Below are 57,671 nucleotides of genomic sequence, written 5' to 3' on the forward strand. Positions count from 1 at the left end.
TCATAAACTCGCACAGTTTCACATTTGCAGCCCGCATTCATGGGTTAATCAACAAACTTGGCGGCGGCCAACAGCAGATACACGTCCGATACCGCCACAACTAGCCCCCGCCACCCCGACTACGCCTTATCCAGCCACTCCTGAGCCACCAATTCAGGGTTGGCACCGCTGGCCACAGCCCGAGTCATTAGCTTTAAATCCTCAGTGCTCAAAGAACCAGCGATCTCGTTGAGTACCCGGACTCGGTCGCTCCGGTCCAACGCCGGCTTGGCGTAGAAAGGCACGATCCACTGCGGCAGGTTAGCCCCGGGGTTGTCAGCTGACATATCCGTGCACCCCTGGGCCATGCCCGCGTCGGTGGCCATAACTTGCCCCGGCAGCGACCGCGAAAAAGCATCATAAACGCGGTCGCGCCACTCGCCACTGAACTGCTTGTCCGGAGTGGAGTCCTCTGCGTAATCCTCGGCCAACAGCTCCGCCGACGCCGGGTCACTCAGTCCGAGCAGTTCACCGGTGCAGCCGAAAGAGACCAGAACCGCTTCATTGCGCACAGCTCGCAACCGGTCCTCAGCATCGCGGATGCCGACGACCTCCGCTTGGCGCCCTACCCTCTCAAAGCTTCGCGCATACACGTACGCGAGAGCTGCTTGCTCGGGGTTGCGCAGGTCTGCCCCGATAGTTACTACCGCCTCCTGCTCGGGAGGAACAGGCATCTGCGGATCCAAATCAGAACACGCGGAAAGGCCGAACCCCGCTGTCCCAGCGACCAACGCCAGGGCAGCAAAAGTGCACACAGCAGCCTTGGAGCTACCCCTGTTCCCCATTGAGCCAGTGCAATAGTGGAGCTCGCCGCTCGCACGTCTAAAATCAATCATCGACACCAGCGTAACCTACGAACGGATTGTGAGGTCTCCCAGAATGGGTGATACGAATAGCCGCAACAACAGCGCTTCGGCGAAAGCTCGCAATCCGCGAACTAACTCGACAAGTAAAGGCTCAACACCGTCGGGCGCAGAAAAACCCGGCAAGACCGCTCGGGCAACGAATGCAGCTAAATCTGCAGCAATGTCAGCTGTCTCGAAGGTGACGCGCACCAACGGATCGTCGTTAAGCGTGGGAGAAACGCAGTCGGAGGCGGTGCGCGACGCCCTGCGCGATTGCGGCGTCTACATCGGCGGCAAGCGTTTGCCGGGCACCTACGACCACTTCTCCGGTCTGTCCGAGGTACGTAATTTTGGCGAGGGCTTCACGTGGCTGTCGTTGTCGCGCCCCAACGCGACGCAGATGGACGCCATCGCTGAGCTCTACGGCCTGGATGAGCTGACGGTGGAGGACGCACTGACCAATCGTCAGCGCCCTAAGATTGAGATCCACGATGATCACGTGGTTTTTGTGATTCGTTCGATTCACTACTCTCCGGAAGGTCTCGCAGACGACGAAAATGAGATCATTCGCTCTGGCCAGCTGATGATTGTTATCGGCCAGGAGTACGTCATCACCATTCGCATGGGCATGCCGAGCTCGGATATGCAGCGCATTAGCGCACGCGTGGAGAACACCACCGACGCCATCGACTACGGCCCCGCGGGCGTGCTGTGGGCGCTGACGGACAACCTCGTCGACGCGTACCTGCGCATCGCGATGCAGCTGGAAGATCGCGTGGAGATTATGGAAGATGCCGTCTTCGAGCCGAATTTGGTGTCGGATATTGAGGACATTTACATCCTCAAACGAGAAATCCTGGAGATGCGCCACGCGATCGATCCGCTGACACCGGCGCTGCGCTCCCTGATGAATCTGCGGGAAGACATCATGCCTAAGGACGTCAGCCGTTACCTTTCCGATGTTCTCGACCACCAGCTCGCCGCGGCGGACCTCGTAGCCGGACTCGACGAACGCCTCTCATCCCTGATCGACGCCGCCGCAGTGAAGATCCAGCTGCAGCAGAACCAGGACATGCGTACCATCTCGGCCTACGCAGCTATTCTCGCCGTGCCGACCGCACTCGCCGGCATCTACGGCATGAACTTCGACCGCATGCCCGAACTACACTGGGAGTACGGCTACTTCATCGTCCTCGCCATCATGTTCGCCATTGTGGCGTTTTTGGTGTGGCTCCTGCGCCGCAACAAGTGGCTGTAATCTCTGCTTCTTACAGCCCTCGCTTTACGACGGTCATTGCGACTCATCCCCCGCGTTTAGCTGGGTAGCTTGTTGCCCGTGTTTAGCTGGGTAGTTCGCTAGCTCTGCGCTGATGGTTCCTCTAAGTGGGGAGCTTTCCCCATTGGGGATCGACCGCGCTGGACAGGTCAGTAAACTTAATTAAGGTTTAAAAAATTTCTTACTAATTTTAAGGCGCCTTAATGAGTAACGATCCCTGGGAGCTCCCACCACCCGAGGAAAATGGTTCCGATTCCTGGGCACTTCCCGCAGATGACCACGATGAGTCGCGTCCGAGCTTCGATTCGGCTGGAACTCGGGACGCTGCTGAGCCGGAGTCGGTTGAGCGGGAACCGGAGTCAGTTGCGTCGGAGCCAACGCCAGTTGAGCCTTCGGAGCAGCCAGCATCGGAATCGCCGGTCCCGTCAGAATCGCAGGAACCTGTTGCTTCCTCGGAGCAGCCAGCACCCGAACCGTCGGCACCACAGGATGACGCGCCGGAGTTAGCGTGGAGCACGCACGCTCCCGATCCCGAAACCTTGCAGTTCGCTCCCGAGCGAGCCCAAACGGAATGGACGCAGTGGGGAGAGTTCAATCCGGACCGCCAGATACTTCCGCAGTCGTCTGACCAGTATTCTGACCAATATTCCGAACAGGCGCCGTCGGTCACAGAGCGCGGCAAGAAGAAATCCGGCCTGAGCGGAAAAGTGTTAGCACTTATCGCTGTTGTCGTTTTGGTCATCGCCGGCGGCACCACTGTCTTTTTCCTTACCGGTCGAGGCAAGAGTCTTGCGGCGATGTCTTACATTTCTTCCGAAGACCCTGGACCGAGTCCTTTTATGGATTCCACGGTCAACGAAAAAGCGGTCGCAGCGCCAAACAACTCGAGCTTAGTTAACGCGTCTTCTCAAGGTGCTGTCGCCGGAAACGACCCCAATATCTACGGAGGCTCCGGCCAGCTCAGCGTCTGCGATGCAGATGCACTCGTTGCGAACCTCAACGACAACGCTGACCTCAACGCTGCATTCGCCGAGGGAATCGGCATCAATGCGTCTGATGTGCCGAGGTACGTTAAGTCCCTGACCCCAGTTGTCCTGCGCCAGGACACGTGGGTCACCAACCACGGCTACGACAACGGCCGAGCAACTCCTTACCAGTCAGTTCTGCAGCGTGGCACCGCAGTCATGGTCGACGCTTACGGCGTGCCCCGCGTCCGCTGTTCCTGTGGCAATCCCCTCGCTGAAGCATGGAACGGCTACACCGCGCCAGAGGCTAGTAAGACCAACTGGGACGATTACGAACCGCGAAATGTCGTGACCATCTACGAAACCGACGTCACCATCAACAACATCAACGTCATCGATATTGAAGATGGCGATGACATAGACATCTCAATCTCGTCGGACGATATCGATACGCAGCGGGCGATTCTCGATGCCGTCACAGAAGACACCCCAGTAACGAGCCCTAAAGACATGGGAGTGCGTCCCGACGGCAAACTCCTCGGCGAGCTAGGCCTAGCCGAGGCCGAAGGCGACGCATCCGAGCGCCCCACCGGCGCAGACCGCTTTAACGACTACCAGCAGTGGGCCGAAACCGGCTGGGGTGGTGTTGGTGGTGACCGCGCAACTCGTTCAAACGGCGCCAACGATGCTGACGGAACGATACCAGTAGATCCTGCTGAATTTAAGAAACAGGTTGGATTAGAGCTCTTTGGGGATTACTACATCGAGATTGAAAATCGCGGAGTTGGCTGCTTCATCAACCCAGCCACTAACGGCATATTTTGTTACATCGATGCACTGGCCAATTCTGGCCAACGTGGCCCATATAGTGCCGTTGACGGCGCAGCACCTGACGGCGATGGACCACTCAACTTCCTCGTCTTTAGTGGTCCACCCGGCGGCTTTACTGCGATGGCATATCAACTTGAGAGCCCACTGAACGGCATACGCCCCGAGCGCCGACTTCGGCCTGGGGAATCCGTGACAATAGGTGACTACACTTGCTTTAATCTGGAAGAAACCATGGGTTGTGAAGCACCTGTAACACGCTTCGATATGGACGCCACGGGGGATGTTTACATCGATAACGCTGAAGTACCTGTTAACAGAAATTAATCCCACGCCAACGAGCGAACAACCTACCCACGGTTCCCACCGAGCGCCCGCTGCGCAAGCAGGTCACGGGCGCGTTCGGCATTGCGGGGGTTGCACAAGACGTCGTAGCGACGAGCAACGATCTCCGTGGTGGTGGAGAAATCCCGCTTGCCGTTCTGCATAGCGTATGGGACTGCAGCCAGCACGATGCCGAAGATGGCGCCCATCCCGAGGCCAACAATCAACGGGCTAACCCAATCTTCCTGGAAAAGCCCCAGAATAAGGCCGAAGAACAGGCCCATCCACAGGCCGTACAGCGCGCCGCCGCCGAGAACCTTCGGCCAGGTCAACCGGCCCACCACGCGCTCCACCTGCATCAGGTCAACACCGACGATGGTGAGATCTGACACCGGGAACTCATCGCGGTCACTGAGCGAATCCACAGCCGCCTGCGCGTCAGAATAGTTGGTGAAACTGCCCACCGGCCACCCTTCGGGCACCTGACGCTGAGGCAACCGGGACTTCATGCTCTGTTCCCGGCCGCTCCCCCAACCGCTGTTCGCTTCCCCATTTGCCATCGGTACTCTCACCGTTCCCTTGCAGTTGTTGTCGCAGTAGTTGTTGTCACAGTAATTGGTGACGCAGTTGCTAAAAGTGTTGCTAAAACTATTGCCAAAAGGCGTTCTACCGAAGACAACGCCTAACAGTTTCCAATTGTTCCACCGCCTGCCCCACCACACATTTCGCCACCACCGCGCTTACCGCAGGGGCTGGGCGCTATGCCCGTCGTAAAGCGGAAAACTGCTGATTTTGTCAGTAGTTCTTTGTCTTACGGGGTCTCACGATAAGATTCACTACATAATGTCTACGATTACTGAAGCTGAAGTTCGCACCGCCCTGGCGCAGGTCGAAGATCCTGAGGTACGTCGCCCGATTACCGAGATTGGCATGGTCAAGTCCATCTCGGTGGCGGACAACAACGACGTGGCCGTGGAGATTTACCTCACCATTGCCGGTTGCCCCATGAAAAACACCATCATCGAGCGCACCGAAAAGGCGCTCAACGGTATCGAGGGCGTTGGCAACGTCACCGTCACCACCGATGTGATGAATGACGAGCAGCGCCGCGAGTTCCGCAACGCCGTCCGCGGCACCGCCTCCGAGCCGGTGATCCCATTCGCCCAGCCGGACTCCCGCACCCGCGTGTTCGCCGTCGCCTCCGGTAAGGGTGGCGTTGGTAAGTCCTCCGTGACCGTGAACCTCGCCGCCGCGCTGGCCGCGAAGGGTCTGTCTGTCGGTGTCCTCGATGCCGACGTCTACGGACACTCCATTCCGCACATGATGGGCTCCGAGGAAAAGCCGCACCAGGTCGACGACATGATCATGCCTCCGCAGGCGCACGGCGTGTCACTGATCTCTATCGGACACTTCGTCGACGACAACGCACCGGTTGTCTGGCGTGGGCCAATGCTGCACCGCGCTATCCAGCAGTTCCTCGCGGACGTGTTCTGGGGCGACCTGGACGTCCTGCTATTCGACCTGCCCCCGGGAACCGGCGACATCGCCATCTCCGTGGCGCAGCTCGTGCCGAACGCTGAGCTGCTGATTGTTACTACCCCGCAGATGGCCGCCGCCGAGGTCGCAGAGCGCGCCGGCACCATTTCGCTGCAGACCCGCCAGCGCATCGCCGGTGTCATCGAGAACATGAGCTGGATGGAAATGCCCGACGGCTCCAAGATGGAGGTCTTCGGCACAGGCGGCGGCGAGACCGTTGCCCGTCGTCTTACCCAGATCACCGGCGGAAAGGTCGAGCTGCTCGGCCAGGTACCGCTGGACACCGAGCTCCGCGAAGGCGGCGACAAGGGCACTCCGATTGTCCTGTCCAAGCCGGATTCGGGCGCGGGCGAGGCCCTGAACGCTATCGCTGGCAAGCTGGTTGTTCGTCGCGAGTCGCTCGCAGGCAAGTCGCTCGGCTTGGGCGTGACTCCGAAGTAGGCCTTCGCTTTACGACGATCACAGCGACGCCCCCTCCCCGGTATTTTCGGTGCCGGGAAGGGGGCGTCTGCTTTTGCGGCTGCGGTGTCTGGGGCGTATGTGTTGTGGGCGTTTTCGGTGGTGCATCCACCAAAGCGGCTGCGTGCACTTACTGACTAGGTTTATGACACTTTCGTGGCAAAATTTGTGCTCAAAGTGTCATAAACCTAGTCAGTAACTTGCGGTCGGGAACGGTTTGCGACCGCTATAGGTTGTCGTCCTCGACCCAGGCCTGCACCCCACGGGGCTGCTGAGGTTGTTGCGGTTGCTGCGGCTGCTGTGGTGTTTGTTGCGCTTGCTGTTGGCGGGCCTGGGCAACTGGATCCTGCCACGTTCCCGGCTGCTGGGCTGGCTGCTGAGCCGACTGCGGGAGCGGCTGCTGCGACGGAGCCGGCTGCACTGGCTGGTTCGTATTGGACTGCTGGTACTGCTGACCCGCAGGCCCGGCCGCTCCTGCCGCTCCTGCAGCTCCGGCTGCACCAGTTCCGCCACCACCCGCTGCGGGCTTACCGGAGAGCATGTCCAGGTAGGTGTCATCGCCGTCGAAAAGCGTCCTGGTGATGGCGGTCTTCGGGTTGAGACGACGGAGATCGTTGAGCTCCTGCAGCGGCTTGCGAAGATCGTCGAAGTCTTCACCGAACTCGTCCGAGAGGTTATCGCGTGCGTCATTGATTGCGGTGCGCGCAGCCAGAAGCAATGCGCGGACGTCCTCAATTACCTTCGGCAACCGCTCAGGTCCGATGAGAATTAGTCCGAGGATAAAGAGGACAAGAATCTCGCCCCAGCCAACATTAGAAAACACGTTATACCACCTTAGTTACAGTGCACCTCGCATGCAGCATTGCGTGGCCAAATCCACCAAATCTGCCAAATCCGCAGAAACCAGCCGAAACCTGCCGAAACCAGCGCCCCCCTACTCCGGCGTGATCTTCGCCTCCAGCTCGGCTCCGTGGCGAACGATTTTCAATACCGCCTCATTACCAGCGCCAACAGTCCACAGCGCCACCGTGAGCTCATCTGCGGACGATACCGCGCGGTCTCCCACAGCCGTAATCACATCGCCTTCCTGCAGGCCTTCCCGGTCGGCAACGCCTCCCGGCAGGATGCTGGCAATCTCGGCACCAGTCAGTGCGCCATTGGAAACCGTGCGCGCTGTCACGCCAATCCCCGGATGAACCGGCTGCTCACCGGCGATGAGCTGCTCAGCGATGGCAACGGCTGAATTGATTGGAATCGCAAAGCCCAACCCCTGTGAGCCACCCGAACTACTGAAAATCACCGTATTAATGCCGATAATGGCACCGCGGATATCCACCAGCGGACCACCCGAGTTACCCGGGTTGATGGAGGCATCGGTCTGAATCGCATCGGCGTAGCCGTCCGTGTCAGTCCCCTCAGCGGCCAGGCGCACCGGCCGGTTAAGCGCCGAGACAATGCCCGAGGTCACCGTGCCGCCCAGCCCCTGCGGCGAGCCCATCGCAATCACTGTGTCACCGACCGCAACCGCGTTGGAATCACCAAGCTGCGCCACAGTCAGCCCCGCAACATCTTCGACCTTAATTACAGCGAGGTCGGTCTTCGGGTCGCGGCCAATAATCTTGGCCGGCACCTCTTTCAACTTGCCGCCGTCCCAAAACGTTACGGAGACCTGCATATCCTGCCGATCCGCCACCGCCGAAACGACGTGGTTATTGGTCAAAATATGACCGTCACCATCAATGACAAACCCCGAGCCCACGCCCGAGACCTCACCGGCACTGACCGCAATCGACACCACCGCGGGACGAAGAGCCTCCGCCACCTTGCCGATCTCAGTCAAATCACCGTTGCCCGGCCGCCCCTCGATCTGCTGCAGCTCCACACGCTGGTAGTCCGAGCGGAAAGTCTTGCCAGCCCAACCGCCAACAAAGCCACCAACACCGCCAATGAGCAGCACCACGGCCGACGACGCCGCAATCACACGCCACGGCACCTCGCGGCCAAAAATCACTTCCCGCGCGCTGACGCGGGGAGCCGTCTTCGGGCGAGGCTTCTTTTTCGCTTCGGGTTTGCGGGCTGGACGCCCCGTCGTCATGCGTGACGACGAATCCTGCCACGGCGAATACTCTTGGGCGGTGGCGCTGGGGTCGTCGTCAAGCTTTTGCCCTGGTGCACGCTGTAGCCCGCCAGTTGCGGCGGCACGATCGGAGTCCGGGGCAAACGCGGAATCATCGAAAGAGCGATGTTTGCCCACTAGTGACGACCACCTTTACGAAAACCGCGAACGATCTGCTCCAACGCAGCGCTCAATGACTCCGGCGGACGGTGCGCAAGATGCCGCGCCGACCGATGGGGCTCTGAGTCCTCGCAACTGCCTGCGAAATCAGCAATACGTGCGCGCAGCTCAGCTGGAATGTGCAAGGGCGCGCTATCACGCAGACGCTTGGCTGCCTGCCGCTGCTTCGCGACCTCCCGGCGACACTCCGGACATGCCATCAGGTGCGCCTGCGCACGACGCTCAGCTACGACCGACAACTCGCCGTCAACAAAAGCGGCAATTGCCTCGGTGCCGAGATGCTCCGTTGACAAAAAACGCTTGTCATCGCCCTGCTGAATCACAGACTGCAGCACCTCCAGAAATCGCACCCATTTAACTAGCCCCACAATAGCCGCTCCCGCGGATTGAGTGCGGGAAATCTAGCCTGCGGTGACCGACTCCGGCAGCTCCTGTCGTTCCTTCTCCAGGCGCTCCAACGTCGCCCGCAAGCTGGAACGTGCCCGGTGAATACGCGAACGCACAGTGCCCATCTTGAGCCCAAGGGTGCTGGCAATTTCCTCGTAGGTCAGCCCCACCACATCACAGAGGACAACCACCGCGCGATAGTCCGGCTGCAGCTCAGCCAGCGCGATTTCCAAATCCGGGTCGAGCATCGCGTCATCGACGGCCTGCTCCGGCGTCTTCAGCGTGCCCGGGACACGGTCGTAGTTCTCCGGCAACGCCTCCATCCGGATGACCTGCCGGTGCCGGACCATATCCAAAAACAGGTTAGTGGTAATCCGGTGCAGCCAGCCTTCAAAAGTGCCGGGACGGTATGACTTCAGCGAGCGGAACACACGCATGAATGTTTCCTGCGTCAGGTCTTCCGCGTCCTGCTGGTTACCAGTTAACCGATATGCGAGCCCATAAACACTATCCGCGTGGGCCTGGACCAGCTCCGACCACGACGGCATCTCCCCCACACCTGCGTCAAAAGCCGCGGTGCCGGACAGTTGCTCAGTTACGTCAGCGGACGCGGCGTCCTCGCGGCTGGCGCCTACGCTGACTCGTTCGGACTTGACTCGTTCGGGCATGAGGTTCAGTGTTCCTTACCAACCTTAGGTTTGTAGTGACCTTACCCTGAAAATAGTTTGAGAGTCCAGACAAACTTGAGGCTTGTTTACCCACCTAGTCCGGCACTGACCGGCGCGCCCCGCTGCCCTGCCCGAAGTTTTTTCCTACGCTATAGAACGTGTCCGAAACGAGTTCTTCTGCTACCCCGCTATCCGCACGTGACGCTATTGCACAGCACGTCAACAACACGACCGTAGTCTCCGAGGCCCTTGAAAGCGCCCGAGAGAGCGCTCGCGAATACGGAGTTGCCGTCCCCGATACGATGACCGGCGCCGCTTTGACCTCGCTCATGGCTCTGACCAGTGCCCGCCGCGACGGTCACCCCGCCGCTGTCATCGCATCGCCTGCGGCAGGCGTAGTCGGTTTGCACCTGGCCGCCGGCCTCGGCGATGACGGCGTTCTCACCTGCATCGACCCGGAGCTCGAGCACCAGTCTCTGGCAAAGTCCGCTTTCCGAGCCGCAGGCATCCGCCCCAACCGACAGCGCTTCCTGCCTTCGCAGCCGCTGGAGGTCATGGATCGACTGGCCGCCGACTCCTACGACTTGGTCTACTTGGACGTCGCCCCGGCGATCCTCCGCGCCGCCCAGGAAAAGGCCTGGCCGCTGCTTCGCTCCGGTGGCGCGCTCGTCCTGACCGGCGCGCTCCTCGACGGCACTGTCGCTGACTCGTCACGCACTGACCGTGACACCGTCGCTGCCCGTGAAGCCGACGAATATATGCTCCAGCTTGACGACGCTTACGTGATGCGCCTACCTCTAGCAGCTGGCACCACTGTGCTGGTGAAGAAGTAGTTTTCTACTGTTGGCCGGCTGGCTAGCGGCAGCGGTGGGCCGAGCCGAGTTACTGACTGCGTTTATGACAGCGGCGGCGGGTCAAGCCAAGTTACTGACTGCGTTTATGACAAAAGTGACCCGAAAAATGGCTTGAAAGTGTCATAAACTCACACAGTTTCACATTTGCAGCCCATATTCACATGCGAAGCCCGTGATTTTTGGGGTTGCCGGTTTTGGGCTAGGTAGCAACTAGGCAGCAAAAAGGGTTAAAGGAGAAAAGGCACGTACCCCACGGTACGTGCCTTTTGCAGCCGGTCGGACTCAGACAGTCTAGATAACCTGGTTCTTACCAACGGCCACAACGCCACCAGCGCTGACCTTGAAGCGCTCTGCGTCCTTCTCCGGATCGACACCGATAATGGCGCCATCGGAAACTACAACGTTCTTGTCCAAAATCGCGTGGCGAACCACTGCCCCGCGGCCAACGCGAACGCCTGGGAAGAGAACCGAACCCTCCACCGTCGCGCCATCCTCGACCACAACGTTGGTGCTAATCACCGAGTTGCGGACCGTACCACCGGAGACGATCGAACCGGCCCCGACCATCGAAGCCTGAGCAATACCGCCCTGGACAAACTTGGCCGGAGGCAGGTTCTCCTCCGAGAAGGTGTGGATTGGCCACTTCTTGTTGTAGAGGTTAAACACCGGGTGGACGGAAATCAGGTCCATGTTGGCCTCGTAGAAGGCATCGATGGTACCGACATCACGCCAGTAGCCCTTGTCACGTTCGGTCTCACCCGGAACGTAGCTGTCCTTGAAGTCCCAGACGAAAGCTTCGCCCTCCTCTACCAGCATCGGAATGATGTTTCCGCCCATGTCATGGTCGGAGTTTTCATCTTCCGAGTCACGCTTAATAGCGTCGATAAGCGCGGAGGTAGTGAAGATGTAGTTACCCATCGACGCGAACGTCGAGTTCGGGTCATCCGGGGTGCCGGGCGGATCAGCCGGCTTCTCCAGGAACTCGGTGATTCGGTTGTTGTCATCGGCATCGATGACACCGAATGCGCTAGCCTCAGAACGCGGGACGCGGATACCAGCGACGGTCACGCCAGCGCCAGACTCGATGTGGGCCTCCAGCATCTGCTGCGGATCCATGCGATAGACGTGGTCGGCACCGAAGACGATGACGTACTCCGGATCCTCGTCATAAACCAAGTTCAGCGACTGCAGGATCGCGTCCGCCGAACCGGTGAACCAGCGCTTACCCAGACGCTGCTGAGCCGGCACCGGGGTGACGTACTGGCCGGTGATGCCGGACAACTGCCACGCCTGCGAAATGTGACGGTCGAGCGAGTGGGACTTGTACTGGGTCAGCACACAGATCTTCAAGAAACCTGCGTTGACCAGGTTCGACAGCACGAAGTCGATAAGCCGATAGCTACCGCCGAAAGGCACGGCGGGCTTAGCGCGGGCTTCCGTCAGCGGGAAGAGACGCTTGCCTTCGCCACCGGCAAGGACAATGGACAAAACATGTGGTTGACTCCTCACACCAACCAACCTATATGCGATTTACGTTCCTCGCTGCCAGTCTCCCCTCCCCGCTACCCACACCCAGGCATATCAAGCGACGGAAATTGTCAAATCTGGTTACGCTGGAACTATGCGTGTTGCCATGATGACCAAGGAATACCCTCCGGAGATTTACGGCGGAGCAGGTGTTCACGTAACTGAACTGACTCGTTTCATGCGCGGCCTCGACGGCGTTGACGTCGATGTGCACTGCATGGGTGCTCCTCGCGATGAGGCGGATGTATATGTCCACGGCGTTGACCCGGAGCTGAAGGATGCCAACGCCTCGATTAAGACGCTGTCCACGGGGTTGCGCATGGCCAATGCCGCCGCGGCAACCGACATTGATGTCGTCCACTCTCACACCTGGTACTCAGGCCTGGGCGGTCACCTCACCGGTCTACTCAAGGGCATTCCGCATGTGGCCACCGCGCACTCACTGGAGCCGCACCGCCCGTGGAAGCGCGAGCAGCTCGGCGGCGGTTACGACGTTTCCAGCTGGTCCGAGCGCAATGCTATGGAGTACGCAGACGCTGTCATTGCTGTTTCCGCACGCATGAAGGACGCCATCCTGGACGCCTACCCGCGTATTTCCCCCGACAAGGTTCACGTTGTCCTGAACGGTATCGACACCGAGCTGTGGCACCCGCGCCCGACGTGGGAAGAGTCCAAGGAACAGAACGGCTGGTCCGTCCTGGAGGAGCTCGGCGTTGACCCGTCTCGCCCAATGGTCGCGTTCGTCGGCCGCATCACCCGTCAGAAGGGTGTCGCTCACTTGGTCAAGGCCGCATCGCTTTTCGACGACGGTGTGCAGCTCGTTCTGTGCGCCGGCGCTCCGGACACCCCGGAAATCGCGAAGGAGACTGAGCAGCTCGTCCATGACCTCCAGGAGAAGCGCGATGGCATTTTCTGGGTGCAGGACATGCTGCCGAAGGAGAAGATCCAGGAGATCCTGACAGCCGCGGATTCGTTCGTCTGTCCGTCCATCTACGAGCCGCTGGGCATCGTTAACCTTGAGGCTATGGCCTGTGGCACCGCCGTTGTCGCCTCTGATGTCGGCGGCATTCCGGAGGTTGTCGTCGATGGCGAAACCGGCACTTTGGTTCACTACGACGAGTCTGATCCGGAGGGCTTCGAGCGTGGAATCGCTGCCGCGGTTAACAACATGGTCGCCGACCGCGACCGCGCTACCAAGATTGGCCAGGCGGGTAAGAAGCGTGCTGAAGATGTGTTTAGCTGGGAGAACATCGCTGAGCAGACCGTTGAGGTCTATAAGTCTTTGATGTAGCTGGCTGTCTGCGAGACGCCACAGATGCGCGGTGGACGGAGTCTCCTCATAAGGCCCATCGCTTCCGAGAAGGAAGCGGTGGGCCTTTCTTAGCCTTTTTACTAACCCCGTTCAGGACATTTACTTATGCCCTTGCCCACTTTTCTAAACCTAATTTGAGTTTTGGCTGAATTTATCATTACTGGTCAATAGCATCCTGAGTATGAGATTCACTAAGAAGGTGGCAGCAGCTGGTGCCGCCATTGCCATAGCGCTAGCGGGTGCAGTACCGCATCAGGCGCTCGCTACAGAAGTAGCACCATCCCCTAGTACCGCTACCATCACCGAGCGTGGTCCCCTTGGGCAGTCCGGTCGCTGGTTTACCGATGGTGACGGCCGAGCTTTCCTCACTCAGGGGTCGAACATCGTCTACAAGCACGATCCTTACACCCCCGAGGCCGGAGGCTTTAACGAGGACGATGCTGACTGGCTCGTGCAGCAGGGCTTCGACTCCATGCGAGTCGGCATTATCTGGAAAGCAGTAGAGCCAAAGCCCGGCGAGTACAACGACGAATACCTGGATTCCATTGCCCGCACTATCTCTATGCTCACCGAGCGTGGAATCGCGGTCTTGGTCGATGCTCACCAGGACATGTACAACGAGAAGTTCGAAGGCGAATTTGCCCCGGATTGGGCTGTCATTGACGACGGCGTTCCCAGCCTTTTAAAGGTTGGCTTCCCCGCTAACCAGGCCCTCAATATCGGCCTCATTAGGGCATACGACAACTTCCTGAATAACCGCGAAGGGCCAGGCGGCGTTGGGTTGCAGGAGCGTTACGCAGCCATGTGGGGCCATGTCGCCAAACGCCTTGGCGACATGCCGGGACTGATGGGCTACGACATCATAAATGAACCGTGGCCAGGCTCCGCATACCCACTGTGCTATCTGGCTCTCGGCGACTGCGGCCCGGCTAAGGAAAAGCTCGATGAACTGCACCAGAAGGCTGCCAATCAGATTGTCGACAAGGACCCGGACGCTATTGTCCACTACGAGCCCTACTCCATGTGGAACACCGGATTGAACACGAATCCGGCAGCCCCGGAGGTTCCTGAAACCGCTGGTACGGCCCTCAGCTGGCATGTCTACTGCACCACGAATGCCCTGTTCAACACCTACACGGGCTGTGACTTCTTCGATGGTCGTACCTTCGACAATGCGGAAATTGTCTCATCCGACAACGGCTCGGCCACACTGCTGTCCGAGTTCGGTGCGACCGACGATGCCGATACCCTCAATGGCGTAATTTCGCTTGCCCGCCGCCACATGGTCGGCTGGCAGTACTGGTCCTACTGCGGATGCAACGACCCGACGACGCAGAACCAGAAGGAACAGGGCATGGTCTTCGACCCTACTGTTCCAGGACCTGTAGGTGCCGATGCCTTCAACCGCGACAAGATGACCATCCTCGCCGCTCCACACCTGCGGGCGGTCGCAGGCACCCCGCAAGCTACCGACTGGAACCGCGACACCCGTGTCTACCAGGCCAGCTGGAACAATAGCCGCGTCGATGGCACCGGATCTTTCGCACCTGGTTCCACCAGCGAGCTCGTTGTGCCCTCAATCAACTTCCCGAATGGGTTCACAGTGAATGTCGAGGGTGGCCACGCCACTGTCGCTGCCGATGGCCAGACGGTTCATATCGTCTCCACTGCTGACAAGGTGTCAGTCACCATCCAGCCGAAGTAGAACCAACCGCTCGATTCACCAAATCACGCCCTGTGGATTCTTCCGCAGGGCGTTCTTCGTGCCGCAGGGTCCTCCCCCGCCATCGGACCTGCAACCCACCCCAGCTTGGGCTACAAAAATCGAGAATATAATGGCTTCCATGACCACTCACGAGAATTTTCCAACGGTCCGACACACAATTTTCCAAAACTCACTGATGTCCGCACTGCTCGATGGCATCTACGACGGCGAGATGACCATTGGCGAAATCCTTGGTCATGGAAACTTCGGCATCGGCACCTTCGACGGTCTCGATGGCGAAATGGTAATCCTCGACGGTGTTTGCTGGCAGGTGCGTCACGACGGCTCCGCGACCCGGGCCACCATGGATCAGCGCAGCCCCTACACGGTGGTGACCAACTTCGTTCCCCACACGGTGATGGATGCGCCGGAAAACCTGACTCGCAAGGAAATTAGCCCCATCATCGATTCCCTGGTGCCGAGCCAAAATTTTATGTACGCACTGCGGATTACCGGCGAATTTGAGTGGGTGAAGACTCGAACCGTCGTAAAGCAGGAAAAGCCGTATCAGAAGATGGTTGATGCGACGGAAGAAGACGCGTCGGTTGATTTCGAGAACCTGCGGGGCACGATTGCGGGCTTCCGCACGCCGGTGTACGAGAAGGGAATTTCGGTGCCCGGCTGTCACGTGCACTTCCTTGCGGAAGGCGGCACCGGCGGCGGGCATGTGCTGGACTTTAAGCTGCGCTCGGGCACTATCGAACTGTGCCCGGGCACTGACCTGCAGCTTCGCCTTCCGCTAACGGCGGAATTCTCGGATGCTGACCTGGATCCGGAAGACCTGGATGAACAGATTCACAAAACCGAGGTCAAGGAGTAGGCGCTAGTCGCCCGGGCGCCCCAGACGGGTGACGTAGGCACGGGCGGTGACGTACATCTCTGCAGGTAGCGCTGCAATGCGTTCCTGCAGCACCTCCGGGTGAATATGACGTGCCGACGGGCTCATACCGATCTGAGCGGCAATTGCACTCTGGTTGAGATTCATACCGAACTCCACCAGCTCCGGGTCGCCAACAGGCACGAGGTGCCCCTCTGCCTGGGAAATCATGCGCTCGACCTTGCCGCGCTCGACATCAATGATGCCCAGTGGCTCACGAAGCTCACCCAAGTGACCAGTGGTGGCAGTCAGAACCACAACCTGGCCGCCCGGCTTGAGCACGCGAGCGAACTCCTCCGCGTTGCGAGGTGCGAAGACGACTGTAAGCGCATCGATGGAGCCATCACGCAGCGGCAGACGCGCCCACGCATCGGCTACAACGGCGCCGAGGCGCGGGTGGCTCTTGGCCAGGTGCTTGGCGGCCGGCACAGACACATCAATGCCTACGCCACGGGAATTGGGAATGCTGTCCAGCGTGTGTGCGAGGTAGTAACCAGTGCCCGCACCGACTTCGCAGATGACTGGGCTGGCGGCCTCGGACACGTTGGCGTCGTCAAGCACGTCCTGGACGTTGCCTGTAACTGCCTCAACGAATGGAGCATAGTGGCCACCAGAGAGGAACTCCTCGCGGGCGGTAATCATCTTGGCGTCATCGCCGGTGTAGCGCAGACCAGCCCCTCCGGCGAGCGTAACGTAACCCTGGCGGGCGACATCATAGCTATGTCCGGATTCGGACTTCAGAGTCATTCGTTCGGCATCACCAAACTTCAAATCAGTGCCATCGATGGGGTCAGCAAGCACATCAATGATGTCAGCTAGCACGTCGGTCACTCCTCAAACTGAGCTAGAAAAATAATTTTCACTATCTTAGCCCGTGTCGAGCTCAGCCAAGTAACTCCAATGCGAGTTACTGACTACGTTTATGACAAAAATTGCCCGAAAACTGGCTTGAAAGTGTCATAAACTCGCACAGTTTCACATTTGCAGCCCGTATTTTTTGTTCATAAACCCTCATTCGAGCCGTTATCACCTGAAAAAGAAAAGGCGACCTACACCACTGGTGTAGGTCGCCGCTGGGTCAAAACCGGACAGGCCCGGCCACTACCCGGCCTCTACCCGATACCCCACTACTCTGCTACTCCACTACTGCTACAAGCTCTGCACCGAGCTCCTTGGCTTCCTCCGGGGACAGTTCCACCACCAGGCGCCCACCACCATCTGCGGGGACGCGCATCACAATCTTCTTGCCCTCTTTAACTGCCTCCAGCGGACCATCACCGGTACGCGGCTTCATTGCTGCCATGTGAACTCCTTCGTTCTAAGACAATGTCGATGCAGGAGACGACCAGCTACCCCAGCTCAGCTGTGGTAGCTGGGAGATTGACAATCCCGGTTCAAGACCTCGGTCTAAGACCCCGGTTTAAAATCCCGGTTTAGAATCCCGGTCGGCATTTCGACTACTTCTCTTCATCATAGTCTTTTGTTTCACGCAGCGGCATGGGTGAAGCGCCTCAAACTACGCCCCTTACACCAGCCCACGCACCGGATGCAGTGGTGCAAAATCACCAGAAATAGCCAGAGTCATGCGACAGACATCAAGGGTTTCGGACACCTGATGCGAACGAAACACCGCAACGCCGGCAGCTGCCGCATGGGCAGTCGCGGCCAAGGTGCCGGGCACACGTTGCTCGACCGGGCGGTCCAGAGTCTCACCGACGAAGTCCTTATTCGACAGCGCCATAAGCACCGGCCAGCCTGTAGCCACGAGCTCATTGCAGCGCCGCAGAAGTTCGAGGCCGTGGTAGGTGTTCTTGCCAAAGTCGTGGGTGGGATCGATGAGGATGCGGTCCTCCGGCACGCCAGCGTCCACTGCCCTCTGGGCGAGTTTGCCGGTTTCTGAGATGACATCGTCCACGACGTCGTCGTAACGCACGCGAATCGGATTGGTGCGTGGCAGTGCCCCACCTGTGTGCGAGCAGACGTAACCCATCCCGTGGGAACCCGCGACTTCCAGCAGCTCCGGGTCATGGCCCGCCCAAGTGTCATTAATGAGGTTGGCGCCAGCGTTAATGGCGGCCTCTCCGACTTCGGCGCGCCAGGTGTCGACGCTAATGTGCAGGTCAGGATAGCGCTCGCGGACCTTCGCGATGGTCGGCACCACGCGCTCGATTTCCTCGGCAACAGTTACTTCTGCACCGATACCGGCCTTGACGCCGCCGATGTCGACAATGCCCGCGCCTGCCGCAACAACTTCGTCGACGCGAGCAAGCGCAGCCTCCTCCGCAGCCGTCGCGCCACGGTCATAGAAGGAATCCGGGGTGCGATTGACGATGGCCATCACCGTCGGCACCGCGGAGTCCTGATAAAAACTCCGCACAGCGTCCTACCTTTCGCTGAAGCGACGGACTCGGCGGAGCTTTTCGGAAACGTCAGAGGTCGGCTCACACTCTTCCAACAGCTTTTCGTGCGCGGCCTCGATGTACTCGACCGCTTCGTCAATGGAGTCGGTGACCAGGAAAAGGTCCATATCAGTCGGAGAAATCAGCTCCATGGCCACTAGTTTCTCACGCATCCAATCAACCAGCCCCGACCAGAACTCAGTGCCGAGCAGCACGATTGGGTGATTTTCCACCTTCTCGGTCTGAACCATCACCAGTGACTCAAAGAGTTCATCGAGAGTGCCGAAACCGCCCGGCAGGCAAATAAACGCCTGCGAGTACTTCAGGAACATGGTCTTCCGCACGAAGAAGTAGCGGAAGTTCATGCCCAGGTCGACCCAGTCATTCAAGTGCTGCTCGTGCGGCAGCTCAATGCCCAACCCAATGGACAGGCCGTCGGCGTCGTAGCAGCCGCGGTTGGCGGCTTCCATGATGCCCGGGCCGCCACCGGTGATGGTCGCGTAACCCGCCTCCGCCAGCGCCTTGCCCAGGTCGAAGCCCCACTGGTAGTAAGGGCTATCCTCTGGCAGACGTGCCGAACCATATACCGTCACCGCCGGCGGAATCTCCGCCAACGCACCAAAGCCGTCAACGAACTCCGACTGAATGCGCAGCACACGCCAGGTATCGTTGTGCAGCCAGTCCGTGTTCGGATTGTGTGACAACAGCCTGCGGTCGGTCGTAGACGCCTGCGGTTCGCCCGCCTGTCGAATCGCGATTGGGCCGCGGAGTGCACGGCGCTTAGCTGGGGACGGAGTACGTACAGGTTTCATAACCTCACAATGTATGCCAGCAATGACATACGCGCACCCGCTCGGCGAGGGTGGGGTGTGATTCTAGGCTCACTCAGCCACCGGCGCGGTGGTCAAGTACCGCCGCACATCCTCCCACAGTGCCGTTATGCACTCGACCGGAATCTGCTCATCCTTCTTGTGGCAGTACGCCGGGTCACCCGGGCCAAAGTTCACCGCAGGAATGCCGAGCGCGGAAAAACGCGCCACATCGGTCCACCCAAACTTGGGCTTTACGACGTCGCCTGCGACCGCAACCAACTCCTTCGCAGCAGCCGCATGCAGTCCCGGTAGTGCCCCAGGGCTCACATCCTCGACATCGACGGTGAGGTCCTCGGCCGCAAACTCGTCGAGTCCCAGCACCTCGCGGAAGTGTGCCATGGCCTCATCGGCGCTGCGGTTGGGCGCGAATCGGAAGTTGACTCGCAGCACCGCCTCGTCGGGAAGCGTATTGGTGGCAACCCCGGCCTCCAGCCAGACGACGTTGAGCCCTTCGCGGTAGGCCAAGCCGTCGATATCCACGGTCTGCGGTTCATAGGCGGCAATGCGTGACAGCACCGGTGCTAACTTGTGCACGGCGTTGTCGCCGAGCCACGCCCGAGCCGAGTGTGCACGTGTGCCGTGCGCGGTCAGACGCAGGCGAATAGAGCCCTGGCAGCCGGCTTCGATGACATTGCCGCTGGGCTCGCCCAACAGAGCGACATCGCCAGTCAGAAGCTCCGGATGCGACTCACTCAAGTGCCGCAACCCGTTGAACTCCGCGGCGATCTCTTCGCATTCGTACATGATGAGCGTCAGGTCGCGCTGCAGCTCCTGGCTTGCCGCTAGCGTCGCAAAAGCATGCAGATAGACCGCGTCCCCGCTTTTCATATCCACAGTTCCGCAGCCAAAGAGCGTGTCTCTTCCCTGCGCGTCTACCCCACGCGTCGAAGGCACATTGTCCGCAGTCGGCACCGTATCCAGGTGTCCGGCCAGAATCACACGCTGCGGCAATCCACGATGAGTCCGTGCAATCACGTTGTTATCGATGCGCAGGACCTCAATCGACTCATCTGCCTGCGCGACCTCACGCAATGCCACCTCGACGGCATCCGCAATCGCGGTCTCATTGTGGGACACCGATTCGATGTCCACCAGTGCCGCCGTGAGGTCTACAGGATCTTGGAGCAGATTTAACTTCGATTTCACATCAATTAAGCGTACAAACCATTGTGCGCCAGCGAAACCAGAATTTTGTGATGAATATGCGCCGCACGACCATTGATCGCATCCCCATTGGCAGGCGCGCCACCGCCGAGGAACAGCGCCAGCTCATGCGGTTCGGCGGAGGTCACACCAATTCTCCCCTCCGCCGGACGCTTAAGCCCATCAGCCACCTCAAAGACCAGGGTTTTCGCTCCTTCCGGGAGAGTTTGGGCAATGATTGCCTCCGGAGTTTCGCTTGCCGACGACCCCAGCGCCCGCTCCTCCCCTGCATTATCGGTCACCTCTCCGTTGCCGCTTTCTTCCTCGACAACCCCCGCGCCGGGTCCATAGACCACAGCCACACGGGAGCCATAGACCGCAATCACCGGACGCAGCTCATTCGTGCTGACAATCACTGTAGAACCGGCCAACGGCTTGCAGACGGCCGCGACAATCTTGGCCGTTGCATGTGGCAGCTGCACTGGAGTGGGATCGATGTCTCGTCGATAAGCAGGACGAAGCGTTTCGGCGACATCGCCCAGCTCATCGCGCTCCCACATCGGCAGAGCGTCGATGCGTGCCTGCTGATCGCGGTTCTTGCGCTCCAGCAGAAGACGGGCGATCATGCCACCACCGAGCCCCACTGCGATGGCAACTGCGATGACCAGCACCAGACGGTTCGGCGCGATGAGCGCAACCACTGCGGCAATCACCACACCGACTGCGCCAATTGGCATTGCTCGCGGCGGCAAAACGAAACCAAAGAAGCTGGCTACGGCAAGAATCCAAGCACTCAACAGTGCGAATCCGACATAGAAGACCACCGGCAGGGCCAGGACGAAGCCGAGTCCGAGCACACTGACAGCAATGATGAGGCTAACTAAGAACCACTGCTTCATTTTCTGTGTGCTTTCAAGGCCAGCTAGGGGCATAGTTCATCCTTCCGCGAAGATTCCTCTAAGGGATACTAATATTAAGAATCATGATTACATCTGGTGCTGTCGCTACGGGAATCGCCAACATCGCAATGGACGGTACAGTTCTCGATACTTGGTTTCCCGCACCTCAGTTAAGCGATGAGGTCGTAGAGTCGAGCACTCACCGGCTCGGCGCCGCTGATTTGACCCCGCAGCTGCTTCGTCAGGTGATTTTGGACGAGGATCGCCGCGTGGAGCAGGTGGCAGTGCGCACGTCTATTGAGGATTTGTCCAAGCCGGCTGTCGACCCGCACGATGCCTACCTGCGCCTGCATCTGCTCTCCCACCGCTTGGTCAAGCCGCACCAGCTCAACACCAAGGGGCTCTACGAGCTGCTCCATGTCGTGGCGTGGACCAACAAGGGGCCATGCCTGCCGGACAACTTCGAGCAACTGCGTACCCACTTGCGCGTCCGCGGCCTGATTCACGTCTACGCCATCGACCGCATGCCGCGCATGGTCGACTATGTGCTGCCCGCAGGTGTCCGCATTGCAGAGGCCGAGCGCGTGCGGTTGGGCGCTTATCTGGCACCGGGTACGTCAGTACTGCGCGAGGGATTTGTCTCGCTGAACTCGGGCACTCTGGGCCCATGCAAGATTGAGGGACGTCTATCCTCCGGTGTTGTCATTGGTGCGCACACGAAGGTGGGGCTGTCGGCCTCCATCATTGCCGCTCACGACGATTCCGGTCAGCGTAAGCCGCTCACGGTTGGCGAGCGCTGCCACATCGATATCGCGGCCGGCACCGTCGGCGTCAGCCTCGGTAATGACTGCATTATTGACCGAAGCATCCTCATTGCCCCCGATACGCCCATCGATGTCCCCGCGGAGAACCGCCGTATTCAGGCATGGGAAATCTCCGGCCGCAACAATATGCACTTCTACCATCACCCGGACCACTCGGCAGTGTGCGTCCGCCGCACGGAACGCCCGGGCAATGACGAAGGTGCCGCTACTTTCACTCAGCTTGCCGACGTGCCGGATGAGCTGGCCGGATAACCTACTTTAGGTGTCTTGAAGGCACATTAATGGGCCCCGAAACGGTGAATGGGGGTAAACCCGTAATACGGTTATTGCCCCTGTTATCAGCGAGGTAATGTTTGCGACATGACCGAATCGCAAATTACCTCCACCTCCGGCGAGACATCTCAGCTGGGCAAGGGGCTGCAGGTTCGACACCTGACCATGATGGGTCTTGGCTCCGCAATCGGTGCCGGTCTTTTCCTTGGTACGGGCGTCGGCATTAAGGCAGCTGGCCCGGGTGTTCTCATTTCCTATGTCATCGCTGGCTTCATTGTCGTCCTCGTCATGCAGATGCTCGGCGAGATGGCCGCTGCCCGCCCGACACCGGGTAGCTTCTCCACCTATGCTGAGATGGCCTTTGGTTCTTCGGCTGGCTTTGTCCTCGGTTGGCTCTACTGGTTCATGCTCATCATGGTGCTCGGTGCTGAAATCACCGGCGCCGGTGCCATCATGGGTGCGTGGTTCGGTATTCCGGGCTGGATTCCAGGCCTGATCTGTGTTGTCTTCTTCGCTGTAGTGAATTTGGCGAATGTGCGCGGTTTCGGCGAGTTTGAGTTCTGGTTCGCGTTCATCAAGGTCGCGGTGATTATCGCGTTCTTGGTCATTGGCGTTCTTCTTTTCTTCGGTCTGCTGCCAGGCACCAGCTTCGTCGGTACGACGCATATTGCCGAATCCGGATTCCTCCCGAATGGCGTTTCCGGCATTGCCGCTGGTCTGTTGGCTGTGGCCTTCGCCTTCGGCGGTATCGAGATTGTCACGATTGCCGCTGCTGAGGCCGAGGATCCGCAGCGCTCCATCGCTGCTGCTGTCCGCTCGGTAATCTTCCGCATCTCTGTGTTCTACCTGGGCTGCGTGACCGTCATCATCCTGCTGTTGCCGTACTCCCAGATCGACGGCGCTGACTCCGCAGCTGAGTCGCCGTTCACCCAGGTTCTAAAGCAGGCGAACATTCCAGGTGCGGTTGGCTTCATGGAGGCCATTATCGTTCTGGCGCTGCTGTCCGCATTCAACGCTCAGATTTACGCCACCTCTCGCCTGGTCTACTCGATGTCCACCCGCGGTGAGGCACCGCGCTTCTTCGCCCACACCAATGAGCACGCAGTTCCGAACCGTGCGGTCATCATGTCGATGGTCTTCGCCTTCGTCTCTGTTGGCCTGCAGGTTGTCTTCGACGGCTCGAGTGTCCTGGTCTTCCTGCTGAACGCTGTCGGCGGCTGCTTGCTGGTGATCTGGCTGGTTATCGCCCTGTCCGAGATTAAGCTGCGCCCGCAGATGGAGGCCAACAACGAGCTTTCCGTTCGCATGTGGGCCTACCCGGCACTGTCCTGGGTAGCGGTCATCCTGATCCTGGGCCTCGCTGTTGGCATGCTCACCGATCCTGGTGCTCGCCAGCAGGTTATCGCCGTTGTGTGTGTCACTGCGTTCCTCGCGGTACTCGCTGCACTGACTAAGAAGAGCCGCACCGCGGCCCGCGAGGCTCTCGAGTCCAGCGAAAGCAACTAGCCCATGACAATTAATTGCAGGGTCTAACCACCCTGCTACCCCTATCCGAACACTTCCTTGCTACACATTTGCGGAACACTTTTCATAGATAGGGATATGCCGGTAGCCTGTTTTCCATGAAATTTGGAGCACAAGCTACCGGCATTGCCACTTTTAACAACGATACTGTTCTCGACGTCTGGTTCCCCGCCCCCAAGCTCATCGAAGAGGGCGTGGCAACCTCCACCACGACCGGAACCATCGACGCCGACGCACTGCCTGAAGATTTCACCTACCTCACAGATCTGGCCGTAGCCGATGCGGACCGCGGCACCACCCGCCATCTGGTCACAGCTACCATCGCTTCACTCGATGACGCACCAGTTGACACCATCGATGCCTACCTGCGCCTCCATTTGCTGTCCCACCGCCTGGCCACCCCCAACAGCATCAACCTGGACGGCATCTTCGGCAAGCTCAACAATGTGGTGTGGACGAATTTTGGCCCCTGTGCTGTCGAAGGCTTCGAGGTAACCCGAGCCAAGCTGTCGCGCCGCGGGCCTGTCACCGTCTACTCCATCGATAAATTCCCCCGCATGGTCGACTACGTCACTCCCACCGGAGTCCGCATCGGTGACGCTGACCGCGTACGCCTAGGCGCCCACCTCGCAGAGGGCACCACAGTCATGCACGAGGGCTTCGTCAACTTCAACGCAGGCACGCTTGGACACTCCATGGTGGAAGGCCGTATCTCTCAGGGGGTCGTCGTCGACGACGGCTCCGATATCGGCGGTGGTGCGTCCATCATGGGCACACTATCCGGTGGAGGTAAGGAAGTTGTGTCCGTCGGCAAGCGATGCCTACTCGGTGCGAACGCTGGACTCGGCATCTCGCTCGGCGATGACTGCGTACTCGAAGCCGGGCTCTACATCACTGCCGGCACCAAGTGCCACGTTGCCCTAGACGGTGTGAAGAAGACGCTCAAGGCCCGCGAGCTCTCGGGCGGATCGAATATGCTCTTCCGCCGCAACTCGCTCTCTGGTGCAGTCGAGGTTGTGCCGTGGGCTGCCGAAAAGGTGAAGCTCAGCGCGGAGCTGCACGCTAACTAAGGGGTCGTCGGCACGTCTGCCGGGGCCGCGATAGTCCGCGCGCTCCGGTAGGCACGTCGCTCACCAGTGACGGGGTCGACAAAGGCCAGCGCGGTCGCCGTCAATCGCAACTGCGGCGTGTACTTTGGCACTCCACTCGCGCTTGCCGACGGCCCCTGCGCCCCCGCTTCCCGGCCATAGGTATCCTCACCGAGGATGGGATAGCCTAGCCAGTCCATCGTCGCCCGCAGCTGATGCGTGCGGCCCGTATGGGGCTGTAGCCGCCAGTGCCCCACCTGCATGCGGCTGCCGCAATGCCCACAACCACAGCCGACTGCGTGCAGCGGAATGCTGGTGCTGGTCGCACCACCGCCATGGCTGTTCGCCAGCACATCGCCGATGTCCGCGGCTACTCGGCCGAGGAAGGTCACGGTTGTGCGTGCGAGCTTGAACTTGGGATTCTTCGCGGCAGCGCGAGCGAAATCGTCGGTCTCCACGACTTTTACTCCGCGCCCCGCCGGGTTGGGATCGAGCAGAAGCGTGACATCCCTGGTTTCCCCCACATGCCAATCATCGGGCATCACGGTGAGGCATTCGTATTCTTTGGTGATTTCCTGGTTTTGGAAAAGCTGCTGGTAGCGCGCACGGGTAGCCGGATTCCGGGAAAGCAACAGCAGCCCACTGGTCAGAAGATCCAGGCGGTGAACGGCCACTATCTCCGGTTCCCCGAGACTACGTCGCAGTCGCTCCTGCACGGTATTGGCCACGATGCGGCCATTGGGAGTCGCCGGCAGAAAAGGTGGCTTGTCTACGACCAGAAACTCATCGGTGTCGGCCACGATTGCCGGCTCAAAGGGGATGTACTCCTCGCGCTCGTGAGCGGCGGCATCGACTTGCGCTGCCTGACGGTTCTTCTCAAGGCCCCACCACGCATCTCGATTGCCTGCGGCACGTCCCACGGCACACTCCCTTTTTCATGATTTGGTCTATGCCGATGTCGGCACCGTTTGCAGCATTCGGCCTACGCGGGCCAGCACATCTGGCCGGGGCTAGCCGCGAATACGCGCCGCCGCCACTTCGATGTCGTTGAGCGTTGCTGTGAGCCCCACCCGCACGTGCTGCGCACCCTTGGGGCCGTAGAAGCTACCCGGCGCGACCAAAATGCCGCGTTCGGCCAGCCAATCAACGGTCTGCCAGCAGTCTTCCCCGCGCGTAGCCCACAGATAGAGCCCGCCCTCGGAGTCATCGATACGAAAACCTGCGGCTACCAGTGCATCATGCAGAATCTCACGGCGGTCACAGTATCGCTGCTTTTGTTCGGCCTCGTGGGAGTCGTCGTTAAGCGCGGCGATCGTGGCGTGCTGGATGGGTCCCGGCATCATCAGCCCCATGTGACGGCGCACGGAAACCAGCTCGGCGATGAGGTCCGCGTCGCCAGCGAACCAGCCGGTGCGGTACGACGCCATGTTCGACGTCTTGGACAGCGAGTGAATAGCCAGCAGGTTGGTGAAATCACCGTCGCACACTCGCGGGTCGAGAATACTGACTGGCTGTTCAGTCCAACCGAGCCCCAGGTAGCACTCGTCAGAGGCGACAACGACGTCCCGAGCACGCGCCCACTCAACCACCTTGCGCAGGTGTTCAACACCGAGGACCTTGCCGTTGGGGTTGCCCGGGGAATTGATGAACATCAGCGTCGGCGAGGCGGGGCCGATTTGCGTCAGCGAGTCCGCACGCAGCAGCTCAGCGCCTGCGATGCGAACGCCGACCTCGTAGGTGGGATATGCCAGCTCGGGGATGACGACGGTGTGCCCCGCGCCTACGCCGAGGAGGAAGGGAAGCCAGCCAATCGCTTCCTTGGTGCCGATGACCGGAAGCACATTGCCGCCATTGACCGCTGACTCCAGTCCCGTCACGCCGTAGCGCCGCGCCATCGCTGCAACAATCGCAGCACGTAGCTCAGGCGTGCCGACGGTCTGAGGGTAACCCGGTGCGGCAGCACCTTCGGTAAGGCCCTTCCGAATTATCGGAGCGACTTCATCGACCGGTGTGCCGACCGAGAGATTGACCATGCCCTCTTCATGCGCAGCCGCAGTGGCTTTCGCCTGCGTGAGAGAATCCCACGGAAACTGAGGCAAAAGAGAACCGGGAGTTACGCGCTTACGGGCAGCTGACATGGGCGGTGATGAAGTCCTTCCCGGGAAAAGAAATAGGTTTAATCATCTGTGGTTTTATTCTTCTGCCTGCGGCGGCAGAGCTGCCACGAATGGCACATCGAAGTCCTGGGGGCCGAGCTTGGCGGCACCACCCGGGGAACCCAACTCATCGAACCAGTCGACATTCGCATCGATGAATTCAACCCACTCATCCGGAACATCGTCCTCGTAGAAGATGGCCTCGACTGGGCAGACCGGTTCACAAGCGCCACAGTCCACGCACTCATCAGGATGAATGTAGAGCATGCGCTTGCCCTCGTAAATGCAGTCAACCGGGCACTCTTCAACACAGGCACGGTCGAGGACGTCAACACATGGCTGGGCAATGATGTAAGTCATGGTTTTAGGTTTAAGAACCTTTCTCACAAGATATGGGATGAGGCTTTCGCTATCTGTCGATTATGCCGTTCCGACGAGAAACAGAGCAAAATAGACAGAGCGGTATATTCAGATTGGAGTCTACACCCAACGTGGGTGTTGTTTTCAACTGGCTCCAGAAAGAGCCACATTGATGCGGGCCTGCCCTGTATCAATTCCTCACCGTCTCCTGCAGTATCCGCTGCGGTTTTCGCTAGAGTGCCCGCAGATGGCGCAGTGGCCAGGCACCGCCCAGCACACCGCAAACAAGCAGCAGCACTGTTCGCAACCACTGCCCCATTGCCAAGTCCCCACCGAAGGGCAGCACTGCCCACAGCAGAATGCCTGCAAAGCCCAGCACCCAGATGACAGTCGGAATTGCAGCTTTGGAGCGATCGCGTGTCCACAGCAACGCTGTGTTGGTGATAATCAGATTGGCAATATAGGCCAGCGGAATGGTCCACGGCAACGGAATAGCAACCGAGCCGATGGTAATCCACACTCCGAGGAAAACTACTTCAATCACCAACGCTGCCAACGCAGCCAGCGACAGCCAGACTAGCGCTACTGTGACCTCCCCCTGATGGAAGTTCTCGCGTGGCTGCGAACGTTCCGGGTCACCCCAATAGCGCTCATCCCCGAATGTGCGCTTTTCAATACTCAAGCGCTCGTTCTTCAACTTTCCGCCAGCAGCGTTAATCAAGTCTTCGCTTTCGTGAGGCTGAGGGTTACTCATCGTCCGCACTCCCCTCCGCTTCCAGATCCACGCTCGGTACAGAGTCGACGCTCGCTACCGGCTCTGGCGGTAATTGGATATTCACCAGCTCCCCCAGCTCTTCCAGGGACGCAGCGGTCGCCGTACCAAAACGGTATGCCTCAGTCGGTGTCACCGGCTGACACAGCAAATTGGAAAACGCCCAGACGGCTCGCGCACGACCAGAGCCATCGGTCTGCCCATAGACAGCATCCGGATTAACCTCGCTGACGGAACCATCGGCGAACCACACCTGCGTCGCATGCGCGCGCATGGCCTCAACCTTGGCAGCCACAGCGGCGTCATCCAGCTGAACCTCGAAATGGCCAGTCACGGTGGCGAAGTCGTCGACATCGCACGACTGCCAGCTCTCCGGTACCACGGTAATGGCATCCAGCCCCGCCGCCATTGCCTCACGATCGGTGACCGCCCACAGCGTCGGAAAGCGATTTCCGCACGCCGCGACAGTGATATCGTGCGCACGAATGTGGTCCGGATGCCCATAGCCACCATCGGCGTCGTAGGTAATGACCAGGTCTGGCTGCAGCTCATCGAGGATGGTGCGAAGCTGGGCGACCGCCTCATCACCTGAGTTCACGAAGGCACGCGGATGCTCATTGCCCTTGTCACCGGCCATCCCGGAGTCACGCCAACGTCCAGCGCCGCCGAGGAACCGCGGCGCGTTATCAGGACCGTTGGCGCCTAACGCACGCAGCGCCGAGCGCAACTCGGCGACGCGGAAACCGCCCAACTGGTCGGCTTCATCAGCAACTAGCCCCTGGTACGGCGCACCGATGACCTCTCCCAGCTCGCCCATCGTGCAGGTCACTACGCTTACCGACGCTCCGGAACGCGCGGCAGCCGCAATCAAACCACCTGTCCAAATGGACTCGTCATCTGGATGTGCGTGAACAAAAAGCAACTTCACGGACTTTCTTACTTCCCCTTGTTCTCCTGGTCGATGTTATCGCGGCCATCTTGGTTCTGACCCGAACCGTCCTGCTCTGTATCTTCGCGCGGATTATCTCTCGTCTGAGAATTCTCAGACGATTCTCGAGCCCCACTCTGTGTCGAGACACGGCGAACCTCGCCCAGAACACCGAGGCGGCCCAACACTGGGTCATCGGTCCACTGCGAAGAGCCCCTCCTCCCGGTAATTGTAATTTCCGGGCTGACCACCGTCAGCAAGCCGTCTTTCACCAAGGTCAGCTCGATACTGTGGCCAGCAATGATATCGGCGAGTTCAGCGGGCAACGCAGAACTGTCGGGAGCGAGCAGCTCATCAATCTGTGGGTCACAAAGACCGGAGAGATTCTCGCTCCGAGCAGCCGATTTCGGAGCAACTGGTACTCCATTTAGGTCAGCCGGCTCCGCTGAGGTAGAAGATTTGGACTGTTCAGATGGTGTTGTCCCGTCCAACGAGCCCTGCTCTTCAGCACTCTTTTCCCGATCTCCACTTGGCGCAGGCCTTGTCGAACTATCGACGAGCTCAGAATCAGACTCGGACTCAGACTCAGCAGCCGACTCTGCGCCCGCTTCGTCCAGGTCCTTCGGCGGCAGCGAACTGACCGAGCCTTCCGTACACACATAGCGTTCCCGGGCCGCCTGGACAGAATTGGGCTGCTCTGCCCATGCCACCACGGCATCGACAGTTCCGTAGGGCAACGAAGACCGCAGCATGTCCGCCGGAGAATACGAAACAACGGTGGCGGGGATACCAGCTGCAGTCAACTGGTCAGCGACCGCAAAAGCCGCAGCGCGTGCCGCTATACCGTCGCTGATGATGCCAATTCGTAGCGGATTGTCCTCAGTAAAACCAGCCTGTGGTGTCTCGAATCGCTCCTGGTCACCACCGTCACCAGAACCACCCGCAATTCGGCGCCCGGTGGCCACCTCTGAGACCTCTGCAACGTTGATGGTGCTCAGAATGGCCCGGCGGACGGATTCGTCGGCAAGCCTGCTCGACGCGAGATTGGTACTGAAAACCAGTTCCCGGTTCGGCTCATGGAAGAACTCAGCAACACCGGGGACCAGACCGTACGTCAGCTCAGAGGTCTCCGTCGGACGGACCTGCACGGCATGGATCTGCTTCGAACGCAGTTGCTCCGCACCATCGATGGCACTACGCATGGCACGCAGCGTAATAACCTCCGAGGCTGCTGGCTGCTCACCCCAGTAGCGGTCATTTCGAACCAGTCGAATGATGTTGCGGCCGACATCCATCGACTCGACGGTGTACTGCCCACCGGAGGCCGGGAAACGGCTGGCCAGCCCTTCGGAAAAACCATCAGTGTTCGACCGCATCAAATGCGCTGGCAAGAGATGTGCAAACAGGCGCTGCCAATGCGTAATCGGCTGAGTGAACGTCACGTCAATCTGACGGCCACCATCGGAGACATCAATGGATTTAATCAGCTCATAAGTCGCCGTATCCAGCGATCCTGGCGTGGACGTGACTTGGGAAAATAGGTAGCGGAAGTCCTCGCCACTGATTGGCGTGCCATCGCTCCACTGCGCCCCTTTTCGAATGCGGTAGCGGACATGCTCTGCCGCTACCGTCGGATCCGTGATGTCAACATCGGCCGCTTTTCCGTTTCCAGCTCCGTTTCTGGCGTCACCGTCTTTGCTGTCATCACTCTCGATGACCTGCACGGAATCCAGCAAGTCGGAGTTGAGCAGCCACTGGGGAGCTCCTGCCGAGCGAGCGTTGGCAGCGTTATCCACCACTCCGGGAGCTTGCGCGGAGGCACTAGCGTCACCAGCCTCGCCCTCTACCGGCGCAGGGGTGAAAACACTAGGCAGTGTCAGTCGCGCTACCAGGCTGGTCACCGGGGAGACGTCGGCAAGCAAATGCGGATTGAAGCCTTCGACAAACTCGTCGACACCGACCGTGACTTCACGCATCTTTTTAGCCTGGTCAGCGGTGTCTTCCTGCTGCACCGGCACTTCCTGCTGCCCGGGCACAGTCGGAGCGTCCGACGGGCGAGCCATGCACGAAGACGCCAAAGCCGCCGTCACGCAGAGTGTCGATGCTACGAAAAATCGACGAGAAGCTGCGTGACGACGGCTGCGAATAAACATATCCACGAGATTACTCGACACCTGACCGAGTCAGTTACCCCGAGACTGGTTTTCAGGTGGCCCAGTCCCCTAGCAACCCGAATTACTTCTTATTCATGGCCTTCGCGCGGGAACGAGCGCGAGCGCGATCGGTGGCGCTGAGGATCTGCTTGCGTACGCGAATGCCCTCCGGGGTGACCTCAACACATTCGTCAGCACCACAGAACTCCATAGCCTCATCGAGGGAAAGCTTGTGCGCCTTCTCCAGAGTCACGGTCGCATCAGCCGAGGCTGCGCGCATATTGGTCAGCTTCTTTTCCTTGGTGATGTTGATGTCCATGTCCTCATCACGCGGATTCTGGCCAACGACCATGCCCTCGTAAGCCTGGTCACCCGGCTCGACGAAGAAGGTGCCGCGGTCAGAAAGCTGAATCAGTGCGTAAGCGGTGATCTGGCCGGTACGGTCAGCCACCAACGATCCTGTCGGACGGTCCTTAATCTCACCAGCCCACTCGCCGTAGCCGGCCGAGTAGTGATTGGCGATACCGGTGCCCTTGGTCTCCGTCATGAAAGTAGTGCGGAAGCCAATCAGACCGCGGGACGGAATGAGGAACTCCATGCGCACCCAACCGGTGCCCTGGTTACCCATCTGCTCCATGCGCCCCTTACGAGCCGCCATCAGCTGAGTGACAGCACCCAGGTGCTCTTCAGGAACATCAATGGTCAGGTGCTCGTACGGCTCCTGAACCTTGCCGTCGACGGTCTTGGTAACAACCTGCGGCTTACCGACGGTCAGCTCAAAGCCCTCACGACGCATAGTTTCAACCAGAACGGACAGCGCCATTTCACCACGGCCCTGCACCTCCCAGGCATCCGGGCGCTCGGTCGGCAGCACGCGCAGCGAGACGTTACCAATCAACTCCTGGTCCAGGCGGGCCTTGACCATACGAGCGGTCAGCTTATCGCCACCACCCTGGCCTGCCAGTGGCGAGGTGTTCACGCCGATCGTCATAGAAATAGCCGGCTCATCGACCAGGATGCGCGGCAGCGGGTCCGGATGCTCGGCATCACAGAGAGAGTCACCGATCATGACCTCGTCGATACCGGAGATAGCGGCGATGTCACCAGCAATGGCCTCTTCAGCAGGTACGCGGGTCACGCCGACGGTACGCAGCAGCTCCGCGACCTTCGCATTCTTGACATGCTCATTGCCCTCGGAGTCGTAATGAATCCACGAAATCTGCTGTCCCTTGCGGATACGGCCCTTATGGATACGAATCAGACCAATTCGACCGAGGAAGGAGCTGGAGTCCAGGTTGGTAACCTGCGCCTGCAGCGGGGCATCAATCTCAGCGGACGGCTCCGGGAGCACCTCGGTGATGACGTCGAACAGCGGCTGCAGGTTCTCAGACTCCGGCAAGTTGCCGTTACCCGGGTTCTCGGTAGAAGCCTTACCGGCACGACCAGAGGCATAGAGAACCGGCAGCTCAAGGTTGCGCTCAGCGACCTCAGCAGCTTCCGGGTCTTCCAGGGTGGAGGCTAGCTCGAGCAGCAGATCCTGTGCTTCCTCGACAACCTCGTCGATACGTGCATCTGGGCGGTCAGTCTTATTGACCACGATAATCACCGGCATGCAGGCAGCAAGCGCCTTGCCCAGGACGAAGCGGGTCTGCGGCAGCGGACCTTCAGAGGAGTCGATCAGCAGCACGACACCGTCAACCATGGACAGTGCGCGCTCCACCTCGCCACCAAAGTCGGCGTGACCAGGGGTGTCAATGACGTTGATGATGAGGTCTTCGCCGTTCTTGCCCTCACCTTTTCGGCGAATAGCGGTGTTCTTCGCCAAGATGGTGATGCCCTTTTCCTTTTCAAGGTCACCAGAGTCCATCACTCGGTCTGCAACTTCTTCGTGGTCGCTGAAAACGCCGGACTGCTCCAGCATGGCGTTCACGAGAGTGGTCTTGCCATGGTCGACGTGTGCGACAATGGCGACATTACGGAACTCGGTATCGCTCACAGGCGGATAGCTCCTAACAAGCTAAGAGGACTAAAAGAAAAAGATACGGCCTTGCTCTAAAGGACTGTCTTTACGACTGCCTTTAACGCCCCGCATCAACGCGTAATAAAGCGTTCTACAGTGTACTCCTTCTTAATGCCCCTGCACATCTGGCAGAGATTCTCGCAACCCCGAGCACCTATCCGTCATGCAAAGTGGCACTGCCGCGCCACCCTTAGGGATAAATTACCCCCTTACTGCACCCCCGCTTTACCGACAGCCATAACGGCATATCCGCCAGCGCCACAACGCTTCACGACGGCAATCTCTCAGCCCACCGTGTGGTAGATGTGACTAAATGTCATAGCTGTAACCCCACGGGAAGAGACTTGACTTCACCCGCTTACACGCTGCGAAACACCATTAACCCCATGCGTACGCATTGCGCCTCAATTGTCACAATCATCTCGTTCTACATCACAAATCACTCTAATTAACTTGCGACACGCGAGAATCCGTGCGTTAATCTCCTGAGAAGATTCTGAACATTTCTTTTTCAAATCTTTCCAATTCCCGTTGGAGTCGTTCTAAGATGAGCAACGATTCCGAAATTTTGATTCCGACTCCAATAGCCCACGAATGAGAGGTTCTTCACCGTGGTTTCGACTGGACGCTCTTTCCTGCGCCGTGCCGCAGCGACCTTGGGTGCAGCTGCAATTCTCACTGCGGGCATGACTCCCGCCGCTTCTGCTTCCCCGTCGCTGGACTCCCTGAACATCGCTTCGCCGAATCTCTACGGCAACGCGCGCGACATCATTAACTCCCCAGGCGTTCCTGAGGAAATTTCCAGCGCACTGAACAAGGGAATTGACTTCCTGACTGGTGAGGGCGAGGGCGAGCCGGGCTTCAAGGTTCCGGAAGGTGCCCCGAAGACCAACCAGTTCCTGCTGCCTACTGTTGCCGACAAGTGCATCGGCGGCGAAGGTCGTTCCTTCGGCCTGGCCACTACCGTTCCGGGCCCGGCAGACCTGCCTCTGCCAGGTGTTCCAGAAAACCAGCTTGGCTTCATTTTCACTGGCCTGGGCACCAAGCAGCTGGCTAAGCAGCAGGACACAGAGATGAATGTCTACTGGGTCAACGTTGCTAACGGCAAGTACGGCAAGACCACCCTGGAGAACAACGGCATCAACGCCGAGGAGGGCCCGGGCGCTGTCAACGGCACCGCTGACACGGGCAAGGGCGTGGTCATCGCTGTCATGCAGGGCGGTATCACCACTCAGGAAGAGCCTGGTCCGACCAACTGCAGCTACACCCCGACCGCCGGTGTCTTCCCGGTCGGCCTGAACTAAGTTTTTCTAGTTCTCCCCTAGCCCTTTTTGCATCACGTATGCAGAAAGGGCTTTTCTATGCCCAAAAAGGCAACCCCTACACGTTAAGGTATTCGCATGTCCACTTCACCGGCCACTTCGGCTTCGACCGCGGCAGCTCCTGCACTCTCCCCAATTCGCTCGAGTCAGGACACACATCCTCCGAAAGTCGAGACCTTTGACCTACGTGAAATGGTCAACACCGACCCCAAGGGCTTTCAGCGCAATGTCGATGAGTTCCGAACTCTCACACCCAGCCGCCTTTATATGCGCCGTGGGATGGATCATCCAAAGTTTGGATATCTAGAGTCATTCCTGCTTGCCGACGAAGGGTTGCGCATCAGCATTTATCACTTCCGCCCGGGCGTGAAGGTGGAACACCAACGCTACGTCGATATTGTCAGCATCGACCGCACTGATCCGCAGTGCTGGCGTATGACCGATTTGTATCTCGACATCCTGCAGGCACCGACCGACCCTGAGGCCATAGCTCCCCTACCTGTCGATGCGACCACACAGATTCGCGTTGAAGATGTCGACGAGCTCGTCGCGGCCCACACTCAAGGGCTGATTAGCGATGAACTCACCGAATTCGCTATCGAGACCACGCTGACTGCACGCGCCGCAATCGCTGCACACGGTGACAACATTGATACGTGGATGCAGACTTTGAACCTCGATGCGACGTGGGCTGATGCTGTTGAGCTTTCGCCCGCAACCTAGAATGACCACCTCAACAAGGAGTACCGCCCGTGTTCGATAACTTAACCGGCCCCATTCCTCCCGCCGGCCCTGATAGCAATGCGATCATCAAAGCCGTCCGAGCAGCATTTACCTCCTACTTTGAAGAGTCCAAACCCGGCGAAGCCCAGCTGACCTTCCTTGGCTCTGCGCCACTGAAGATGCTGCGCTTCGGACCTGACACAGACCGGATTGTCACCTATGCAACACTCGGCTGCAGTGCCGAGGCGATGCAGGATCCGTCCGCAATGGTGGTGGACACCAACTCTGGCCCGCGCGCCGAGCTCATCTTGCCTATTCGTGGTGGACTGGACGAAGTCATCCGCCCGCTGGGTATTCTTGCCGCTTCCCCAAGCATCGAAGGCCTCATCCTCACCGAGGGGGCACTAATCGACTTCGGCCAGCCACTGTGGGATCAGTCGCGCTTCACCGGTTTTGTGCTGCTCAAGGCAGAAATCCCGCCGGTCGCGATAGAGGAAACCGAAGTCACAATCTTCCAGCCGGTCCCCGCCACGACCAACGAATTTGCCCTTGCTCGCGCTAAGGGCGTTGACGAACTGCGTCGCGTGTGGGAAACCCAAGGTGTCGACTTCACCGACCCGCACCGCACCAGCGCTGTATAAAAGTTAGCTTTTGTGGTGGTTGCCGGTTATCTGCTCGTCGGCAAGCGATAAGTTCAACCTAGCAGTGACGTTTCGCGCCGCGACAGCGTGGTTTAGAGTATGGAATTATGGCAGTCAATTCGGCTAAAGACGTTCCTTTCCATGCGGCGCAGTCCTTTAGGTGGTGGCGGCTCGCGGTATATGTTTACGTCCCAGCGCTAATCCTCACCGTGGTCAGTTCCCTATTGAAATGGGACGCGACTGTTACGGAAGCGGCAAAGGCCAACAACATCGAGGTTTCTGCTGCGCAGACCAGCTTGGCCGTGAGCTTCGCGTTCGCGATTATCGCGCAGACGGCAACGGCGATTGCGTGCTGGTGGCTTGCCGGCAAACTCCTTGAAGGATCGACTGCAGCGCGCACGGTGCTGTCCGTGGCGGCGGCAGTTTTTGTCATTAATGCATCAATGACGCTGGTCGGAACGATTTCCCAGGTACGCTCCGGAGACTCGTCGGTGCTCGGTTTGATTACAGCTGGCCTGCTGATCGTTGCCTCTATCATCGCCGCAACTGCAACCGCCCAGTCCTACCGCGGCGAGCGTAACCAGAAGTTCTTTGTGACGACGTAGGCAGCTCTTAGAGGTTTGGGGCGGGACGGGGATGCCTTCCAGGGCCTCCACCGTCCGCTTTAGGTCGGCGTACATTTTAGGTATGCGCACTAATACTGAGAGCGCCAGAAAGATTCTGAATGGTCTCGCGTCCACCCAGTCCCAGCGCGAGGAACTGTACAAGTATTTCCACCAGCACCCTGAGCTTTCCATGCAGGAGCACAGCACTGCGGACCGGATTATTCAGGAGCTCGAATCTTCGGGTATTTCCACACATCGCGTCGGAGGCACCGGCGTCGTTGCCATTATTGAGAACGGTGCCGGGCCGATTGTGGCTATGCGCGCAGACATTGATGCGCTACCGGTGAAGGAGACTTCCGGCAAAGATTACGCCTCCACGGCAACGCAGATTGATGAAAAGACCGGCACAGAGGTCCCCGTCGCCCACGCTTGTGGCCACGACTTCCACCTGATGTCTTTGCTCACAGCGCTGCAGGCTTTCAACGAAAACCTTGATCAGTGGTCTGGCACATTCATCGGTATCTTCCAACCCGCTGAAGAAACCGCCGAAGGTGCACGCGCAATGCTGGCGGCAGATCTGGAGAAGGCTATTCCGCGTCCCGATGTTTATCTCGGTCAACACGTACTAGCTAGCTTGCCCGGCGGCTATGTGGGCACTCGCCGCGGGCCAGTTCTCTCCTCTGCATTCTCGGTCAAAGTCACTGTGCACGGTAATGGCTCCCATGGATCCATGCCGGAGCTCACTGTCGATCCCGTTGTCTTGGCATCCACCATTGTGATGCGCCTTCAGACGATTGTCTCGCGTGAGGTAGCAGCCACCGAGACCGCAGTGGTGACCGTTGGCGCGATTCAGGCGGGAACTAAGTCCAACATCATCCCTGACTCCGCAGAGCTGCTCATCAACACTCGTGCCTACAACAGCGCCGTGACCGAACACCTCAAAGAGGCAATCGAGCGCATTGTACGAGCAGAGTGCGTTGCTGCCCGCAGCCCTCAAGACCCGCAGTTCACTTACTACGACCGCTATCCCCTCACGAACAATGACGGGGACGCCACGAATACTGTGCGCGAGGCATTCGACGCGTACTTCGGTGATGAAGTCTCCGACTTGGACGCAGTGCCCGCCTCTGAAGATTTCTCAATCATCCCCGATGCGCTTGGCGTGCCATATACGTACTGGGGGCTCGGCGGCTTCGCGGATGAGAGCAGCGCTGTTGGCAACCACAACCCAGCTTTTGCCCCTGACCTCCAACCCACTCTTGACCGGGGCGCAGAAGCAATCGTTGTAGCTGCCTGTGCTTGGTTGGCGAAATGAGGGTGTGATTAGCGAGGCTGATGCGTGCGGCTGCAGGCGAGCTGGTGGATGGTGTAGTGCCGGACTCGTGCGGGGCTGGAGTGCCGGACTCGTGCGGTGCTCGTGCGGGACGGCCGAAAAACCGGGGGTTAAGAGAAAAGTAGACCCCGGTGCACGCCGATTGGACACGCTTCTTGCTACTTAACGCAAAATTTACGGGCTGCAAATGTGAAACTGTGTGAGTTTATGACACTTTGAAGCCGTTTTTCGGGCCATTTCTGTCATAAACGCAGTCAGTAACTCGCATCGCCCCACCGCCGCCGACCATAAACGCAGTCACTAGCGCGCGTTGGGGTTAAGAGACAAATTCTGAGTGATGTGGCAGCATGAAAAAGCCCCCGCCATTTCAGCGAGGGCTTAGAGTTTGCGCTGGTGATTAGCGCTTCTGTGCGTCTGCGAGAATCTGGCGACCTGCGACCATGCGGCAAATCTGGTTGGTGCCCTCGTAGATCTGGGTGATCTTGGCGTCACGCATCATGCGCTCAACCGGGAAGTCACGGGTGAAGCCGTAACCGCCGAGCAGCTGCACGGCATCGGTGGTGACCTGCATAGCAACGTCAGAGGCGAAGGTCTTGGCGTTTGCGGCCATCAGACCCAGGCGAGCGCCGCCCTCAGCAGTGCCACGCTCAGCGTTAGCGGCTGCGGTGTAGACCATGAGACGAGCAGCGTCAATCTTCATACGCATGTCAGCCAGCATGAACTGGGTGTTCTGGAAAGCAGCGATCGGCTTGCCGAACTGCTGGCGCTCCTGCACGTAACCAACAGCGTAGTCGTATGCACCCTGCGCGATGCCCAGTGCCTGTGCACCAATAGTCGGGCGGGTGTGGTCCAGGGTCTCCAGGGCAGTCTTGAAACCGGTGCCCTCTTCGCCGATGATGCGGTCAGCCGGGATGCGGCAGTTTTCGAAGTACAGCTCCGCGGTCGGGGAACCCTTGATACCCAGCTTGTGCTCCAGGCCACCGACGCGGAAACCCTCGTCGTCCTTGTGGACCATGAATGCAGAGATGCCGTTGGCACCCTTCTCCGGGTCGGTGACAGCCATGACGGTGTACCAGGTGGAGCGGCCACCGTTAGTGATGAAGCACTTGGAGCCGTTGAGGACCCACTCATCGCCCTCACGGACCGCGCGGGTCTTCATGGAACCGGCATCCGAACCGGCCTCACGCTCAGTCAGTGCGTAGGAAGCCATTTCACCGTTGGCGATGTCCGGCAGGACCTTGCTCTTCAGCTCGTCGGAGCCCTTGAGGATCAAGCCCATGGTGCCCAGCTTGTTCACAGCCGGGATAAGAGAAGCCGAGCCACAGACACGAGCAACTTCCTCAATGACAATGCAGGCCGCAACCGAGTCCGCACCCTGGCCACCGAACTGCTCCGGCACGTGGACGGCGTTGAAGCCGGCCTCGTTGAGAGCCTTCAGGGCCTCCTCCGGGAAACGCTCGTTCTCATCGACGTCCGCTGCGTACGGAGCAATCTGCTTCTCCGCCAGATCACGGATAACGGCGCGGAGCTCCTGGTGCTCCTCTGGCAGCTGGAACAGGTCGAATCCTGGGGTCAAAGCCATGTGGGTGTTCCTCCCGATTTAATGATTCCGATGTCGTGTTCGATATCGCGCTCTACGCATTTCTACGCAGCACTATCACCGCACGACGTATTTATCTTCGTTCGATACTAGTGGCTAACGCTTCGCGCTACCCGCGAAATTCGTAAAATTCTCGCGTTGCCGCTCGGCGCCCACAGAATAAACTGCGCGAGGAATTCCCGCAGCAGCGATGTCGCCCAGTACCTCAACGGCGTATAGGCGCCGACGACACACCAGGGTTCCAGCCCCCGTTCGCGCATGAGCTTCGCTACCCGTGGCGCATGAAAATCACTGGTCACAACAACCGTTCCAGCGCTCAACGCACCGTCCATGCCGCGCATCAATTCGCACGCATAGTCAATGTTTTCCGACGTATTCGTCGATTGGTCCTCGGGGATCAACTCGATGTCGCCGCGCTTTACGACGTCCCCAGCGTTCGCCTCCAACCACTCCACCATGGCGTCCGCTTCGGAGCAGGTGGCATCTGTCACCGCTTCACTGCCGACCCCACCGGAGCAGATGATTCGCTCGGTACGCTCATCACACGCTGAGACTGCTCGCTGTAATCTTCTGGCCAGCAGGGCCGAGGGCCGATTGTTCTTCAATCCGCATCCCAGTACAACCACGGTGTGTGGCGGCAGAGTTGGTTTTTGGGCTGCACATCGAAGGCGAACGGCCTCGAAAACGATCGCTGCGGCTCCTGGTACTGCGAGGCCGGCGAGCAGGGGCGTCGTCAAGCGATGCGATGCGCGAGCGTAGTAGGCGCGGCAGCTGGCCAGTGTCCACGCGGCACCTACTGTGGGAAGAACCCACCGCGGAGGTCTGCGATTGGGCAGGCGTGGTGGGCGTAGCTCCGAATTAGCGGCGACGCGTAGTCCGCCGACGAGGAGCATGGAACCGAAGCCTGCACCGAGGCACGCGAGTGTTTTTCTCATCAGAGCTTCCACGTTAACTGTTCTGGGACGTTGATGGTCCAGTCGACGAGCTGTTGCGGATTGTGCTTCGCCATATGCTGGGATTCCTGCTCGGCCCACATGTCCCAGTGTTCCTCGAAGTGGTCGTCGCGAGCCATGGCACGGGCAAATCGAGTCTGTGTGTCCAGCTCTACCCAGACTCCCCAGGCGTTGCCGTCGCCGATGGCGCGGGCAGCGGCAAGGTTAGCTTCAGTGACAGCGCCGCAGCCTTCGACGATGAGCGAGGAGTCCGGTGGCGTGGGGACCCACTCGGCGAATTCACTGGCGTACCAGTCCCACCGGCGATACCCGCGCTCATCGGCCGGTAGAGCGGGGTTCAAAATGGTCTCCGCAACTGCGGCCGATGCTTTCTGCAGACCGGACCAGCCCGGATATACATCCTCCAAGTGGATAACTGGCCAACCGAGGATACTGTGCAACTTTGCCGAAAGGGTGGTTTTGCCACTGCCGGAACGGCCGTCGATAAGCAGAATCATCGTGATCGAAACACCTTTGCTACGCTACGCCCAGGAAGCGGAACTCCCCGGCCCACACGGAAATACTGATTGCTGCGACGGCGATGGCAAGGCAGGCGGCCATGGTGGCATAGTCACGCGTGGCCAATGTCGAGGTGTGCCACCACGTACGCTTAATCGGTGCGCCAAAGCCGCGGGCTTCCATGGCCGTAGCCAGTTTGGTTCCGCGGCGCAGCGCAAACACCAGCAGAGCGAACACCTGGGAAATAGTGCGGCGGATTGCGCCGTGGTCACCCAAACCGCGTGCTCGACGGGCTCGGGTCAGCGCCTGCCAATCGCTGATGAATAGGCCGACGAGCCGCAAACTCGCCACCGTTGCCAGCACAAACCGGCTGGGCAGCTTGAGAATCTGCGCCAGCCCATTGCCCAGATCGGTGGGGTCGATATTGGCTGTCAACACGACAACTGGAGTACCGATAGCCAGCACACGCAACATAATCGCGATGGCCAGGGAAATAGAATTATCCGTCACATGCGCAAGCAGGAAGGAGAAATACTCTTTGCCCTCCGGGTTGCCGTAGAGCGCCATCGAGATTCCAGAGATGGGCGCGGCGATAAGAAGTGGCAGGCTGCGTCCTAGAAAACGACGAAAACCCAAACCCGACAGCGGCACCAAGAAAAGCGTGCAGACAAGCGCGACCACTGCGGAGACCCAGTCGATGGAAATCAGCAGCGGTGTGGTGAGCAAGAACAGGCCCAGTACTCTCGCTACCGGGTTGACCGTCGCGAGGAAAGGCTGCTTACTCTGCTCGGCGCTCTGCGTACCTTCAGCCGTACCGGCGGAACCGACTTCAGTCACGATGTCCCTCCTGCTTCACCCTGGCCGCGCGAACCTTTACTGCTGCTCGGACCGGCCTGCTCCCCCGAACCACGCTGTCCCGGTGCCGCACGGCCTGACCGCTCCGGATGAAACGCATCCATGTCGACGACGTAGTCCCCCATCGCTTGGACCACCAACGGATCGTGGGTAATCGAAATAACAGTTCGGCCGTCGTCTGCAAGTTGGCGAAGCAAAGTGAGCAGCTCGGTGAATGTCCGGCGGTCTTGGCCGAACGTCGGTTCGTCGAGAAGCACAATATCCGGTGCTGTCGCCAGCATGGTCGCCACCGACAGACGTCGCTTCTCACCGCCCGAGAGTGAGAACGGATTCGCCTTGGTCAGGGCCGTTAGCCGCAGCCGCTCAAGTAATTCCTCGATGCGCTTATCAGCGTTGACACCGACAAGCTTCGGGCCAAGCTGCAACTCTTCCAGCACTGTGCCGGTGACGAATTGGTGCTCGGGGTCTTGGAAGACCGTGCCAATCCGAGTAGCCAACTTCTTCGACGGCCATTTCCACGGCGCACTACCGCTGCCTGCCACTTGGACCGTGCCCGCCATCGGCTCAAGCAGGCCGCCGAGCGTCAGCGCTAACGTGGACTTCCCGCTGCCATTGCGACCAACGATGCAGGTGGAAGCTTCAGATGGAATAGAAACTGACACATCGCGAGCAATCGGCTCAACAGCTTCGCCACCCCTGAACCACGACTTCTTCGCGCCATAGCCGATGTCCAGCTCGCGGGTTTCGATCGCGATGTCACCGCTAGGGTGCCCGTCCTGGTCGCAGGCAACTGAACGCGCGTCCGGCAGCGCGGGCGGAGCACCCGGAATCCACACCCCAGCATCCGTCAGAGCCTGCCCGTAGTCTTCCAAGACCCGATGCGGTGCACCATCGGCAATCACACCTCCGCGGCCCAGCACGATGATGCGGTCGACCACATCGACCCACGCATCCACTCGATGCTCGACCACAATCAGTGCCGCACCGGTCCTCTCCGCCGCGGTAATCGCAGCATCGCGTAGTACCGGCACACCGGCCGGGTCGATGTTGGCCGTCGGCTCGTCCAAACAAATGACCCGTGCGCCCATTGCCAGCACACCTGCCAATGCGAGGCGCTGCTTCTGCCCACCCGAAAGCCTGTGCGTGGGATGATCCAGCGGCAAATCCAGCCCCACCAAATCCAGGCTGGCGCGCACTCGGTTGCCAATCTCAGCCGGGGCAACGCCCAGGTTTTCCGCACCAAAGGCGACATCGTCGCCAACGCGAGCACTAATCGTCTGCGAGTCAGGGTCTTGCAGCACCAAGCCCACCGCGCCCCGTGCGGAAGCAGGAGTACGACCTTCAATCAGGAGCTTTCCGGTGGCTTCGCCATCGGAGTCGTCGCCAAGCACGCCAGCAATAGCGGCGAGCAGCGTCGACTTCCCCATCCCCGACGCGCCGAGCAACAGCACCTTTTCACCGCGCTCGATGTCCAGCGTGATGTCGTTCAGTACCGCAGCTTTGCGCCCCGCGTGCCGATATCCGAACCCCCGCGCGCTCACCGCAGGGACATTTCCGCTTGACGACGGCCCCCGCGTCAACGCCTCATCTGTCATCGATTTTCCTAGACGTCGTCGTGCCGCTCTCGCCCGATGGCAAAACGATCCAGCGCTCCAGTTGCCGCCAGTGCCTTAGCCAGGAAGTAAGCCAGCAGACCGGCGAGGACGGCACCCGACAGCGCCGTGGAGATCAGATAGATGACGTTGAATTCGAAAGTCTTGGCCAGGTTGCCAGTGAAAAGCTCGAAAGTCCATGCGCCGACACCTGCCATGAGACCGGAGATAACCACGGTGGCCAGGTTGTAGCTCTTATACGCCAGAATGAGGAACACCAGCTCCGCACCGAGCCCCTGCGCCAAACCTGAGTACAGGGTGGAGATACCCCACTGGTTACCGATCAGTGCTGAAACCGTCGCCGCGATTACCTCGACGAAGATAGCTGCACCCGGCTTGCGAATGATGTACGCGCCGAGCGGACCACCGAGGAACCACATACCAGCGACCAAACCGCCAAGACCAGGAGTAAGCGCGTTGACTGCTTCATAGCCCGCACCGCCGATGATGTTCCAGATAACAAAAATCAGGCCAACGGCCACGCCGATAACAGCTGCAATGATGATGTCAATATTGCGCCACGAGAAGTTAGCGCGCGCTGCACTCGCCGATTGCGTCATCCCACTTGCTCCTATTTTTCTTTAACTCGAGCGGTATTGCTCAAACATTATTGATGTATTCATTAGCGGCGTATGAAGCCTGTGTCGACACGCCCTAAGCACTAACTTTTGCCTACCCTACCGCGCCCAGCAGATGGCCTAGATAACATAAGGAACCATGACTAAAGCCGAGCGGTCATCTACAGGAGATACCCCAACTGCCCAAACCCCTCATACGCCGCCAGTCGGCGATGAGGGGACAGCCGCGAATTCCGCAGTGAAAACTGCCGAGGACCCTGGTGCTGACAACACCGCTGAGCAGGAGAGTTCTCGCCCATACTACATGCCCACATTGACGTGGGGCGAGCGACTTGACCTGTCTGCGAAGCAATGGTGGCCACTCATCGGAGTTGTTATTGCGATACAGCTTGTCGCTCGCATTCTGGTACTGACTAGCCATGGTTTTTACTGGGATGACTTCATCATTGTTGGCCATCTTTACGACACCCCACTGCTGAGCAAGGACTACCTGCTTCAGGATCACGACGGGCACCTTGCACCACTGGCCTTCTTGGTGCAAGGCCTCTATCACCTCATCGCACCGTGGAACTGGTGGCTACCGGCTATCACCATGGCCGTGATGTCGGTAGTGCTGACATACGCCACAGCTAAACTCTTTGAGCTTCTCACCGGCCGTACGCTGGTATCGCTCTTCCTCATCACGGTCGTCGCCTGGACTCCGCTGATGCTTCCGGGCGACACCTGGTGGTCGGCCGCGGCCAATTCCCAGCCGTTCCACCTGGCATTCGTGATCTTCATGATTGTCGCCATTCGCACCACTATGCGTCGTTCCTTCGGCCCCCGCCCGTGGGAAGCCGTAGGCCTGTTCGTGCTGCTGGCAGTGGCGCTGGGATTCTTTGAGAAGTCCCTGGCTATCGCACCGATCTCCATGCTGGTTGTCGTCACGTTGGCTTACATGGAGCGCAGAAATATCCTGCAGGTTCTCCGCGGCGGCCTCGTCATCTGGATCCCATCGATGCTGCTGACCGGCGCCTGGGCACTGTGGTACTACTTCGGTCCCGCCGAAACCACCGGCTTCATTTCTGACAAGCTGCAGCCCGAACTGTTCTTCAACGGCCTCGGCCAGATTTTTGCCGGCATCATCGGCGGACCAACAAGCTGGGAACGCTGGGCTCCGGGACAGCCGTTTGCCTCCGCTTCGTCTCAGCTGATTACTCTCGGTGGCATTATCCTGTTGATTCTGTCCGCCACCCTCATCGGCCGCGATTACCGTGGCTGGGCTCCGTGGACGCTATCGGTGGCGTACATGTTCACCACCTTGTTCGCCATCACCCTGTTCCGCTCGGGAGAGAACACCTCTGGCGTGCTGGCGCACACTTTGCACTACTACTCTGATGTCGCGCTCGTGATCGTAATCTGCGTCGCGATCTCCCTGGCTGGACTCCCACCGAAGGACGAGGCGCCAGCGCTGCTACCGGCTCGTACGCACATTCTGATTTGGTCGCTGGGCATCGCGCTGGCTGTCACCTCCACGATTTCCGTGGTCACTTACCGCAATGCCTGGTCTGATGACATCGCAATGGAGTGGATCGGCAACACCAAGGCGTCGCTGTCCGCGCTGCGCGAGGAAGCCGATGCCGCTGGCCCCGACAAGGCGATCGACTACAATCTCATCGACCAGCCCGTCCCCTTCGAAGTTCTCGTGCCCGTCGCCGCTCCGATGAACATGTACTCGCGGGTGTTTGATGCGGTCTCCGATCGCCCGCCGTTTGAGCGCGTCACCGGTCACCCGCGCATGTTCAATACCGACGGTTCGCTTATCGACGCCAAGGTCTCCGAGATCACCCGGGTCACCGATGGCCCTGTCGAGCAGTGTGGCCATCGCATCACAGTTGGTGAGGACGGCACTGCGTCGGAGGACATCAAGCTTGAGAACATCATCAAGCTCGGTGACTGGGTGCTTGAGTTCCCGGCCACCGCCTCTGAGGGCATGGATGTGCGCCTGTCGCTACCCAATCCTTTCGAGACTGAAGAGCAAACCCGCGCTGGTTCCACGGTCGTGAAGATGAACAACGATCTGCGGCCGCGCTATGCGTACCTCAACGGTGGCGGAAATACTCTCCGTGTCGATGTGGAAAAAGCGACTCCGGGGGCAACGCTATGCATCGGCGCGGGGGCGATTGGCCCCTTGGTTCCCGCAAGCCGTTAAGAATCCTCTAAGATATTGCTTTAAGATAATGTGAGAAAAGTTCATTAGCCCTTGTAGCTATTGTTTTTCCGACAGAGGAGCCACATCCATGCGTAACCGCATCGCCGGCGCTATCGCCGCATCCGCCATTGCCGCAGCAGCCCTGGTCGCTTGCTCTCCCCCGAACGAGGTTGACTCGGACGTAAAGGTCGGCGACCAGGCCAACCCGTCGGAGACCTTCGAGCAGAAGGCCACCACCCCGGCACCCTCCGACGAGATGACTCCTGCTGAGACCGCAGAGATGTAACTGCAGATTCACTAATTGAAACTGCGAAAACCGGGGTAGGTAGCAAACAGAAACGCAGTCACTACTCCTTGTGCCCACTCATCGATGGGGCACGAAAGAATTACCGCCCGGCCATGGTGTCCGGGCGGTTTTGGTTCTCTGGGGGCAGCCTAGAGCCACGATGAGAGCTTAGGAAAACTCAAATTCCACGTGGTCACCATCACGGATTACCGCGCTGGTTGCGCCATTTTCCAGGTTCAGCTCGACAATGAGCGAGGGCATCTCGCCGGAAGCTCCAGCCTCACCCGAGGCCCCGGCAGCATCGTCCACGAGCGCCGCATCGGTCGCGATTACGCGGTAGCGAAGAAAACCATTGCGCAATTCATCAGTCTCCACGCGAGCGGAGTGCAGCCATGGGAATCGGCGGCGCAACGCAACGAGCTGCTGATAGGAACGGTAGAGAGCCTCGCCGAGCGTAGAGAGTTCCTCCGGGCTATCCGGGAACACTGGACGGACCTGGTCGTCACCGCCGATGCGTTCCTCTTTGAGACCGGTATAGCCCTGTTCGTCACCGTAGTAGACCAGTGGCACACCGGCCACGGTAAACAGCACCGTTGCCGCCAGCACGGCCTTGTCGGCCCCTACCTGTGTCGCAATGCGTGAAACATCGTGGTTTCCCACAAACGTCACCGGCACAAAAGACTCCGCGAAGGTGTTATGGCGCTTCAGAGTCCAGTCCAACTCGAAGAAGTTTTCCTCCTTCAGCGCCGACCAGGTCGCTTTCCACAGCTCGTATTCCGTCACCGAGTCCATGCCGGACACCGACACAATCTCCGCATAGTCGCCGTGGATGACCTCCCCGTAGATAAAAGCATGCGGGTGCTCAGCACGCACTCGCGGCAAAACCTTGTGCCAGAACTGTGGATCCACTGCGTAGGCCGCATCCAGGCGCCAGCCATCAATCCCCCGCGCCAGCCAGTAATTCATGACGTTCACGACAAAATCAACAGTCGCGTCACTGGTGTGATCGAATTCGACCAAACTCTCATGTCCCTCAAACACTGGCGCGGTCATGTCGCCATCTGAGTGCGTAAACGCAAAGAGCTGCGCTTCTTCAGAGTCAGGGTTTTCCTTCGCGGTCTTCAGCGCGGGCGCCTCTGACCCGATGTGGTTGAAGACGCCGTCGAAAAGCACTTTGATGCCGCGCTCATGGGCAGCTTCGATGACGGCCTTCATGTCCTCTTCGGCGCCCAGGCGCGAGTCGATGCGGTAGTAGTCCTCGGTATCGTAGCCGTGGCTAGTCGACTCGAATACTGGCGCCAGCTGCAGGACGTTGAGCCCGAGCTCCTGGACGTACGGAAGCCAGTCAATCAGTTTGCGAATTCGATTGACCGGCGCGGCGCCTCGATCCTTCTCACGGATGGGCGCTCCCACAAACCCCAGTGGATAGACGTGCCATCCAATCGCCCACTTCGTCCACTCAGGTGCGGCGCCAGCGAGCGTCTTATCAGGGGCGTTGGGGGTAGTGGACATTGTCCTATGCATCCTCTCTAGGTGCCTGAGGCTGATTGGAATTATCTGGTGCCGCCGCAGCCTCAGAGGTCGGTGAGGTCTCCCCCGCCGATTCGCTTGACGACGCCCGCGCCTGACCCGCATGCGACTTCGGCGTGCCAAGGCCTGCATTCCGCGGCCGTGGAGGCACGGAACCTGCTGCGGGCATGGTCGGAGATGCGACAGGACGCTCCGGCGGTTGGCTCTTCGACGGGTTCAGTGCATCCAGCGCGATTTGGATTTCCGTGCGCATGCCGCTGACCATGGCTCTCTCCACAATTTTAAACTTGGAGTTGTGAAGAAAGAAGGGATTACCCGCTTCCGGGCCACCGGTGCCGAGGAACATGTAACAGCCCGGCGCTTCACGGGAAAAATACGAGAAATCATCCGAAGGAGCCCACGGATCGGCAGCGAACACCTTGGACTTGCCAACCGCCTTCGTCGCCGCATGCCACGCACGATTGACCGCAATGTCGGCGTTGACCACCATCGGGTACGGAATCTGCCAGTCGAAAGTCGCCTGTGCACCGTGAGCCTGGCAGACGCCGTTGACGACGGCCTCGATACGCTGGCAGACAATCTCCCAGTCGGCCTCATCCACCGAGCGGATGGACACTTCCAGGTTGGCCGTATCCGGAATCACGTTGCCGGCCTCACCTGAATGCAGTGAGCCGACATTGACAATGTTCATGTGCTTCGGATCCACATCGCGGGAGACAATCGTGTTCAGCATGAGAGTCGCCTCGCTGGCGATGAGCACCGGGTCAATCGACAGCTGCGGGTTCGAGGAGTGTCCGCCACGGCCACGAATCGCGATGGAGACGATGCCCGACATAGTCGTCACTCGCCCGGCGCAAATCCCAACATGCCCCACCGGATGCGGCGCGACGTGGAAGGCATAGACCTCATCTAAGTCATCGGCGGCACCCTTGTCGACCAGCTCACGAGCCCCGCCCGGCAGCATTTCTTCGGCGTGCTGGAAGATGCACAGCACCTTGCCGTGCAGCTGATCGCGCATTCCGGAAAGCACCTTCGCAGTGCCCAGCAGCATCGCCGTGTGAACATCATGACCACAGGCGTGCATCACACCCGGCGTGCGCGAGGCGTACGGCAGTCCCGTTTCCTCCTGAATCGGCAGCGCGTCAATATCCGCGCGGTAGCCGATCACACGGCCCGTGCTGGGGTCGCCTGCTGTGCCCTCGATGACGCCAATTACGGACGTCGGGGTCAACCGGTAGGTCGGGATGTCCCATTGATTGAGCAGATCCTCAATCATGTCCGAGGTCCGGTACTCCCGGAAGCTCAGCTCCGGATTCTGGTGCAGTTGGCGACGCCATGCCACCGCCTCTTCGATGGGTACTTCAAGGCGGTGCGACGGCAGGGTGTCGTTAGCATCACTCATGGTTCATAGCATGACAGAAAATGGACTCCACGACGAGCAACTACGGAAATTCCCTCACCCATTTTCGCTTCACGACGGCCACAGCGCCCCGACATCTCCCCTGCTAGAGGTGACTTAAGCGCTGCCAGCGTGCTGCTAGTTTCCGGCACCCCAAAAATCCACGGTGAGTTCGGCCAACCACCATGGATCAATCGTGCCGCACATCTCACGCGCCGAGTGCATGGAGACCATCGCAGCTCCGATATCGATGGTGTCGATACCCAGTCGCGTTGCAGTGATCGGGCCGATAGTGGAGCCGCATGGCTTGTGGTTCGCAGAGACAAAATACTGCACCGGCACTTCCTGGCCAATGCGCTTAGAGGTTTCCGCTGCAATTCGGACAACCTCGGCCTGACCAGCCGCCGTGGTGGCATAGCGCTGGTTGGCATTGATCTTCAGCACTGGGCCAGCATTGAGTTCCGGCTGGTGCCCCGGCTCGTGTTCACCTGCATAGTTCGGGTGCACACCGTGTGCGCCGTCGGCAGAGAGACAGATGGAACCGCGGTAAAGCTGCTGGGTGCGTTCCAGGTCAGCGCCTGTGGCCGCTGCGATGCGGGACAGAACGTCGGCAAGCAGTGGCCCTGCAGCGCCCGTGGTGGAGGCGGACCCGACTTCCTCGTGGTCAAAAGCCACCATGACGGGGATAGTGGTTGACGTGCTCCAGTCTTGGCGGAGCAAGGCCTCGAAGGCGACCAGGGATGAGTGAACACTGAGCAGGTTGTCGAGTCGACCTGAAGCCAGGAACTCATCGTGAGCACCGAAGGTGCGCGGCTGCTGAGTGTCGAAGGAAATGAGGTCCCAGGCGACGATGTCGTCGATAGACAGTCCCGCAGCATCGGCGATGACCTGGTGCACATCGGTGCCGAAGGTATCCATTCCGATAATCGGTGCAGTGTGATTCTGCTTGTGGAGCTTCAACCCCTCTTCGTTAACCGCACGATTGAGGTGGATAGCCAACTGCGGAATACGCGCGACCGGGCCGGTGCGAGCAAGGTGCTCATTGCCATTTTTATCAATTACACGACCGGCGAACTCAATTTCGCGGTCGGTCCAGCTCCCCAACAGCGCGCCGCCATAGACTTCGACGGCGACCTGTGCATAGCCTGCGGCGGAGGTGCGCGCGTTGGGCTTCACACGAAAACCGGGCGAATCCGTGTGGGAACCCACAATACGGAAACCGGTCAAATCGGCAGCCGGTGCCTCCGGGACGATCCAAGCAACGGCAGCGCCATCGCGACGCAGGACGTAGGCACCGGGTTCGCTTGGCCACTGTTCGTGCTCGTCGACGACCGTGGCACCGGCTGCACTCAGACGGTCAACGACCTGTTGTGCCGCATGAAATGAGCTTGGCGACGCAGCCACAAAATCAATTAGATCCTCAACGTGACTGAGCGCTGCCGCCGGAACGCTGCGCGATGCCGCGTCCGAGGTATCCGCCGAATCCGGAGACTCAGGGGTGAGTGCCGAAGAAATAGCCATAGCCAAACTCCTACTTCAAATTTGATTCCGCATTTCATTGTATTGGAGGGCACAACTGTATTGGAGCCCACAACTGACCGCGACCGAGTATTAAGCCGGTCCACAGTGTGATGCAGCTTTCATGTTGGGAACGGTATCCGCTTAGTCACTTTTGCCCGTTTTAACTCGATATCGGGCATATTCAGACATATAGTGGCAACCGCATCAAAGAAAACCATTTGAATACAGAAACTCTCAAACCGGAGTCCCGACCGGATTCCGACCACAGAAAGGGTTTATACCGTGAGCCTTGAAAACCTGTTCCCCCGTTCTTTCACTACCAAGCGCGCCTTCTTCTCTCAGCCGCTGCGCGAGGCTCTTGCCCGCGACACCAGCAGTGACGCTAACGCAGTCCACTTCGGCCACCAGGTTAAGAGCACCCGGAACGAGATCTACAGCGACATGTCTCCCCGTGACATCGTCTCTATGCTGAGCCGCTAAATCTAGCGCTTCCTCAAGTCGAATAAGACCATTGGCTCTGGCTGAGGAAATTTCAACGTCTCCACAGCAGCTAATTCACTGCCAAAACCAGGTCCAACCTCGCCTGTATCACCATCGCCATACCGATGTACCGCAAACGCGTGGCAGCCACCAATAACTAGCATCAATGCCAGCGTCAAGAGCATCGCGGTAATCCCCGAATACATAAATCCGCCGGTATATGGCGTAGCAGCAATCGGGTTTGTCACAGGAAACGTCAGCAGGACCACTAGCAACGCAATACCGATATACGGCCACTGTCTGGTCAATCGGGTCCGCGCCATGGCGACCAAACCGAACACAGACGTGACCAGCATCAACATGTAATGGGTCCAAAGAATCGATGAGAATGTGGCTGCAATAAGCCACGCGCCCGTGATTAGGAATTCAAACCGGTAGACCGAGTTCAACCACGCAACTGCCGTGACCATCAACACCACGCCAAGCGCAATACACAGTGGAATCGTTTTCACATGACTCGGATAATCACGAACCACTGTTACTAATAAATCAGGTTTTCCCAGGTCTGTGGCTAAAGTCGACGCCAACGACTGATTCGCACCGCCGACCAAGACCGATGAACCAATGTCGCCGATTCGATCAATCCAATCCGAAATCACCGCCATATCAACGCGGATAAACATCCAGACCGCCAGTACCGCCGTGGTGGCCAGCGACCAGAGGGCTGCGCGCCGTCGATAAGCGAAAAAGAGCATCACAGCGATGAGCGCATACGGAGTCAATTTAATGGATGCGACGATGCCGAGCACGATGCCCGCGAGCCAAGGACGAGTGTGCGAGGCAGCAAGACCATAGGCGACACCCGCGACGATCAGCGGTGTCGTCTGACCGATCCAGAACGAATTAATAGTGGTCGGCAGAGCGAATACGCATGCGGTAACCAGCGCTGCGATACCCCAGGGCATGGTGGACCGAAACCACAGGTGGTAGGAAGCTACGACGAGGACCACGACGGCCATTCCGGAGAGAAACAGCAACCAAGCAACCGAGGTTTCAAAGCTCATGACGTGGGATATCACTCCCAGAGCCTTTGCGAACAAAGGGTTTTGCACAAAGGGATGCGTAAATGGCGCAGACACTTCCTGCGCCAGGCGTGGCCAGACCTCTCCACTCATGGCGGTGAAATCGATTGGATCGGCATCATAGAGATGGGACTCAAGTCCCCTGTCCATAAGTAGCCCGCCTACCCAGAGCGAAGCCCAATCGTCCGGCTGAGTACGACCATTCCAGGCCAACAGCGAGGCAAGACCACCGAGCAGCGAGACCAGAATAAGAGGCCAGCTCATCACAGGCGATTGCGCCAGCGCGGGGGTCTGACTGGGTTTGCGAGCCCGCATTTTTCGCGAGACCTGTGACCGAGACTTCGCAGCAGCACGTTGCGACTCCGCAGCCTGTGACGATGCGCCATCCTGTGACACAGGTCCTTCTGCCTGACTATGCCGTCCCACGTTCCTCCTCATCGCTGGTAAGCGCCTCTATCTAATGTAGTGATTCCAATACGGCAGTGGTTACACCCCGCAAGAACCCACAAGGTATGACGGCTTACTTTGAACAAAGTGCCAGGAGGACGACAGTTGGCGGCCGTGATGGCCGGAGGACTATCGAATCTGTGAAATAGTGCCGATGGTCGTAATCAGCTGATCTCCATCGCTGTCGACCACGGCGGCTATGGGCATGCGCTCCATCTCATCCGGGCCGACATCGTAGCCCTGCGAGACCTCTGCCGTAATAATCTTTCCGGTCGGGCCTTCCTCAATGCGCGGATTACGAACGACCACATGAACCAGACTGAACTTCGCGGTGATGTGAACTTCTCCGCGGTAGCTCTCCCCTTCGACATCACTGTTGTCATTGTCGCGGGTGAATGAGACGACACCGGCCTCAGGCTCTAGGGCACCGTTCTTGGCAGTGACGCCACCACCCAGTGCGCCGAATACCTTCTCCAGCGCAGATACAGAAATTACTAAATCCTCGCTGGAGGGAGCCGGGGCATTCTTGCCCGGAGCATCCGAATAATTCAACGGGATGTAGATTTCCTCGGCCTCATTAATGGAGCCGGCTGCCGGGTAAACATAAATGCCCCAGTTTTCACCAGCTGGGGTCTCTGGCGGGTCAACAACAATGCGAGCCTCAAAGCTGCCGTCATCTGTCATCGGGGTAGCCTGACGAGCGATAGAACGTCGCATGTCGACGCCCTGGTTCGGTATCGCCTCGAGAGTTCCAGCCGGCGTGACCCAGGCAATGTTGTCGTGCGGATGTTTCCGCGACGAGGACGGAGCACCTTCACTTGGCTTCCAGGAGTCTGGGAACGCACTGTAGAGAACGTAAACGCCATTGGGCACACCCGGAGGAATTGGAAGCGGGTAACCACCACGGTTGGCCGACGGATTAAAACCACTGCCGCGAACAATGAGAACATCGCCGCGATGAACTGTGGCGCCTTCAGCTGGTGTGCCGTCCTCAAAAGTGACAGAAACTTCCGGGGATTCGACATACTGCGGATCCTGCGGCTGGAAGTTCTCCGCTGGATTAATCACATTGGGAAAGTTGTCTGGCACGATTGGCTTCGCAGTTTCAGCCATTGCTGGGGACACAAACGCTGAAAGGACCATGGCGCCGGACAGCGAAACCGCAGTAACACCTCTGCGCGCACTCTGCCTCACCGGTCGACGCTTGCCTTCTCCAACGGGCGATGATTCGGAGCCGGACGAAAGGCGAGTTTCGTGAGCCCCCGCAAGATGGCGGTGGGAATGATCGAAAGTCAAGAACTTCAGACTGTGCATACAAGCAATGTACACCTGCATATTAGGCTCACCTAACGCATTTATTAAGGCGCGCCTTATCCACCCCCGTTTGAGTCTCAACGCTGGGATTGGAAGAAATGGTTGAGAGCAAAAGAAAACCGCGGCCAAGCCCAATAGAGCTCGACCGCGGCTTGCTTCAGCAGCTTTGACGCAACCAATTACTCCGCGGTAATCGGCAGGTAGACGCGACCACCCTGATCAGTGAACTCCTGGGACTTCTCAGCCATGCCGGCCTCGATAGCTTCAACGGAGTCCAGGCCGTGTTCCTTCGCGTAGTCCTGCACATCCTTGGAAATACGCATGGAGCAGAACTTCGGACCACACATGGAACAGAAATGCGCGGTCTTTGCCGGCTCTGCGGGCAGGGTCTCATCGTGGTAATCCAGCGCAGTGTCCGGATCCAGAGCCAGTGCAAACTGGTCATGCCAACGGAACTCGAAGCGGGCCTTCGACAGCGCGTCGTCACGCTCCTGAGCGCGCGGCAGCCCCTTTGCCAGGTCAGCGGCATGCGCGGAAATCTTGTAAGTAATCACGCCGACCTTGACGTCGTCGCGGTTCGGCAGACCCAGGTGCTCCTTCGGCGTGACGTAGCAGAGCATGGCGGTACCAGCCTGCGCAATGATTGCCGCGCCGATAGCCGACGTGATGTGGTCATAGCCCGGCGCGATGTCGGTTGCCAGCGGGCCGAGGGTGTAGAACGGAGCTTCCTCACACCACTCCTCTTCCCACTTCACGTTGTCAGCGATCTTGTGCATCGGAACGTGGCCTGGGCCTTCAATCATGACCTGGCAGCCGCGGGACTTGGCGATCCTGGTCAGCTCGCCGAGGGTCCGCAGCTCAGCCAGCTGGGCCTCATCGTTAGCGTCGGCAATGGAGCCCGGACGTAGGCCGTCACCGAGGGAGAACGTGACATCGTACTGTGCCAGAATGTCGCACAGCTCAGCGAAGCGCGTGTAGAGGAAGCTCTCCTGGTGATGCGCGAGGCACCATGCGGCCATAATCGAACCACCGCGGGAGACAATGCCGGTAACGCGGTTGGCGGCCAGTGGCACGTAGCGCAGCAGCACACCCGCGTGAACGGTCATGTAGTCCACGCCCTGTTCGCACTGCTCAATGATGGTTTCGCGGTAGATTTCCCAGGTCAGCTTGGCCGGGTCACCCTTAACCTTCTCCAGCGCCTGGTAAATCGGCACCGTACCAACCGGCACCGGGGAGTTACGCAGAATCCACTCGCGGGTTTCGTGAATGTCCTTACCGGTGGACAGATCCATGATGGTGTCCGCGCCCCAACGGGTCGCCCACACCATCTTCTCCACCTCTTCGGAGATGGACGAAGTCACAGCCGAGTTACCAATGTTGGCGTTGATTTTGGTGGCAAAGCGCTTGCCAATAATCATCGGCTCGGTCTCCGGGTGCTTGTGGTTGGCCGGAATCACGGCACGCCCCGCAGCAACCTCTTCGCGAACAACTTCCGGATCCACATTTTCACGAGCGGCAATGAATGCCATCTCCGGGGTGACAATTCCCGCTCGGGCCCATGCCAGCTGCGTCTTGACCTTCGGGGCCTCCTCAGAGCCTGCAACCGCCGGCACTGCCGGAGCCTTCGGCCAAGAGTCACGAGTCTTAGCCAACCCCTCCTTCAGGTTCAGTTCCGGGTTTTCCTCGGTGTAAATACCCGAGGTGTCGTATGCATCGAAGTGAGTGCCGTCCGTCAGGTTGATTCGACGGACTGGAATGCGCAGGTTCGCCTCACCGAAATCGTTGCTGAACGCAACCTCGTCGTAATGCTTGTTGCTGCGGTAAATCGGGCCAGTTGTAACCTCGCCCTCTTTCGGTGGAGCGGATACAGATACACGTGCGGCCATGAAGCAACACATCCCTTTCCTACGCTGGTATTACCCAGATTCAGGTTCGTCCGGTCGACGCTCGATCCCTAGCGTCCTCTCAGTGCCGGAATTTCGGTTGGCACTCCCGTGGTTTTGTAATGCGCCTCATAGTCTAACCAATCGTTCGGATTACTTCGGTCATTACACCCGCGCTGTCCACCAACGCTTAACGACGCCCCGGAGAACGCACCCCAAAGGTGCAGGTGGTGGCTACGCAGAGGCGTCGTTTTGCACGGCGACCGCGTTGTCCACACCCCTAAAAGTTATCCACAGCCGGTCTATTTTTTCGGCTTCTCAGCAAGCGCAATTACGACCGCGGTGTTATATCTTTCTCACACAAATTCTTTGGGGAGGGAAAATTGAAAAAGGCGACTACTGCCGCCCTACTGTCAGCACTTCTATGGGGAATAACGGGGACTAGTTGCGCATCGACCGAGGCATCCGGCGAGGACGTTCAACCTGTCGGCGACAATGCGACAACCATGACTACTGACTCGGGCGTGACGTTACCTGCGGGTGTGCTTCCACCCAACAATCCGCCGGAGCCCGGTGATGCTCCACTTGGTCCCGATGGGCACTACAACTACGACGCACCCGAATTCGTCCTGACCAATCCGTGTGACGACCCTGCGATTATGGGGCGTTTAGACAGGCTGGGGTTCCAGGAGCAGACGTACATGGAGGGCCGAATCGAAGGTAATAAACAGATTGGCTGCGTTATCGAATCCGACGCTTCCGGCCTGTTGAGCATCTGGCATGCCGCGGTCGCTCACTCGCAACTCGAGCGCTACAGTGCCGAGCCTTTGGCTCATCACGAAGGAATTTTCAATTGGGTGACATTCACTCAAACAGAACCGCTCGGAAGCTCTGCCTGTATTGCTTCTGTCGAAACAGAACAAGGGGCTCTCGGATTCGTTATCGACACAACCGGACAAGATAGCCCTGACCCACAGCACCGACGATGCGCTCCTGTAAATGAGCTGTTAATTGATTACTTGGGGGAAGAATCATGATGCATGCCGTAATTCCAACAATCGACTCTGCAATTCAGAAGTTCAGTATTACGAATGTTCTAGCAAGCGGTTCCAGATTTATGCAGCCCAACTTGGCCGGCTACTCACAGGTTCCGTCACTCCAGCTGGTGGCGACAGAACACAGTCTCGCAATTTCCGGCAGTTCAGGAAGCTCTGCCGCCGTCGGCTTGTCTCTGGGCAAACAACTCACCTGGGCGCAAACGAATCTCGCTGACTTCCGTCGCGTGATTACTGAACACGAATCCACCATGAATCGGATTCTTCGAAGCATTAACCCGTTCAATGGTGACGGCGCTTCCCTTGCTGAAGTAGCGCGAACAAGCGGTGTATTTCAGCGTCGGCCGATGTTTG

Annotated in this window: 51 protein-coding genes and 1 riboswitch; of the genes, 19 read left to right on the forward strand and 32 right to left on the reverse strand. The window is 59.0% G+C overall.

All coding sequences use genetic code 11. The features are described from left to right. Positions 1-119: 119 nt before the first annotated feature. A complete protein-coding gene (locus HMPREF2751_RS07820; protein WP_242458662.1) occupies positions 120-824 on the reverse strand; it encodes a type 2 periplasmic-binding domain-containing protein in 705 nt (234 codons plus the stop codon). A gap of 94 nt (positions 825-918) precedes the next feature. Between HMPREF2751_RS07820 and HMPREF2751_RS07825 the strand changes: the two genes are divergently transcribed. Continuing rightward, entirely contained in the window at positions 919-2,142 is a 1,224-nt protein-coding gene (locus HMPREF2751_RS07825; RefSeq protein ID WP_070595809.1) for a magnesium and cobalt transport protein CorA, read from the forward strand. Between the two features lie 221 nt (positions 2,143-2,363). Beyond that, positions 2,364-4,280, forward strand: coding sequence for a DUF6777 domain-containing protein (locus tag HMPREF2751_RS07830; protein WP_070595810.1), 1,917 nt, complete (start codon positions 2,364-2,366; stop codon positions 4,278-4,280). Positions 4,281-4,303: 23 nt separating this feature from the next. Here HMPREF2751_RS07830 and HMPREF2751_RS07835 read toward each other — a convergent pair whose 3' ends face one another. Then, complete coding sequence (locus HMPREF2751_RS07835; RefSeq protein WP_070595811.1) at positions 4,304-4,786, reverse strand: YflT domain-containing protein; 483 nt, start codon at positions 4,784-4,786, stop codon at positions 4,304-4,306. A 334-nt stretch (positions 4,787-5,120) separates the two neighbouring features. Here HMPREF2751_RS07835 and HMPREF2751_RS07840 point away from each other — a divergent pair, with 334 nt between their 5' ends. Continuing rightward, on the forward strand, positions 5,121-6,254 hold the full coding sequence (locus HMPREF2751_RS07840; protein WP_070595812.1) for an Mrp/NBP35 family ATP-binding protein: 1,134 nt from the start codon (positions 5,121-5,123) through the stop codon (positions 6,252-6,254). Positions 6,255-6,498: 244 nt separating this feature from the next. Here HMPREF2751_RS07840 and tatB read toward each other — a convergent pair whose 3' ends face one another. The 4 genes from tatB to sigE form a co-directional block, all read right to left on the reverse strand. Beyond that, positions 6,499-7,095: a Sec-independent protein translocase protein TatB gene (gene tatB, locus HMPREF2751_RS07845; protein WP_049171944.1), complete on the reverse strand. Its 597-nt coding sequence runs from the start codon at positions 7,093-7,095 to the stop codon at positions 6,499-6,501. Positions 7,096-7,206: 111 nt separating this feature from the next. Further along, a complete protein-coding gene (locus HMPREF2751_RS07850) occupies positions 7,207-8,526 on the reverse strand; it encodes a S1C family serine protease (protein ID WP_070595813.1) in 1,320 nt (439 codons plus the stop codon). Beyond that, positions 8,526-8,918: an anti-sigma factor family protein gene (locus tag HMPREF2751_RS07855; protein ID WP_246823194.1), complete on the reverse strand. Its 393-nt coding sequence runs from the start codon at positions 8,916-8,918 to the stop codon at positions 8,526-8,528. The genes HMPREF2751_RS07850 and HMPREF2751_RS07855 overlap by 1 nt, the downstream gene beginning before the upstream one ends. 51 nt (positions 8,919-8,969) lie before the next feature. After that, on the reverse strand, positions 8,970-9,623 hold the full coding sequence (gene sigE / locus HMPREF2751_RS07860; protein WP_070429357.1) for an RNA polymerase sigma factor SigE: 654 nt from the start codon (positions 9,621-9,623) through the stop codon (positions 8,970-8,972). Between the two features lie 158 nt (positions 9,624-9,781). Here sigE and HMPREF2751_RS07865 point away from each other — a divergent pair, with 158 nt between their 5' ends. Continuing rightward, positions 9,782-10,456: an O-methyltransferase gene (locus HMPREF2751_RS07865; protein ID WP_049193703.1), complete on the forward strand. Its 675-nt coding sequence runs from the start codon at positions 9,782-9,784 to the stop codon at positions 10,454-10,456. 312 nt (positions 10,457-10,768) lie between these two features. On the opposite strand, the gene glgC is transcribed toward HMPREF2751_RS07865, so the two are convergent. After that, positions 10,769-11,986 (reverse strand): glucose-1-phosphate adenylyltransferase, encoded by a 1,218-nt coding sequence (glgC, locus tag HMPREF2751_RS07870; protein ID WP_070595828.1) that lies wholly within the window; start codon positions 11,984-11,986, stop codon positions 10,769-10,771. Between the two features lie 112 nt (positions 11,987-12,098). Here glgC and glgA point away from each other — a divergent pair, with 112 nt between their 5' ends. The 3 genes from glgA (at position 12,099) to budA (ending at position 15,901) form a co-directional block, all read left to right on the forward strand. Next, positions 12,099-13,295: a glycogen synthase gene (gene glgA, locus HMPREF2751_RS07875; RefSeq protein WP_042388572.1), complete on the forward strand. Its 1,197-nt coding sequence runs from the start codon at positions 12,099-12,101 to the stop codon at positions 13,293-13,295. A gap of 202 nt (positions 13,296-13,497) precedes the next feature. Next, positions 13,498-15,021: a glycoside hydrolase family 5 protein gene (locus tag HMPREF2751_RS07880; protein ID WP_070595814.1), complete on the forward strand. Its 1,524-nt coding sequence runs from the start codon at positions 13,498-13,500 to the stop codon at positions 15,019-15,021. Between the two features lie 130 nt (positions 15,022-15,151). Beyond that, positions 15,152-15,901, forward strand: coding sequence for an acetolactate decarboxylase (gene budA / locus HMPREF2751_RS07885; protein ID WP_080969585.1), 750 nt, complete (start codon positions 15,152-15,154; stop codon positions 15,899-15,901). A gap of 3 nt (positions 15,902-15,904) precedes the next feature. On the opposite strand, the gene HMPREF2751_RS07890 is transcribed toward budA, so the two are convergent. The 6 genes from HMPREF2751_RS07890 to HMPREF2751_RS07915 form a co-directional block, all read right to left on the reverse strand. Beyond that, positions 15,905-16,780 (reverse strand): methyltransferase domain-containing protein, encoded by an 876-nt coding sequence (locus HMPREF2751_RS07890; protein WP_069358883.1) that lies wholly within the window; start codon positions 16,778-16,780, stop codon positions 15,905-15,907. Positions 16,781-17,093: 313 nt separating this feature from the next. After that, positions 17,094-17,261, reverse strand: coding sequence for a DUF3117 domain-containing protein (locus HMPREF2751_RS07895; RefSeq protein ID WP_005509573.1), 168 nt, complete (start codon positions 17,259-17,261; stop codon positions 17,094-17,096). Between the two features lie 222 nt (positions 17,262-17,483). Beyond that, positions 17,484-18,296 carry a dihydropteroate synthase gene (folP, locus tag HMPREF2751_RS07900; protein ID WP_070437943.1) on the reverse strand — a complete coding sequence of 271 codons (813 nt, stop codon included), beginning with the start codon at positions 18,294-18,296 and terminating at the stop codon, positions 17,484-17,486. Between the two features lie 45 nt (positions 18,297-18,341). Next, positions 18,342-19,169 carry an LOG family protein gene (locus HMPREF2751_RS07905; RefSeq protein ID WP_070429515.1) on the reverse strand — a complete coding sequence of 276 codons (828 nt, stop codon included), beginning with the start codon at positions 19,167-19,169 and terminating at the stop codon, positions 18,342-18,344. Between the two features lie 69 nt (positions 19,170-19,238). Then, positions 19,239-20,375 carry a succinyl-diaminopimelate desuccinylase gene (gene dapE, locus HMPREF2751_RS07910; protein ID WP_070595815.1) on the reverse strand — a complete coding sequence of 379 codons (1,137 nt, stop codon included), beginning with the start codon at positions 20,373-20,375 and terminating at the stop codon, positions 19,239-19,241. A gap of 5 nt (positions 20,376-20,380) precedes the next feature. Beyond that, a complete protein-coding gene (locus tag HMPREF2751_RS07915) occupies positions 20,381-21,271 on the reverse strand; it encodes a hypothetical protein (RefSeq protein ID WP_246823196.1) in 891 nt (296 codons plus the stop codon). 83 nt (positions 21,272-21,354) lie between these two features. On the opposite strand from HMPREF2751_RS07915, the gene HMPREF2751_RS07920 reads away from it, so the two are divergent. From HMPREF2751_RS07920 to dapD, 3 genes are all read left to right on the forward strand, one after another. Then, on the forward strand, positions 21,355-22,347 hold the full coding sequence (locus tag HMPREF2751_RS07920) for a 2,3,4,5-tetrahydropyridine-2,6-dicarboxylate N-succinyltransferase (RefSeq protein ID WP_038628339.1): 993 nt from the start codon (positions 21,355-21,357) through the stop codon (positions 22,345-22,347). Between the two features lie 123 nt (positions 22,348-22,470). Beyond that, complete coding sequence (locus HMPREF2751_RS07925; protein ID WP_275451916.1) at positions 22,471-23,874, forward strand: amino acid permease; 1,404 nt, start codon at positions 22,471-22,473, stop codon at positions 23,872-23,874. Positions 23,875-23,990: 116 nt separating this feature from the next. Continuing rightward, positions 23,991-24,962: a 2,3,4,5-tetrahydropyridine-2,6-dicarboxylate N-succinyltransferase gene (gene dapD, locus HMPREF2751_RS07930; protein WP_049190052.1), complete on the forward strand. Its 972-nt coding sequence runs from the start codon at positions 23,991-23,993 to the stop codon at positions 24,960-24,962. Here the strand turns inward: dapD and HMPREF2751_RS07935 are convergent. From HMPREF2751_RS07935 to typA, 7 genes are all read right to left on the reverse strand, one after another. After that, positions 24,959-25,900 (reverse strand): pseudouridine synthase, encoded by a 942-nt coding sequence (locus HMPREF2751_RS07935; protein ID WP_069358851.1) that lies wholly within the window; start codon positions 25,898-25,900, stop codon positions 24,959-24,961. The genes dapD and HMPREF2751_RS07935 overlap by 4 nt on opposite strands. A 90-nt stretch (positions 25,901-25,990) precedes the next feature. After that, the gene (gene dapC, locus HMPREF2751_RS07940) at positions 25,991-27,118 is read right to left on the reverse strand and encodes a succinyldiaminopimelate transaminase (RefSeq protein ID WP_069358852.1); all 1,128 of its coding nucleotides are present in this window, start codon (positions 27,116-27,118) and stop codon (positions 25,991-25,993) included. A gap of 54 nt (positions 27,119-27,172) precedes the next feature. Then, positions 27,173-27,496 carry a ferredoxin gene (gene fdxA, locus HMPREF2751_RS07945; RefSeq protein WP_069358853.1) on the reverse strand — a complete coding sequence of 108 codons (324 nt, stop codon included), beginning with the start codon at positions 27,494-27,496 and terminating at the stop codon, positions 27,173-27,175. Positions 27,497-27,728: 232 nt separating this feature from the next. Next, entirely contained in the window at positions 27,729-28,250 is a 522-nt protein-coding gene (locus tag HMPREF2751_RS07950; RefSeq protein WP_069358854.1) for a hypothetical protein, read from the reverse strand. Further along, complete coding sequence (gene mshB / locus HMPREF2751_RS07955; protein ID WP_069358855.1) at positions 28,243-29,196, reverse strand: N-acetyl-1-D-myo-inositol-2-amino-2-deoxy-alpha-D-glucopyranoside deacetylase; 954 nt, start codon at positions 29,194-29,196, stop codon at positions 28,243-28,245. Before mshB ends, HMPREF2751_RS07950 begins: the two co-directional genes overlap by 8 nt. A gap of 8 nt (positions 29,197-29,204) precedes the next feature. Next, on the reverse strand, positions 29,205-31,349 hold the full coding sequence (locus tag HMPREF2751_RS07960) for an ABC transporter family substrate-binding protein (protein ID WP_070595829.1): 2,145 nt from the start codon (positions 31,347-31,349) through the stop codon (positions 29,205-29,207). A gap of 82 nt (positions 31,350-31,431) precedes the next feature. After that, on the reverse strand, positions 31,432-33,345 hold the full coding sequence (typA, locus tag HMPREF2751_RS07965) for a translational GTPase TypA (protein WP_016422389.1): 1,914 nt from the start codon (positions 33,343-33,345) through the stop codon (positions 31,432-31,434). Between the two features lie 635 nt (positions 33,346-33,980). Here typA and HMPREF2751_RS07970 point away from each other — a divergent pair. From HMPREF2751_RS07970 to HMPREF2751_RS07990, 5 genes are all read left to right on the forward strand, one after another. Next, on the forward strand, positions 33,981-34,673 hold the full coding sequence (locus HMPREF2751_RS07970; protein ID WP_016422388.1) for an Rv1157c family protein: 693 nt from the start codon (positions 33,981-33,983) through the stop codon (positions 34,671-34,673). Positions 34,674-34,769: 96 nt separating this feature from the next. After that, positions 34,770-35,414 (forward strand): ribonuclease FAU-1 family protein, encoded by a 645-nt coding sequence (locus HMPREF2751_RS07975; protein ID WP_070595817.1) that lies wholly within the window; start codon positions 34,770-34,772, stop codon positions 35,412-35,414. 29 nt (positions 35,415-35,443) lie between these two features. After that, positions 35,444-36,055: a suppressor of fused domain protein gene (locus HMPREF2751_RS07980; protein ID WP_069358858.1), complete on the forward strand. Its 612-nt coding sequence runs from the start codon at positions 35,444-35,446 to the stop codon at positions 36,053-36,055. A gap of 107 nt (positions 36,056-36,162) precedes the next feature. After that, positions 36,163-36,660, forward strand: coding sequence for a hypothetical protein (locus HMPREF2751_RS07985; protein WP_069358859.1), 498 nt, complete (start codon positions 36,163-36,165; stop codon positions 36,658-36,660). An 82-nt stretch (positions 36,661-36,742) separates the two neighbouring features. Continuing rightward, the gene (locus HMPREF2751_RS07990) at positions 36,743-37,975 is read left to right on the forward strand and encodes an amidohydrolase (protein WP_070595818.1); all 1,233 of its coding nucleotides are present in this window, start codon (positions 36,743-36,745) and stop codon (positions 37,973-37,975) included. Positions 37,976-38,390: 415 nt separating this feature from the next. Here HMPREF2751_RS07990 and HMPREF2751_RS07995 read toward each other — a convergent pair whose 3' ends face one another. From HMPREF2751_RS07995 to HMPREF2751_RS08020, 6 genes are all read right to left on the reverse strand, one after another. Beyond that, on the reverse strand, positions 38,391-39,575 hold the full coding sequence (locus HMPREF2751_RS07995) for an acyl-CoA dehydrogenase family protein (protein ID WP_016422383.1): 1,185 nt from the start codon (positions 39,573-39,575) through the stop codon (positions 38,391-38,393). 107 nt (positions 39,576-39,682) lie between these two features. Continuing rightward, complete coding sequence (locus HMPREF2751_RS08000; protein WP_070595819.1) at positions 39,683-40,528, reverse strand: YdcF family protein; 846 nt, start codon at positions 40,526-40,528, stop codon at positions 39,683-39,685. Next, on the reverse strand, positions 40,528-41,043 hold the full coding sequence (locus tag HMPREF2751_RS08005) for a nucleoside/nucleotide kinase family protein (protein ID WP_070566832.1): 516 nt from the start codon (positions 41,041-41,043) through the stop codon (positions 40,528-40,530). The genes HMPREF2751_RS08000 and HMPREF2751_RS08005 overlap by 1 nt, the downstream gene beginning before the upstream one ends. Positions 41,044-41,062: 19 nt before the next feature. Continuing rightward, complete coding sequence (locus tag HMPREF2751_RS08010) at positions 41,063-41,881, reverse strand: energy-coupling factor transporter transmembrane component T family protein (RefSeq protein WP_070566834.1); 819 nt, start codon at positions 41,879-41,881, stop codon at positions 41,063-41,065. Further along, a complete protein-coding gene (locus HMPREF2751_RS08015; RefSeq protein WP_070595820.1) occupies positions 41,878-43,494 on the reverse strand; it encodes an ABC transporter ATP-binding protein in 1,617 nt (538 codons plus the stop codon). Before HMPREF2751_RS08015 ends, HMPREF2751_RS08010 begins: the two co-directional genes overlap by 4 nt. A gap of 8 nt (positions 43,495-43,502) precedes the next feature. Beyond that, entirely contained in the window at positions 43,503-44,111 is a 609-nt protein-coding gene (locus HMPREF2751_RS08020) for an ECF transporter S component (RefSeq protein WP_049189346.1), read from the reverse strand. 157 nt (positions 44,112-44,268) lie between these two features. Between HMPREF2751_RS08020 and HMPREF2751_RS08025 the strand changes: the two genes are divergently transcribed. Both HMPREF2751_RS08025 and HMPREF2751_RS08030 read left to right on the forward strand, forming a co-directional pair. Next, positions 44,269-46,320: a DUF2339 domain-containing protein gene (locus HMPREF2751_RS08025; protein ID WP_070595821.1), complete on the forward strand. Its 2,052-nt coding sequence runs from the start codon at positions 44,269-44,271 to the stop codon at positions 46,318-46,320. Positions 46,321-46,408: 88 nt separating this feature from the next. Beyond that, the gene (locus HMPREF2751_RS08030; RefSeq protein ID WP_038628285.1) at positions 46,409-46,606 is read left to right on the forward strand and encodes a hypothetical protein; all 198 of its coding nucleotides are present in this window, start codon (positions 46,409-46,411) and stop codon (positions 46,604-46,606) included. A 168-nt stretch (positions 46,607-46,774) separates the two neighbouring features. Here HMPREF2751_RS08030 and HMPREF2751_RS08035 read toward each other — a convergent pair whose 3' ends face one another. The 3 genes from HMPREF2751_RS08035 to HMPREF2751_RS08045 all read right to left on the reverse strand — a co-directional run bounded on the left by HMPREF2751_RS08035 (position 46,775) and on the right by HMPREF2751_RS08045 (position 51,056). Next, on the reverse strand, positions 46,775-48,118 hold the full coding sequence (locus HMPREF2751_RS08035) for an alpha-amylase family protein (RefSeq protein WP_070595822.1): 1,344 nt from the start codon (positions 48,116-48,118) through the stop codon (positions 46,775-46,777). A 4-nt stretch (positions 48,119-48,122) separates the two neighbouring features. Then, positions 48,123-49,538 (reverse strand): M20 metallopeptidase family protein, encoded by a 1,416-nt coding sequence (locus HMPREF2751_RS08040; protein WP_070595823.1) that lies wholly within the window; start codon positions 49,536-49,538, stop codon positions 48,123-48,125. 135 nt (positions 49,539-49,673) lie between these two features. Beyond that, complete coding sequence (locus HMPREF2751_RS08045) at positions 49,674-51,056, reverse strand: M18 family aminopeptidase (RefSeq protein WP_070595824.1); 1,383 nt, start codon at positions 51,054-51,056, stop codon at positions 49,674-49,676. Positions 51,057-51,338: 282 nt separating this feature from the next. Here HMPREF2751_RS08045 and HMPREF2751_RS08050 point away from each other — a divergent pair, with 282 nt between their 5' ends. Then, on the forward strand, positions 51,339-51,536 hold the full coding sequence (locus HMPREF2751_RS08050; protein ID WP_049180842.1) for a hypothetical protein: 198 nt from the start codon (positions 51,339-51,341) through the stop codon (positions 51,534-51,536). Between the two features lie 2 nt (positions 51,537-51,538). Here HMPREF2751_RS08050 and HMPREF2751_RS08055 read toward each other — a convergent pair whose 3' ends face one another. The 3 genes from HMPREF2751_RS08055 to thiC form a co-directional block, all read right to left on the reverse strand. Continuing rightward, on the reverse strand, positions 51,539-53,014 hold the full coding sequence (locus tag HMPREF2751_RS08055) for a glycosyltransferase family 87 protein (RefSeq protein ID WP_239392940.1): 1,476 nt from the start codon (positions 53,012-53,014) through the stop codon (positions 51,539-51,541). A 180-nt stretch (positions 53,015-53,194) separates the two neighbouring features. Continuing rightward, positions 53,195-54,178: an HtaA protein gene (locus HMPREF2751_RS08060; protein WP_224784255.1), complete on the reverse strand. Its 984-nt coding sequence runs from the start codon at positions 54,176-54,178 to the stop codon at positions 53,195-53,197. Positions 54,179-54,558: 380 nt separating this feature from the next. After that, positions 54,559-56,265, reverse strand: coding sequence for a phosphomethylpyrimidine synthase ThiC (gene thiC / locus HMPREF2751_RS08065; protein ID WP_070595825.1), 1,707 nt, complete (start codon positions 56,263-56,265; stop codon positions 54,559-54,561). Beyond that, a riboswitch (TPP riboswitch) is annotated at positions 56,264-56,385 on the reverse strand. (Overlaps the previous gene by 2 nt.) A 383-nt stretch (positions 56,386-56,768) precedes the next feature. Between thiC and HMPREF2751_RS08070 the strand changes: the two genes are divergently transcribed. After that, positions 56,769-57,299 (forward strand): hypothetical protein, encoded by a 531-nt coding sequence (locus tag HMPREF2751_RS08070; RefSeq protein ID WP_241482348.1) that lies wholly within the window; start codon positions 56,769-56,771, stop codon positions 57,297-57,299. Positions 57,300-57,671: the final 372 nt, after the last annotated feature.

It is taken from the genome of Corynebacterium sp. HMSC063G05 (genome assembly GCF_001810555.1).
Classification (GTDB): domain Bacteria; phylum Actinomycetota; class Actinomycetes; order Mycobacteriales; family Mycobacteriaceae; genus Corynebacterium; species Corynebacterium jeikeium_D.

What these genes read in the sequence shown, in the direction of transcription:
- HMPREF2751_RS07820 (WP_242458662.1), bottom strand. Translation starts at nt 824, where the DNA reads ATGGGGAACAGGGGTAGCTCCAAGGCTGCTGTGTGCACTTTTGCTGCC.
- HMPREF2751_RS07825 (WP_070595809.1), top strand. Translation starts at nt 919, where the DNA reads ATGGGTGATACGAATAGCCGCAACAACAGCGCTTCGGCGAAAGCTCGC.
- HMPREF2751_RS07830 (WP_070595810.1), top strand. Translation starts at nt 2,364, where the DNA reads ATGAGTAACGATCCCTGGGAGCTCCCACCACCCGAGGAAAATGGTTCC.
- HMPREF2751_RS07835 (WP_070595811.1), bottom strand. Translation starts at nt 4,786, where the DNA reads ATGAAGTCCCGGTTGCCTCAGCGTCAGGTGCCCGAAGGGTGGCCGGTG.
- HMPREF2751_RS07840 (WP_070595812.1), top strand. Translation starts at nt 5,121, where the DNA reads ATGTCTACGATTACTGAAGCTGAAGTTCGCACCGCCCTGGCGCAGGTC.
- sigE (WP_070429357.1), bottom strand. Translation starts at nt 9,623, where the DNA reads ATGCCCGAACGAGTCAAGTCCGAACGAGTCAGCGTAGGCGCCAGCCGC.
- glgA (WP_042388572.1), top strand. Translation starts at nt 12,099, where the DNA reads ATGCGTGTTGCCATGATGACCAAGGAATACCCTCCGGAGATTTACGGC.
- HMPREF2751_RS07880 (WP_070595814.1), top strand. Translation starts at nt 13,498, where the DNA reads ATGAGATTCACTAAGAAGGTGGCAGCAGCTGGTGCCGCCATTGCCATA.
- budA (WP_080969585.1), top strand. Translation starts at nt 15,152, where the DNA reads ATGGCTTCCATGACCACTCACGAGAATTTTCCAACGGTCCGACACACA.
- HMPREF2751_RS07895 (WP_005509573.1), bottom strand. Translation starts at nt 17,261, where the DNA reads ATGGCAGCAATGAAGCCGCGTACCGGTGATGGTCCGCTGGAGGCAGTT.
- folP (WP_070437943.1), bottom strand. Translation starts at nt 18,296, where the DNA reads ATGGCCATCGTCAATCGCACCCCGGATTCCTTCTATGACCGTGGCGCG.
- HMPREF2751_RS07905 (WP_070429515.1), bottom strand. Translation starts at nt 19,169, where the DNA reads ATGAAACCTGTACGTACTCCGTCCCCAGCTAAGCGCCGTGCACTCCGC.
- HMPREF2751_RS07915 (WP_246823196.1), bottom strand. Translation starts at nt 21,271, where the DNA reads ATGAAGCAGTGGTTCTTAGTTAGCCTCATCATTGCTGTCAGTGTGCTC.
- HMPREF2751_RS07920 (WP_038628339.1), top strand. Translation starts at nt 21,355, where the DNA reads ATGATTACATCTGGTGCTGTCGCTACGGGAATCGCCAACATCGCAATG.
- dapD (WP_049190052.1), top strand. Translation starts at nt 23,991, where the DNA reads ATGAAATTTGGAGCACAAGCTACCGGCATTGCCACTTTTAACAACGAT.
- dapC (WP_069358852.1), bottom strand. Translation starts at nt 27,118, where the DNA reads ATGTCAGCTGCCCGTAAGCGCGTAACTCCCGGTTCTCTTTTGCCTCAG.
- fdxA (WP_069358853.1), bottom strand. Translation starts at nt 27,496, where the DNA reads ATGACTTACATCATTGCCCAGCCATGTGTTGACGTCCTCGACCGTGCC.
- HMPREF2751_RS07950 (WP_069358854.1), bottom strand. Translation starts at nt 28,250, where the DNA reads ATGAGTAACCCTCAGCCTCACGAAAGCGAAGACTTGATTAACGCTGCT.
- HMPREF2751_RS07960 (WP_070595829.1), bottom strand. Translation starts at nt 31,349, where the DNA reads ATGTTTATTCGCAGCCGTCGTCACGCAGCTTCTCGTCGATTTTTCGTA.
- HMPREF2751_RS07975 (WP_070595817.1), top strand. Translation starts at nt 34,770, where the DNA reads ATGTCCACTTCACCGGCCACTTCGGCTTCGACCGCGGCAGCTCCTGCA.
- HMPREF2751_RS07985 (WP_069358859.1), top strand. Translation starts at nt 36,163, where the DNA reads ATGGCAGTCAATTCGGCTAAAGACGTTCCTTTCCATGCGGCGCAGTCC.
- HMPREF2751_RS07990 (WP_070595818.1), top strand. Translation starts at nt 36,743, where the DNA reads ATGCGCACTAATACTGAGAGCGCCAGAAAGATTCTGAATGGTCTCGCG.
- HMPREF2751_RS07995 (WP_016422383.1), bottom strand. Translation starts at nt 39,575, where the DNA reads ATGGCTTTGACCCCAGGATTCGACCTGTTCCAGCTGCCAGAGGAGCAC.
- HMPREF2751_RS08000 (WP_070595819.1), bottom strand. Translation starts at nt 40,528, where the DNA reads ATGAGAAAAACACTCGCGTGCCTCGGTGCAGGCTTCGGTTCCATGCTC.
- HMPREF2751_RS08005 (WP_070566832.1), bottom strand. Translation starts at nt 41,043, where the DNA reads ATGATTCTGCTTATCGACGGCCGTTCCGGCAGTGGCAAAACCACCCTT.
- HMPREF2751_RS08015 (WP_070595820.1), bottom strand. Translation starts at nt 43,494, where the DNA reads ATGACAGATGAGGCGTTGACGCGGGGGCCGTCGTCAAGCGGAAATGTC.
- HMPREF2751_RS08020 (WP_049189346.1), bottom strand. Translation starts at nt 44,111, where the DNA reads ATGACGCAATCGGCGAGTGCAGCGCGCGCTAACTTCTCGTGGCGCAAT.
- HMPREF2751_RS08025 (WP_070595821.1), top strand. Translation starts at nt 44,269, where the DNA reads ATGACTAAAGCCGAGCGGTCATCTACAGGAGATACCCCAACTGCCCAA.
- HMPREF2751_RS08030 (WP_038628285.1), top strand. Translation starts at nt 46,409, where the DNA reads ATGCGTAACCGCATCGCCGGCGCTATCGCCGCATCCGCCATTGCCGCA.
- HMPREF2751_RS08035 (WP_070595822.1), bottom strand. Translation starts at nt 48,118, where the DNA reads ATGTCCACTACCCCCAACGCCCCTGATAAGACGCTCGCTGGCGCCGCA.
- HMPREF2751_RS08040 (WP_070595823.1), bottom strand. Translation starts at nt 49,538, where the DNA reads ATGAGTGATGCTAACGACACCCTGCCGTCGCACCGCCTTGAAGTACCC.
- HMPREF2751_RS08045 (WP_070595824.1), bottom strand. Translation starts at nt 51,056, where the DNA reads ATGGCTATTTCTTCGGCACTCACCCCTGAGTCTCCGGATTCGGCGGAT.
- HMPREF2751_RS08060 (WP_224784255.1), bottom strand. Translation starts at nt 54,178, where the DNA reads ATGGCTGAAACTGCGAAGCCAATCGTGCCAGACAACTTTCCCAATGTG.
- thiC (WP_070595825.1), bottom strand. Translation starts at nt 56,265, where the DNA reads ATGGCCGCACGTGTATCTGTATCCGCTCCACCGAAAGAGGGCGAGGTT.
- HMPREF2751_RS08070 (WP_241482348.1), top strand. Translation starts at nt 56,769, where the DNA reads ATGACTACTGACTCGGGCGTGACGTTACCTGCGGGTGTGCTTCCACCC.